This is a genomic window from Sinorhizobium sp. 6-70, from assembly GCF_030124375.1.
Classification (GTDB): domain Bacteria; phylum Pseudomonadota; class Alphaproteobacteria; order Rhizobiales; family Rhizobiaceae; genus Sinorhizobium.
Genome location: NZ_JASKLS010000022.1, coordinates 1 through 57,671 on the forward strand (window position 1 = coordinate 1; position 57,671 = coordinate 57,671).

Below are 57,671 nucleotides of genomic sequence, written 5' to 3' on the forward strand. Positions count from 1 at the left end.
CAGATCACAAAAGCCCCCGACGTCGCAAGACGCGGGGGCTTTTTGCATCCGCCAGCCGCCGACAGACCCCCATCGGCTGGCCCAGCCGCGGCCCCACGCCGACTGCCATCCAACAAACAGGCAACAGGCCGCAACCCGCAAGAAGGCGCCGGCATACCCAGCGCCGCAAAGAAGCGGCCGCCATCAAGGCGAGGAGCGATGCCAATCGGCCATGAAGGGGGAGTTCTGCGCGCCGGTGGTCAGGGGGAGGGCTACGACGACCTTCTGTATGTGGGAACGGACAAGGTGCCTGTAACACCGAAGCGTCCGTCGTCGTTCCCGGTCCCCTTCAAATCGGTTGTCATCGCACTCTCCTTTAAAGCCTGGCGTGTGTGCTCAGGCATACCGTGCGACGGCGAGATCGGTGGCATCGATGTCTGGCTTGTGGCCGGAAACGAGATCGGCGATGACGCGGGCCGAGCCCGAACTCATCGTCCAGCCGAGCGTGCCGTGGCCGGTATTGAGAAACAGGCCAGCAATCTTCGTAGGTCCGATGATCGGCGTGCCGTCCGGCGTCATCGGCCTCAGTCCGGACCAGAACGAGGCTTTGCCGGCGTCGCCGCCCGGGAAGAGGTCGGTGACGGAATGTTCCAGCGTGCGGCGGCGCGCCTCGCCGAGATCGTTGGTGTAGCCAGAAATTTCCGCCATGCCACCAACGCGGATGCGGTCACCGAGCCGCGTGATCGCAATCTTGTAGGTCTCGTCCATCACCGTCGATTCCGGCGCACGTGAAGCGTTGGCAATCGGGATGGTGAGCGAATAGCCTTTGACCGGATAGACCGGCAGGCGGATGCCGAAGGGCCGCACCAGCAGCGGCGAATAGCTGCCGAGCGCGACGACGACCGCATCGGCGGCGAGTCTTTCCCTGACGGTGACGACGCCGCGTACCCGGCCGGCTTCGACATCCAGCCCCTCGATTTCCGTGCCGTAGGCGAAGCGCACGCCGAGTTCTTCCGCCTTCTTTGCGAGCGCATTGGCGAACTTGAAGCAGTCGCCGGTCTCGTCCTTCGGCGTCAGCAGACCGCCGACGATCTTGTCTCGGACATGCTTTAGCGCCGGCTCTACGCGGATGCAGCCGTCGCGGTCGAGCACCTCATAAGGAATGCCGTCGGCGGCGAGCGCTTTGACATCCTTGGCCGAAGCGTCGAGCTGCTGCTGCGTGCGGAACAATTGCAGCGTACCCTGCATGCGCTCGTCATAAGCGATGCCTGTCTCGGTGCGCAGCGCCGCAAGCGAAATGCGGCTGTAGTCGGCAAGCCGCAGCATGCGGCTCTTGTTGATCGCGTAGCGCTTCGAGGTGCAATTGGAGAGCATTCGCATCAGCCAGCACAGCATGGCGGCATCGACCTTGGGACGCAGGATCAGCGGCGCGTGCTCCATAAACAGCCACTTGATTGCCTTCATCGGAATCCCAGGGGCCGCCCAGGGCGAGCAATAGCCGAACGAAACTTCGCCGGCATTGGCGAAGCTCGTTTCCAGCGCCGGGCCCTGCTGGCGGTCGATGACGGTCACCTCGTGTCCTGCCTTGGCAAGCTGGTAGGCAGACGTGACGCCGACGATGCCGGCGCCGAGAACGGTAACTTTCATGGTGTCCTCACTGGGGAAGAAGAAGGGGTCAGCAGTACCGTCGCTCGTAGCGATGGCCGAGACCGGTCAGGATTTCATAGGAAATGGTGCCAGCGTCGCGGGCGAGGTCTTCGAGCGTCTGGTGTGGGCCGAGGACTTCCACCAGGCTGCCGAGGTGCAGGCGGCCTTTCGGCAGGGCGGAAACGTCGATGGTGATGCTGTCCATAGACACGCGCCCGACGATCGGCAGACGGATGCCGTCGCAGTAGACCGCGCCCCGGTCGCTCAGGCTGCGCGGCAGGCCGTCCGCATAGCCGGCGGCGATGGTGGCAAGGCGCGTTTCGCCCACCGTGGCATGGGTGCCGCTGTAGCCGATGCGTGTGCCGGCCGGCACGGTGCGCGTTTGGACCACCGCGACCTCCAGGCGCACGACTGGCTCCACCGGGTTCGGCATGCCGGTGGTTGGTGCGCCCCCATAGAGCGCGATGCCCGGGCGGGCGAGTACGCCATGATAGGCCTTGTCGAGGAAGATGCCGCCAGAATTGGCAAAGCAGACGTCGAGTGCCGGAAACTCGGCCGCGACGAGGTTCATCTCGGCGAGTTGATCGCCGTTCTGCTCGCTCGTGGTATCGTCGGCGGATGCAAGGTGGCTCATGATGAACAGAACCTCGATCCCGCGGTCCGCTTCTACCAGGCCGGCAAGGGCCGCCCTGTGCTCCGGCGGCACGCCGAGGCGCGACATGCCGGTATCGAATTGTAGCCCTGCGGGGAGCCGGCGTCCGCGTGCCCGCGCGGCCTGAGCCCACTGCTGCCACTGCTCCAGCGAATTGATGATCGGAACGATACCTTCCCGGGCGCAGGCGCCCTCGTTGCCGGGCTGGAGGCCGTTCAACACCAAGACCGTGGCGTCGGCGGGAAGACGCGGACGCAGGCTGAGAGCCTCGACGAACTGGGCCACGAAGAAATGGCGGCAGCCGCACGCATAGAGTTTTGCGGTGATCTGGTCGGCGCCGAGGCCATAGGCGTCGGCCTTGACGACGGCCGCCGCGCGCGCGGGCGCAACCTCCGCCGCCAGCCTTTCATAGTTGCGGGCAAGGGCACTGAGATCGATTGTCAGATGGCCAGACGCACCGCCCGTGCCGGCCTTCCTGCCTGCCATGTTTTCTTGTATCGCGCTGTCCATTACTGGTCCCCCATTTGGATGGGAGCCTAGTGAAACGATCGTGAAATTGCCGAGGAAATAGCGATTGATCGGTGTGCAGATCTATGATTTTTGAAAGGAATGACGAAGATTTGGAATAATCTGCAATGACGGCACTGGACGCGATCGACCGCAACATCCTTCGGCTCCTGCGGCTCGATGCGCGTATGAGCAATGCCAGGCTCGCGGCTGAGGTCGGGCTCTCGCCGTCTGCCTGTCTCAGGCGGATCAAGCTGCTGGAGCGGGGCGGCGTCATCCGCGGCTATACCGCGCTGGTGGATACGTCGACCGTCGAGGCGACGATTGCCGTCATCATCAACATCACGCTGGAGCGGCAAACGGAAGACTATCTCGACCGTTTCGAGGCGGCGGTGCGCCGGCATCCGGAAATTCGCGAGTGTTTTCTAATGACGGGCGGTTCGGACTATCTCCTGCGGGTCGAGGTCGCCAATGCGGGCGAGTTCGAGCGCATCCACAAGGAAATCCTCTCGGCCTTGCCAGGCGTCCTGCGCATCCATTCGAGCTTTTCGATCCGCAATGTGCTGGCGACGCGGCCCAAGGGGCGGACTGGCCGCTCATGAAGGCGGGACGCGCCCGATAGCGGCTCGCGTCGGCTTCATGACGGCCCGAACACCGCGCTCATGTCGTTACTGGCGCAAGCCCACGCGCGATATTGAAAAACGCGTTCACAAGCTTGCCGTTGCTGCGCTCGCGTAGGCAGATCAGAGCCTCGTCCATTAGCATTTCCGGTGCGTCTATCTGAATGGGAACCAGACGACTGTCTTGCCCAAACTCGGCTGAAGAAACGAAGCCGACCCCGCCGCCCGCCGCGACGATCTCGCGCACCGCCTCGCGGCCTTCAGCTTCAATCAGCGGTGTCAGGGGCACGCCGCATTGTTTGGCCATCGCCTCGAGCTTCTGGCGGGTCTTGGAGCCTTGTTCGCGCATGACGAGCGGGTGCTTGACGAGATCGGCGAACGTGACCGTGTTTTGACCAGCGAGAGGAAAGTCGCGGCTCGCGAAGGCGATGATCGGTGTGGAGTTGAGTTTCAGGATCTCGAAATCGCTGGATTGCGGGATTTCGCCGAGCACGCCGATATCCGCCTCGTAGGCGTGCAGGCTGGTGATGACCGTTTCGGTATTACCCGAGTCGATCGAGACCTGTACCGACGGGTAGGCGCGGCGGAAGGCGGCGAGTATGTGCAGAAGGTGGTGGGCAGCGTCGGCGACGATCCGCAGTTTGCCTGCGCGGAGCGCCCGGGACTCCGAAAGCAGATCCAGCGCCTGCTGCTCGACGTCGAACATGCGGCGGGTGACTTCGAGAAGCTGCTGGCCGGCCTGGGTCAGCGTCACCTGCTTCTTGTTTCGGTTGAAGAGCAGGACGTCGTATTCCTCCTCAAGCTTGCGGACCTGGTCCGAGACGGCAGGCTGCGTGAGGAAGAGCGCTTCTGCCGCTCGCGAGAAGCCACCATGGATAGCCACGTTATGGAAGGCGCGAAGCTGGACGTAACGCATGCGAGCGGCCCTAGATAGATTTCGTCGATAGTTTCATTAAAACGAACGATTTGATTTATGTAAAGCGGCAAGGGATAGTTTCCGGATTCCATCCTCTCTCCGGAGCGCGCCCATGAACCTCCCGGCCGTCGCCCTCGAACTTGCCGCCGCCACGGTCCTGTTGCTCTATGCCGTCAGTCTCGTGAAGAAAGGCGTCGAAACGGCGTCTGGTGACATCGTCGCGCGAACCGTCGGCGGCGCTGGCAGACGGCCGCGTGCGGCCGTCTATGGCTGTGTTGTGGCGATCGCGTTACAGAGTTCGACGGCGGTCGCGATGCTTGCGGCCGGCTTTGCCATCAGCGGCGCGCTCGGGCTCGATATCGGACTGGCGGTGCTTCTCGGGGCCGATCTTGGCTCGGCGCTGGTCGTCAAGATCCTATCCTTCGACCTGCATTGGCTGGCGCCGCTGTTCGTCGCAGCCGGCGGTCTCCTGCATTTGAAAGCGTCTATGCGCAAGGTCACCGAAGCCGGGCGCGCCGTGCTCGGTATCGGCCTGCTGCTGCTGTCGCTCCAGATGATCGGCCACGCGACGCAGCCGCTGACACAAAGCCCACTTTTGCCCTCCGCCATCGCCTTCCTGGGGACGGATGCGCTGACGGTGATGATCCTCGCCGCGGTCTTCACCTGGGCGCTGCATTCCAGCGTGGCGGCGATCCTGCTGATCCTGACCTTTGCGGCAAAGGGGCTCGTGCCGCTGGAGGTTGGCATTCCCCTGGTTCTCGGCGTCAATCTCGGCGGGGGACTGATTGCTCTGTGGCTGACCCGCGGCCTGCCGGTTGAAGGCCGGCGCCTGCCGCTCGGTAACCTTCTCTTTCGCGCATTGTTCAGTGCGGCGGTCTTCGCTCTGTTTTCGCTGCACGCCCCCTTCGTCTGGCTTCCGGGCGGTACGGTTGCCGGCAAGCTCGTCAACTTGCATCTACTGTTCAATGCCGCGCTGGTTCTCATCGGGCTGGTCTCGTGCGGTCTGATGGCGCGTCTCGTCAGGCTCCTCACCGCGGCGCCGGTAGAGGCTTACCTGGCGGCCCATGCCAGCGCGCTCGACCATTCGCTGATCGACAAGCCGGCGCAGGCGCTTGCAGCGGCGGCGCGCGAGGTATTGCACATGGGCAATCTCATCGCGCGAATGCTGGAGCCGGTGATGGCGGTCATTCAGTCACCGACGCCGGAGACAGTGAAGGCGCTACGCAGCATCGACGGGGACATCCACCGGGCGCATCGCGAGATCAAGCTCTATGTCGCGGCCGTCAATCGCGGGGTTCTAACAGAGGAACAATCACGGCGGGGTATCGAGCTTACAGAGGCGGCAATCCATCTCGAATATGCCGGCGACGTCGTCGCGAAAAACCTCCTGCAGATGGCCGAGGAGCGGCTAGATGGCGCCGGCGCCTTCTCGCAGGAGGGATGGCGTGAGCTCACCTTGCTGCACGCTGCGGTGTTTGCCAATGTCAGGCTCGCGGCCAATCTTCTCGTCTCGCCTGACCCTGTGATCGCCCGTGAGATGGTCCGGCAGAAAGAGCATGTGCGCCGACTCGTCGAGGAGAGCAGCAAGAGCCACCTGGAGCGGCTTCGGCAGGGCATCGCGGCGAGCATCCAGTCGAGCGACATGCATCTGGAGATCGTCCGGGCACTGAAGGAGGTCAATTCGCTGGTCACGACCATGGCCTATCCGCGCCTGCGCGAGACCGGAGACCTGCTGGAAAGCCGACTGGTGCCGGCAGCCTAGATACATAAATTGTACCTATAGATTGATACAAAAGAACGATTTTACAGATATATGTTTCCGCCGCATTGTCTTTCTCGAACATGCCAAACGCGAGGACGGACCATGCCAAACATCGCTTCTGATAGAACCATCGCGCCTCTGGAATCGCCGAGACTCGGCGAGCCCTATCTGCTGACGCCCGGCCCGTTGACGACGGCCTATGAAGTCAAGGAAGTCATGCTGAAGGACTGGGGTTCGTGGGACGGCGACTTCCGGGCCATGACCGCGCAGCTGCGTCGTGAGCTCCTCGAGATCGCCGGTGACACGAAGGACGAGTTCGATTGTGTGCCGATGCAGGGCAGCGGCTCGTTCTCGGTCGAGGCGATGCTCGGCAGCTTCGTTCCGCGGGACGGCAAGGTGCTGGTGCTGATGAACGGTGCCTATGGCAAGCGCATCGCCCAGACGCTCTCTTATCTTGGCCGCGAACACGTGACGATCGACAAGGGCGACTACATGCCGCCGCGTGGTCCCGAAGTCGCCGCCGCGCTCGATGCCGATCCGGCGATCACCCATGTGGTCGTCGTCCACTGCGAGACCAGCTCCGGCATACTCAATCCGCTGAAGGAAATCTCTGAGACGGTGTACTCCCGCGGTCGCAAGCTGCTCGTCGATTCGATGAGCGCCTTCGGCGCCGTGCCGGCAGGCATCGCCGATTTCCGCTACGAGGCGATCGTCTCCTCCGCCAACAAGTGCATCGAGGGCGTGCCGGGCTTCGGCTTCGTCATCGCCCGCAAGAGCGAACTGGAGGCGGCCAAGGGCCGCAGCCACTCGCTGAGCCTCGATGTGCATGCCCAGTGGGAATACATGAACAAGACGGGCCAATGGCGCTTCACGCCACCGACCCACGTGGTTGCCGCCTTCCTGGAGGCGCTCCGTATCCATCGTGAAGAAGGCGGCGTTGCCGGTCGCGGCGCGCGTTATGCCCGCAATCGCGATGTCATGGTGGCCGGCATGCGCGAGGTGGGTTTCGAGACGCTGCTTGCCGATCAGTGGCTGTCGCCGATCATCGTCACCTTCTTCAGCCCGGCCCATCCCGCTTTCGCCTTCGATCGCTTCTACGATCTGATGAAGGAAAAAGGCTTCATCATCTATCCCGGCAAGCTCACCGTGGCCGACAGCTTCCGCGTCGGCTGCATCGGCCGCATGGACGAGCATGTCATGCGCTGTGTGGTGGAAGCCGCTCGAAGCTCGCTCGCCGAAATGGGCGTCGACAGCGCCGCCCCGCCGGCCGTCGCCCTCGAAGAACGTAGCCGTCTCGCCGCCTGAACGAAGGAATTTCCCATGAACCAGATGTCCAAGATCACCGTCACCGCCAACCGGCGCACCTATCCCTGGCCGAACGTTCCGGCAATCGCCATCTGCCTCGATGGCTGCGAGCCGGCCTATCTCGACGAGGCGATCAAGGCCGGCCTGATGCCGACACTTGCCCGCATCCGCAAGACGGGCACGGAACGCACTGCGTTGAGCGTCATCCCGAGCTTCACCAACCCGAACAATCTCTCCATCGCCACCGGCCGCCCGCCGGCGATCCACGGCATCTGCGGCAACTATCTCTACGAACCGCAGACCGGCAAGGAAGTGATGATGAACGATCCGCGCTTCCTGCGCGCGCCGACGATCTTCAAGCAGTTCTACGATGCCGGCGCGAAGGTCGCCGTGGTGACGGCGAAGGACAAGCTGCGGGCGCTGCTCGGCCACGGCCTCAAGTTCGACGAGGGCAGGGCGGTCTGCTTCTCGTCGGAGAAAGCCGACAAGTCGACCACGGCCGAAAACGGCCTCGACAATGCCTCGGCCTGGCTCGGCCGTCCGGTGCCGGAGGTCTATTCGGCGGACCTTTCCGAATTCGTCTTCGCCGCGGGCGTCAAGCTGCTCAAGGAATTCCGCCCGGACGTCATGTACCTGACGACGACCGACTATGTGCAGCACAAATACGCGCCCGGCGTGCCCGAGGCGAACTCCTTCTATGAGATGTTCGACAGGTACCTGACCGAGCTCGACGCCCTCGGCGCGGCGATCATCGTCACCGCCGACCACGGCATGAAGCCCAAGCACAAGGCGGACGGTTCGCCGGATGTCATCTATGTGCAGGACCTGCTGGACGAATGGCTCGGCAAGGATACCGCCCGCGTCATCCTGCCGATCACCGACCCCTATGTGGTGCATCACGGGGCGCTCGGTTCCTTTGCCACGGCTTACCTGCCCGAAGCGACTGATAAGGAGGAGATCATCGAGCGGCTGACGGCGATCGATGGCATTGACGTCGTGCTCTCCCGCCCGGAGGCCTGCGTGCGCTTCGAGCTGCCGGACGACCGCATCGGCGACGTCGTGCTGGTCTCGTCCGAAAACAAGACGCTCGGTACCAGCGAGCACCGGCATGATCTTGCTGCGCTGAACGAGCCGCTGCGCTCGCATGGCGGCCTCACGGAACAGGAAGTGCCCTTCATCGCCAACCGCAAGCTGCCCGAACTTCTGACGGCCGGCACGCTGCGCAACTTCGACGCCTTCTATTACGCGCTCGTCGCAGCCGCCCAGCCGGCGCAATAGGGAGGGAACGATGACCAAAGTGGAAACGGCATTTGCCATTCGCCACGAGCCTATGCGGATCGCCGGCAAGGCGGTCGATACCGAAGGGCGTATCGACGTGCACTACCCCTGGAACGACGCCGTCATCGGCACCGTTCCGGCCGGCAATGCGGAGCATGCCCGCAAGGCCTTCGAGATCGCGGCGGCTTATCAGCCGAAGCTGACGCGCTACGAGCGCCAGCGCATCCTGCTCAAGGCGGCGGACATGCTCGTCGCCCGCAAGGAGGAGATTTCCGACCTCATCACACTGGAGCTCGGCATCTCCAAGCAGGACTCGCTTTATGAAGTGGGCCGCGCCTTCGATGTGCTGACACTCTCCGGCCAGATGTGCATCCGTGACGACGGCGAGATCTTCTCCTGTGACCTCACCCCGCACGGCAAGGCCCGCAAGATTTTCACCACCCGCGAACCGCTGACCGCCATTTCGGCGATCACGCCCTTCAATCATCCGCTCAATATGGTGGCGCACAAGGTGGCGCCGGCGATCGCGACGAACAATTGCGTCGTGCTGAAGCCGACGGAGTTGACGCCGATGACGGCGCTGGTATTCGCCGACATACTCTACGAGGCGGGCCTGCCGCCGGAAATGCTTTCGGTCGTTACCGGCTGGCCGGACGATATCGGGATGGAGATGATGACCAACCCGAACTTCGACCTTATCACCTTTACCGGCAGCGTGCCGGTCGGCAAGCTAATCGCGGCGAACGCCCATTACAAGCGGCAGGTGCTGGAACTCGGCGGCAACGATCCGCTGATCATCCTCAACGACCTGTCGGACGCCGATCTTGCCAAGGCGGCGGACCTTGCGGTTGCCGGTGCGACGAAGAATTCCGGCCAGCGCTGCACGGCGGTGAAGCGCATCCTCTGCCAGGAGAGCATCGCCGATCGCTTCGTCCCCCTGGTGCTGGAGCGGGCGAGGAAGCTCAAGTTCGGCGATCCGATGGACCGGGCGACGGAACTCGGCACGGTCGTGCATGCCCGAGCGGCGGAGGTGTTCGAGCGCCGGGTGCACAAGGCGGCGGAAGAGGGGGCGGAGATACTCTACGACCCCGGCCGCAAGGGCGCCCTGCTGCCGCCGATCGTCGTCGACCGGGTGCGGCACTCGAGCGAACTGGTCATGGAGGAAACCTTCGCGCCGATCATCCCGATCGTGCGCGCGCCGGACGACGATGATGCGCTTATCGCGCTGTCGAACTCGACGGCGTTCGGCCTTTCCTCCGGGGTCTGCACCAACGACTTCCGGCGCATGCAGAAATACATTGCCGGGCTAAGGGTCGGCACTGTCAATATCTGGGAGGTGCCGGGATACCGCATCGAGATGAGCCCCTTCGGCGGCATCAAGGACTCCGGCAACGGCTACAAGGAAGGCGTCATCGAGGCGATGAAGAGCTTTACCAACGTCAAGACATTCTCTCTGCCATGGTGATGTGAGCGTTTCCCCCGCTGATTCACCCTCTGGGAGCTGCCTCGGCGGCTCCCTTTTTGTTTACACGATGGGCGGGCGTGGCGCGTGCGAGACAGGACCATCGGCGACCGCTTTGAAAGTGCTGCTTATTCTTCGTTGGCCGGCCACGCGTGGCAGAGCATCCATAGATTTTACTTGCTAAACGATAAGAATAATAAATTTTACTAACTAAAAAGCCCTGCGCAGAATGCTCATGAAGCCGATGACAGAGGGGCAGCATCAAGATTGCCCGCCGCGCTTCCTGGTTTTTCCAGGTCTTCAGAGGAGAACTTCAATCATGAACAGACGCGTGCTTTTTTTGCTTGCCGGCGCCGTTTCTGCCGTGCTCCCCGCCATTGCTTTTGCTGAAACCCAACTCACCGTCTATACCGCCATCGAGGCCGTCGACCTCGATCGTTATAAGGCGACTTTCGAAAAGGCCCACCCCGACATCAAGATCAACTGGGTGCGCGACTCCACCGGCGTGATGACGGCAAAGCTGCTCGCCGAGAAGGACAATCCGCAGGCCGACGTGGTCTGGGGTCTTGCCGCCACGTCGTTGCTTCTCCTCAAGACCGAAGGCATGCTGGAGCCTTACCAGCCCAAGGGCGTCGAGGAGCTGGACAAGAAATTCGTTGACAACGACACCCCTCCCGGCTGGGTCGGCATGGACGCCTATGTCGCTGCGCTCTGCTACAACACGGTGGAAGGCGAGAAGCTCGGCCTCAAGGCGCCGACGAGTTGGGAAGACCTGACGAAGCCGGAGTACAAGGGCCATATCGTGATGCCGAACCCGGCTTCCTCCGGCACGGGCTTCCTCAACGTCTCGGGCTGGATGCAGTTGTGGGGCGAGGACAAGGCCTGGGCCTATATGGACAAGCTCCACGAGAACATCTCCGCCTATACCCATTCCGGCTCAAAGCCCTGCAAGATGGCGGGTGCCGGCGAGGCAGTGATCGGCGTTTCCTTCGAGTTTCCCGGGGCCAAGGCCAAGAGCGCCGGCGCGCCGATCGACATCATCTTCCCGTCTGAAGGCTCGGGTTGGGAAGCCGAGGCAACGGCGATCATCGGCGGCACGCCCAACCTCGAAGCCGCCAAGACGCTGGTCGACTGGTCGGTCACCAAGGAAGCCAACGAGATGTACAATGTCGGCTATGCCGTCGTCGCTTATCCGGGCGTCGCAAAGGCGGTCGAACACCTGCCGTCCGACATCTCCTCCAAGATGATCGACAACGACTTCGAATGGGCCGCGAACAACCGCACTGCCATTCTGAAGGAATGGCAGAAGCGTTACGACGCCAAGTCGGAGCCGAAGAGCTGATCCCGATCGACCGGGCGGGGCGCCGATGCGCTCCGCCCATCGCATTCTCCCGAAATCCCTGAAGCCAGCGGAGCTTGCAGATGAGACATGCCCTGTCGATCGAACCGACGCCCACGCCCATTCACCGCGCCGCGAAGCAGGCGGGCGCTGAGCCGACGCCCTATCTGGAGATCACCGATCTGTGGAAGGCCTATGGCGATTTCGTCGCGCTGCGCGACATATCGCTCAGTATCGGCAAGGGCGAGTTCATCTGTTTCCTCGGCCCCTCGGGCTGCGGCAAGACGACCTTGCTGAGGGCGATCGCAGGCCTGGACCTCCAGACGCAAGGCACGATCCGGCAGGACGGCCGCAACATCTCAACCCTGCCGGCCTCCAGACGCGATTACGGCATCGTCTTCCAGTCCTACGCGCTCTTTCCGAACCTCACCATCGAGCAGAATATTGCCTTCGGCCTGGAAAACATCGGCCGTTCGAAGGCAGCGGTGGCCGCGCGTGTCGCCGAGCTTCTGGAAACGGTCGGCCTGTCGGCGCATGGCAAGAAATATCCCGCCCAACTCTCCGGCGGCCAACAGCAGCGCATCGCGCTTGCCCGGGCCATCGCCATCTCGCCGGGCCTGCTTCTGCTCGATGAGCCGCTGTCAGCACTCGACGCCAAGGTTCGCGTCCACCTTCGCCACGAGATCAAGGCACTGCAACGAAAACTCGGCGTCACCACCATCATGGTCACGCATGACCAGGAGGAGGCGCTCGCCATGGCCGACCGGATCGTCGTGATGAACCACGGCGTCATCGAACAGGTTGGCTCACCCTCCGAAATCTATCGCCACGCCAAAACCCTGTTCGTCGCCGACTTCATCGGCGAGACCAACCAGTTTCCTGCAGAGGTCCTGAGCGACGGCGAGGTCGAGATCGGTCATTCGGCCTTCTGCTGCCCGACCGAGGAGTTCGCGACCGGCCAGGCGGCGACCGCCGTCGTGCGCCCCGTCGACATCATCCCACACGGCGCCGACGCGCATGCGGCCAATGCTGTCGACCGGCCCGCAACGCCGCAGAATCTGGTCGATGCCCAGGTGCAGGAGATGGAGTTCCTCGGCATGTTCTGGCGCACGCGGCTGACGGCGCCCCGGCTCGGTGAACGCACGCTCGTTGCCGACTTCTCCGTCAATGCGGTCCGCCGCCTGCGTATCGAGGCGGGCGGCGTCATCCAGGTCGAGATCCCGCGGGAACGCCTGCTGCTCTACCCAAGGAGTGCCTGACGATGAACTTCGCTCTTGAAGCGTCCCACCTGCCACTGACTGGCAAGCGGCTTCGGCAGGAAGCCTCCCGCGACGATCTCGTCAAGCTCGGCTTCATGGCCGTCATCGGTCTCTACCTGATAGTCGCGCTCGCTGCGCCGCTCTTCGTCATGTTGTCGAAGTCGCTTTCGACTTACCGGTTCGCACTGGCCGCCTTTGAATTCCAGGTGAGCGACGAGACGGGTGCGAACTGGGGTCCGGTTGTCAGCGCGGCAGAACTGAATCGTGAGCTTGGCGCCGTGGCGGACACGGAGCTTTCCACGAATTCCGACGGCCGGCTCGCCGCGACGAAGTTCTTCCCGGAATTCAAGTTCCGCAGTCCGGTGCATTATCGCATTCGTGGCACGACGGATGATGCCGCCTTCCTCGTCGGCTCCACGCGAGAAACGGGCACGGCGTGGCGTGAATACGATTCCGGCACCTTTCGGCGTGTTGTGCTGCGTCCGGCAAGCAGCCTCGGCTTCGAGAACTTCAGAACCTATTTCTCGACGCCCGCGCTTGCCCAGTCGATCCACAATTCGGTGCTGATGGCCGCGATCAGCACGGTGGTGACGATCTCGATCGCCTTTGCGCTTGCCTATGGCCTGACGCGAAGCTGCATGCCGCTCAGGGGTTTGTTCCGCGGAATCCTGACGATTCCGATCCTCGTTCCATCGCTGCTGCCGGGCATCGCGCTCGTTTATCTCTTCGGCAATCAGGGCGTCTTCAAGGACTGGCTGATGGGCTACTCCATCTATGGCCCGATCGGCATCGTCATCGGCTCGGTCTTCTTCACGCTACCGCACGCCTTCCTCATTATCCTGACGGCGCTCTCCATCGCCGATGCGCGGCACTACGAGGCCGCCGCCTCGCTCAAGGCCAGCAAATGGCGGACCTTCACAACCGTGACGGTGCCGGGTGCGCGCTATGGCATCGTCTCGGCTGCCTTCGTCGTCTTCACGCTGGTCATCACCGATTTCGGCCTGCCCAAGGTGATCGGCGGCCAGTACGGCATGCTCGCCGTCGATATCTACAAGCAGGTGATCGGCCAGCAGAACTTCGAGATGGGGGCCGTCGTCTCCGTCATCCTCCTCGTGCCGGCCGTGCTCGCCTTTGTCGTCGATCGGCGCATGCAGAGGCGACAGGTGGCATTGCTCTCGGCGCGCGCGGTGCCCTATGTGCCGAAGCGCAATGCGCGGATGGATACACTCTGTTTCGCCTTCGCCTGCCTCGCCAGCCTGTTCATCCTCGGCATGATCGCGATGTGTCAGATCGCGGCGATCGTGAAGTTCTGGCCTTACGACCTGACACTGACGGCGAAGAACTTCGCCTTTGACCTGATGGACGGCGGCGGCTGGGCAGCCTATGGCAACTCGATCAGGCTCGCACTGCTGACGGCGCTCTTCGGTTCGGTCATCGTCTTTGCCGGCGCCTATATGGTCGAGAAGGCGGATGGCTTCCGCTTCGGGCGCAGCATTTTCCATTTCCTGGCGATGATGCCCATGGCCGTGCCGGGCATGGTGCTCGGCCTTGCCTACATCTTCTTCTTCAACAACCCCGCCAATCCCCTGTACCCGATCTACGGCACGATGACGATCCTCGTCGTCTGTACGGTGACGCACTTCTACACGGTCGCGCACCTGACGGCGCTCACCGCGCTCAAGCAGATGGACCCGGAATTCGAATCCGTCGCCGCCTCCTTGAAGCAGCCCTTCCACCGCTTGTTCTTCCGTGTCACGGTGCCGGTCTGCCTGCCGGCAATCCTCAACATCGCGATCTATCTCTTCGTCAATGCGATGACGACGGTCTCGGCCGTGGTCTTTCTGTACGCCACGGACACCAAACTTGCCTCGGTCGCCGTACTCAACATGGACGATGCGGGCGACATCGCGCCGGCAGCGGCCATGGGCATGATGATCTTCTACACGAATGTCGCCGCCAAGCTTATCCACGCGCTGATCGCCCGCGGCCTGCTTGCCCGCACACAGGCGTGGCGATAGTGTCAGAGATACCGAAGCGTGCACAGCAATGGTACTCATGAATGCTTCGCCCATGCAGGGTCATCGCCCTTTGGGGCAAATCCACGCGTTGCCTCGAAACGCTCCGATATCCTCGACGGTTCATTTGCGTATAAAGCTCCGCAGCACCAAGGTTTCCGGACGATAGTGCCGGAGAAACCGATCCCCGTCCTCATTCCGGCCATGTGGCGGGCGGAGCTATTTTGACTGCTTTGCAACTGAATGGCTGCGACAGCGCATCTTGCGACAAGCGGCAGGTCTGTGTTCCTTTACGGGCTATCGGCTTTGGATGCGGAGAAGATCTTGGACGAACTCGATTGTGTGGTCGCCGGTGCGGGTGTGGTCGGCCTTGCAGTGGCGCGCGCCCTGGCGCTCGCCGGCCGCGAGGTCTTGATCCTCGAGGCGGCCGATGCGATCGGCACGGAGACCTCGTCTCGCAACAGTGAGGTCATTCATGCCGGCATCTATTATCCTGCCGGTAGCCTGATGGCCCGCTTCTGCGTCGCCGGCCGCAAGGCGCTCTACGCCTATTGCCGGGAACGCGGGTTGCCGCACCGAAACTGCGGAAAACTGATCGTCGCCACGTCAGCGGAGGAACTGCAGCGCCTGCCGGAGATTGCGGCCAAGGCTGCGGCAAATGGCGTTGCCGACATCCGTGAGATATCCGCAGCCGAGGCGAAGGAACTGGAGCCTTCACTTTCTACCACCGGCGCCTTGCTGTCCCCGTCCACCGGGATCATCGACAGCCACGCCTATATGCTCGCGCTGCTCGGCGATGCCGAGAGCGCCGGCGCACTTCTTGCGCTGAAAAGCCCTGTCGTCCGCGTCCGGGCTGACGATGCCGGTTTTGAGGTAGATACCGGCGGCGACGATCCGCTCACGTTTCGCTGCCGGTTCTTTGTCAATGCAGCGGGCCTGCATGCGACCACGCTTGCCAATGCGATCGAAGGCGTGCCTCGGTATCTGGTGCCGTCGGCCTATTATGCCAAGGGCAGCTATTTCTCGCTGACCGGCGGGACGCCGTTCTCACGGCTCATCTATCCGGTGCCGGTGAAGGGCGGTCTCGGCATTCACCTGACGCTCGATATGGCCGGCCGCGCCCGTTTCGGGCCCGATATCGAGTGGATCGATCGGGTGGACTACCAGGTGGAACCGGAAAGGGCGGCGCTCTTTTACCAAGGGATCCGCCGGTATTATCCAGACCTGAAGGACGGGGCGCTCGCGCCGGCCTATTCTGGAATTCGGCCAAAGATCGTGCCGCCGGAGATCGCCAACCAGGATTTCCGCATACAGGGGCCGGACAGCCACGGCGTGCCGGGACTGATCAATCTCTTCGGGATTGAATCGCCCGGACTGACATCATCGCTGGCTCTCGCCGATTATGTCCGCGACATGACGCTCCAAGCATTGCGCTGATTTTACAGCGCCATGCGTCTTGCCAGACGCGCAAAGGTCGCTGTGGCACTTTGAATTGCTGCCTTAAATCGGGGACGACCACCGTGGCCTTGTCTTGTGGCGGCGCTCTGCTACGCTCTCCCATTGCTTCCAAAAACGAAAGAGAGCACGTGGCGCATTCTTCGGAAGCTAGCGGGAGGCGTTTCCAGCTCATCCTGATCAAGCCGTCGCACTATGATGACGAAGGCTACGTGATCCGGTGGTGGCGTGCCATGATCCCCTCGAACTCGCTCGCCGCGCTTTATGGTATTGCCGCTGACTGCGCCGAACGCAAGGTGCTCGGCCCGGACACTGCCATCGATATCACGGTGGTCGACGAAACGAATACGCGGGTCGATTTCCCGGCCCTTCTGCGCGTGCTTGGCCGACGCGACAATTTCGGCATGGTGGCGCTTGTCGGAGTCCAATCCAACCAGTTTCCGCGCGCGCTCGATATTGCGCGGCCGTTTCGCAACGCTGGCATACCCGTTGCCATGGGCGGGTTTCACGTGTCGGGCTGCCTTGCCATGCTTGACGGCAAGGCAGTGGAACTCGACGCCTGCCGTGAGATAGGCATTTCCATGTTTGCCGGCGAGGCGGAGGGCCGTCTTGAAACCGTGCTGCGCGATGCGGCTGCCGGCAAGCTGGAGCCGATCTACAACTTCATGGATGACCTGCCGGCCATTGCCGACACACCGGTGCCGTTCCTGCCGAAGGAAAATATCGCCCACACGCTCGGCTTCAGTACGAGTTTCGATGCCGGTCGCGGCTGTCCCTATCAATGTTCCTTCTGCACGATCATCAACGTGCAGGGGCGCAGGTCGCGTTTCCGCTCGGCCGACGACGTCGAGAAGCTCGTGCGGATGAACTGGGCACAAGGTGTGCACAAGTTCTTCATCACCGACGATAATTTTGCCCGCAACAGGAATTGGGAGGCGATCTTCGACCGGTTGATCGAACTGCGGGAGAAGGACGCCATTCCGCTCGGCCTGATGATCCAGGTCGACACACTCTGCCACAGGATCCCGAACTTCATCGAGAAGGCCAAGCGCGCCGGTGTTACCCGCGTTTTCATCGGTCTCGAGAACGTCAACCCGGATAATCTGACCGCTGCGAGGAAGAGCCAGAACAAGATCACCGAATATCGCAAGATGCTGCTTGCCTGGAAGGCGCAGGGCATCATGACGCTCGCGGGCTACATCCTCGGCTTTCCGGCGGATACGCCCGAGACCATCCGGCGCGACATCGCCATCATCCAACACGAACTGCCGGTCGATATCGTCGAATTCTTCATCCTCACACCACTGCCGGGCTCGGAGGACCACCAAAAGCTCTGGAGGAACGGCGTCGAGATGGAGGCGGATCTCAACGTCTATGATGTCGAGCATGTGTGCACGGCGCACGCGAGGATGAGCCGGGAGGCGTGGGAAAACATCTACCACGAGGCGTGGCGGCTCTATTACTCGCCGGAGCATATGGAGACATTGCTGCGCCGCGCGGCCGCGACGGGCGTGCCGCTTGGAAGCCTTGTCAAGCTGCTCGTTTCCTTCGCGACGATGGTGTCGCTCGAACACGTCCACCCGCTGCAAAGCGGCTTTTTGCGCCTGAAGCGGCCGTCGGAGCGGCGGCCGGGAATAAAGAGGGTGCATCCGCTGATCTTCTGGCCGCAGTTTTTACTGCAGACGGTGCGCAGGCACGGGACGCTTGCAGGCATGATCGTCCGGCTGACTGCCGCCGCCTTCAGGATTTCCCGCGACCCGGCTTCGAAGGCCTACATGGACCAGGCGCTGACGCCGGTCGGAGCAGACGACGAGGAGACGCTTGAACTTTTTACCAAAACTGCCGGAGGTACGACTGCGGTGGCGCATATAAGGAAGATCACGGCGCTCACCCACGCCGCTCCGGGCGTCTAATCGTCGGGCCTGCATTTTTTCCTTGAGCTTGCCGCCGGCGATAACAAATCAGCCTAGCCGCAACGGCAAGCCGAAGCCCCCGCCAGCATCGGAAGCGCGACTATCTGCCGACCACTGCACCACTCGGAGCGGCATCTGGACCCGATAGGCTTCGCGAGCACGTACGCAAGGCACGCGATAAAATCAAAGCACTCCATCGTCCCAACGCATCCAACACGACGGCAAGCCGCTGTGGACAGGCAAGTTCAGCCGCCTTTTCGAGGCAGGAATCCGATCTGCTGTCGCTGCGGGTCTTCCTGTTTCAGCGTGCGGAGCATCGTCTCGTATTCCCGCTCGACTTCGGGCGTCACGGACGGACGGATTTCATCGAACGCCTTGTTGAAATGCGTTGACGTGACGTCCTGGGCGTCGAGATTTTCTCTGAGTGCGATAAGACCCGCGCGTCTTGTGAGGTCTTCAAGGTCGGCGCCCGTGAACCGCTCGGTCCTCTGTGCGAGATCGTCGAGGTCGACGTCCTTGGCCAGCGGCATCTTGCGCGTGTGAATGCCGAGAATCTTGCGCCGGCCCTTTTGATCGGGAACGGGAACATAGACAAGCTCGTCAAAACGGCCGGGTCGAAGCAGGGCGGGGTCGAGCAGGTTCGGCCGATTGGTCGCCGCCATGACGACGACGCCTTGCATGTCTTCCAGGCCGTCCATTTCCGCCAGCAAGGTGTTTACCACGCGTTCGGTCACGGCTGGCTCGCCGATGCCGCCACCCCGAGCCGGGGCGAGGGAATCGATTTCGTCGATAAAGATCACGGTCGGCGCGACCTGCCTTGCCCGCTCAAAGAGTTGCGACACTTGCTGCTCGGACTCCCCGTACCATTTCGAAAGCAGGTCCGACGACTTGGTCGCCACGAAATTCGCCTCCGCTTCCCGCGCGACGGCCTTCGCCAGCAAGGTCTTGCCGGTTCCCGGCGGACCGAACAGCAGGAATCCCTTGGCCGGTCGAATGCCCATTCGCTTGAATGATTGCGGAGACCGCAACGGCAATTCGACCCCTTCGCGAAGCCGCATCTGCGCCTCGTCGAGCCCACCGATGTCAGCCCACCGAACATCGGGGGCCTGAATCATGATTTCGCGCAGTGCCGAGGGCTGTATCCGCTTCATAGCACTCAGGAAGTCAGCCTGGTTGACGCTCAGATTTTCGAGGACCTCGGACGGGATACCCTCCCTGAGATTGATGTCGGGCAATATCCTGCGAAGCGCATCCATCGCTGCCTCGCGCGCGAGTGCGCCGACATCCGCGCCGACAAAACCGTATGTGGTTCTTGCAATTTCGTCGAGGTCGACGTCTTCCGCCAGAGGCATGCCGCGCGCGTGAATGGCAAGAACCTCGCGCCTGCCTTTCTGATCCGGCACTCCGATGACGATCTCGCGATCGAAGCGGCCTGGACGCCTCAGCGCTTCGTCAATCGAGTCACGACGGTTGGTGGCACCGATAACGACGATGTTCTGCCTCGGCTCGAGACCGTCCATCAAAGTCAAAAGCTGTGCGACGATCCGGCGTTCCACCTCTCCGGTCACTTTCTCGCGTTTTGGCGCGATCGAGTCGATCTCATCGAGAAATATGATGGAAGGAGCGTTCTTGGCCGCCTCCTCGAACACCTGGCGCAGCCGTTGTTCGGATTCGCCATATTGGCTACCCATGATTTCCGGCCCGGCGATATGATAGAAATGAGCCTCGGTTTCGTTTGCAACCGCCCGCGCCAGAAGCGTTTTGCCGGTTCCCGGAGGGCCGTGAAGCAGCACGCCTTTCGGCGGATCGATGCCTAGGCGCTGGAACAGCTCCGGATGACGAAGCGGCAGCTCCACCATTTCCCGCACTTGATCGACGGCGTTGCCGAGGCCGCCGATGTCATCATAGGTGACGTCGGCGCGCCTGGCTTCCTTGGGCTCCTCGAATTCCGGCCGCAGTTCGACGATGGTATTTTCTCCCATCGTGACGATACCGCGCGGCTGGGTCGACACGACCACCAGACGTATTTCCTGAAGACCGTAGGCCGGAAGTTCGACCAAGCCGCGCATGATGTCATGCTCCGTGCGGGCGTTGCGACTGATGCGCTGCTGTACGGACGTCGAGATCACATCCCCGGCAGCCATCGGGCGGCGAAAGAAGGTACGCTGAAGCGCTTCGCCCGATCCTTGCAGCCGAAGGTTCTTCTGGGCAGGGGCGAGAACGACCCGCTGGGCAGGTCTCGCATCCACCTTGTGAACCTCCACATGGTCGCCGCTGGTTGCGCCGGCGTTCACACGCTGCAGGCCGTCCAGCCTGATGATGTTGAGGCCCTCGTCTTCACCATAGCCGCGGAAAGCGATCGCACCCGTATGACGTTTCCCGACAATCTCGATTATGTCGCCTTCCTCGACTCCGAGCGCGGACATGATCTTTGGCGTAATTCTCGCGAACGGTCCTCCGGAGTCTTCGGGGCGGGTGTTGGCGACCTGAAGCTTGACGATATTGTCCTGGGATTGTGCCATTGAACTCTCCGGGGTCGGACGTGGTCTGAAAGAGGGGACGAGTGCAGTGTCGATCAGTTATACGACCAAACATATGGTTGAGGACAAGCATTTCTACCCACACCTTCGGCGTTTCAGCATGGCCTCGAAGGGGCTGACTTCACGTAGGGAAATACAAAATGCAGCAATTCAAGATGCTACAGCGCCCTTTGCGCGTTTTACAAGACGCGCGCGCTGTAGGCGCCGGCTTCAATCCAACGGCAGGTCGGCCGGAAAGTCGCCAGGCGTCACGCGGCAGATGCACATGCGGCCGGATGCGCCGCCGGCATTTTCACGATGCGGCCCCGCGCTTCCTGCGGCGAACACCCAAAGGTCTCGCGGTAGCATTTGGAGAAATGGGAAGCTGATACGAAGCCGCAAGCGATGGCTACCTCCACGACAGGCATCGTCGACTGCACCAGCAGCAGTTGGGCGCGCTCGAGACGGAGCTTCAAATAATATCGCGCCGGCGAACAGCGCAGTTCGTTGCGGAACAGCCGCTCCACCTGGCGTCGTGAGAGGCCGATTGAAGAGGTAAGCTCTTCCACTTGCATCGGCTCGGTCAGGCTCTTTTCCATCTTCTCGACCAGCTTCAGCACGATGGGATCTCGAACCCCAACGCGTTGGGCGAAGGGAAGGCGCTGCCGCTCCCCGGGGTCCCGCACACGGTCGACAAGTGCGAGTTCGCATATGCCGCTCACAACGCTCTCGTCGAAATCGCGGCCGATAATGTGGAGCATCATGTCGAAGGAAGCAGCCCCGCCGGCGCAGGTATAGATGTTACCGTCGACCTCGTAGATTCCGCTACTGGCGTTTGCCGCGCCAAAGCGCTCCACAAATCCGGGTTGGTTCTCCCAATGGATCGCGCATTTCCTCTGGTCGAGCAGCCCGGCTCTCGCCAGGACATGGGCGCCCGTGCACAGGCCTGCGACGGCGACGCCACGATTGCGGCATTCACGCAGCCACGCATCGGCCGCACGGTCGATGTAGCGCTCCACATGCTTTCCCCCGCAAATGACGGACACCGAGGGACGCAGACGGCTGGTGAGATGCTGGCGTTCAACCGCTACCGAGTTGTCGGCTTCAAGCGCAAGGCCGCAGCTCGCGCGGACCTTGGCACCGTCGGAAGAGACTACTCGCCAGGAGTAGGCTTCGTAACCGACGACTGTGTTTGCCAGCCGCAAGGCCTCGACCGCTGAAGAGAACGCCAGCATCGTAAATTCCGGCACAAGGTAGAAGGCAAACTGACGCTGTTCCGCGCTCACTAGTCTCATCCAAATTCCTCCCCGACGGCCTGGTATCCTCCAGCGTCGCATGGCCATCTGTCCGCGACATTTCCTGAAATATTGACTTGCCTTGGAGATCTGAAAAGAATGATTGCGTCATATCGGCAGTAGAAATGAGACAGTATGGCTGTAAACGACGTTTCCCAGAGGAGCGTGCGCCGCGATCAGGATGCACGCCTGACGGTGAGCTTTGTTCTGGTGCAGCGATTTACGCTCTGCGCCTTCGCCAATTTCGTGGATGTGTTGCGCCTCGCCGCGGATGAAGGCGACCGTAGCCGGCCAATTCAATGCCGATGGAAAGTCGTTGCCCCGGACATGAAACCGATCACCGCCAGCTGCGGTGTCTCTGTTCAGCCTCACGAGGTGTTCGGCAGCCCGAAACTTTTCGATTATATCGTGGTGGTCGGCGGCCTTATCGACGAAATGGACCGGCCCGACGAGCGGGTGGAACGTTACCTGCGGCAGGCCGCGGCGGCCGGGGTGCCTCTGGTTGGCCTTTGCACCGGCACCTTCATACTCCATCGTGCCGGTTTAATGGAGGGCTATCGCGGCTGTGTGAGCTGGTTCCACCATCAGGATTTTCTCTCGCAGTTCGACGGACTCAGGCCGATATCCGACCAGATCTTCGTGGTCGACCGCGACCGCCTCACTTGCTCGGGCGGCACGAGCACGGCTCACCTCGCGGCATTCCTGGTCGACAGGCACATCGGCAAGGCTCAATCCACGAAGAGCTTGAATATCATGATGATCAGCGAGGCGGAGGACGGGGGAACGCCGCAGCCCGGCCTGACGCTCAGCTTCCGGACCAAGGATCCAATTGTCAGGAAGGCGCTTTTGCTGATGCAGCAAAGCCTGGACACGCCTCTCTCCGTCTCCGAGATAGCAAGGAGTCTGAAAGTCGGTAAGCGGTGTCTTGAACGGCATTTCAGGGAAGCACTTGGAACCTCGCCCCTGACTGCGTTCATCGAGATGAGGCTCTTGCTCGCGCGCCACATGCTCGAAAACACCGACAAGTCGATTGCGATGGTCGCGGCGGAAAGCGGCTTCTGTGATTCATCCCATCTCAGCCGGATGTTCCGCAGGCGGTTTGCCAACACGCCGCAGAATTTCCGCGCATCCCTGGGTTCTTAGACGACAGCAAGTCGCAAGACTCCGGGCACGTTGTTGATCCGGCGCTAGGACGACGCAGCCGCCGGAGTCCTTCCGCGAACGGGGAGGTCGTCGATGCGATGCCAGCGCTAGCGCGGCAGCAATCCTCACGGCAGGCGCAACCATGACGCATTCCGCGTGCTGTTCGGCGCATATGAGGTCTTCTTTCTAAAGTGTTCGATCCACTATCAGCGCTATCTCCCGCCTCGAAAACAGATAGGCAGATCATGATGAACATCGCGCAGATGCAGGAACAGCGACTGAAGGCACTCCAACTGACGAGGTCCGGGGCGCCGAGGCTGCCGTCCAACCCGTTCTTCGGCGTCGGCCCGATCACCGATGCGACGGCCGACGAAGTGGATAGCCGTCTGCGGCGCATCGCGTTCGACGCCTGGATCGAGAAGACCTATCGCAAGTTCGACGACCGGGGCAACGACATCGGCGGCTTCACCACCGCCGAGATTTCGCGCAGCATGCACCGCGGCTATCCGGCCGACAAAATCTTGACCGACATGATGCGGGCGATCCATCGCTATTTCGGGTTTCCGAAGACGAACCGTATGGCCGTGGGGCTCGGCGGTGGCCACAGCGGCTTCACCGTCTGCGTCCAGCACCTGATGAACGCCAACAACGCCTCTCAGCGCGTCTATGTCGATACGCCGCGGCCGGAGAGCGATCCGTCCAAGGCCGCCGGCTTTTTCCGCCAGTCCTGGGCGACCCAGCTGATCGAGATGCAGCGCTTCGCCGAAAAGGGCTGCGAGAGCCGCATCCATTTCGCCGTCTCCGAAGGTGTGATCCCGACGGCAGCAGAGCTTTCCGAACTCGGCGTTTCGATCTTCGTTGGTGTCGGCCACGAGACGACCGGGGCCAATGCCTATACCAGCCGTGAGATCCGCGAGCTTTTGAGCTGGATCGACGGTGATCCGGCAAACCGCCATGCGGTATTCGATGCCACCTCGATGCTCGGTGCCATGCCGTGGGAACCGGAACTCGTCAGCGCCGTCATGGCGAAGTGCTGCCTGTTCATGCCATTCCAGAAGGCGATCGGCGGGGTTTCGGGCTATTTTGTCGCCTCCTTCACGCCGTATGCGCTGGCGCTGATCGAGCAGAACCAGCAAGATCCGGCCTGGGCGATCCCGCGCCAGCTGAAGATCGCGCCGCCGATCGATCCCAGGCAGCCGTTCTCGGCAAAGCGGTCCGTCGATGCCGGACCGTTCTACGACGCGGCGGAAGACCGCATGCTTGGCGGCGTCATCAACACCTACAGCGCGCTCGCCTTTGCCGAGACCACCTTCGGCCTCTTGCAGTCGGAGGCCCGGGTCGGCTCTGTCGTCGAGCTCAACCGCCGCTCTGCCGCCAACCGCAAGGTGATCGACGAGTGGGTGAAGTCGCATCCGCTCCCGTCGCTGGCCGTCACCGATGCCGAGCGGCGCGGTGCGGCGGTGACGCTCCTCAAGGTCGAGGACGACGGCATCACCGATCCCGCCGTCCACGCCCGCATTATCGCCCGTTCGAAGCAACTGCTCGGCTATGAGGGCATCACCCATCCGAACGGCGAATACGAGCGCGGCCTCGACGCGGCCCGCTACGTCAATGCCTTCCCGGGCACGCCCGGCGACTATCGCGCCTGGGTCGGCGGCATCCGCGAGCCGGAAGACGTCGTCGCGCTGCTGGAGAACCTGCAATACGCCTATTTGCGCGCCAAGATCGTCGTTCTCGAAGAGGAGCTGGCGAAGAACGGCGTCACTTTCGAGGCCACGGCCAAGTCCACCGGCGCCGTCCGGAAGGACGATCCCACGCGCGCCTACACGGTGCTGATCGCCGATCTGGTCGGCCTGCGTTTCGGCGCAGACGGCCAGCCGGATCACAGCGAAATCAAGGCCTATGTCGAGGAAAACGGCGGCGTCTTCCATCTCGGGCCGCTCGGCGACCGCTCGGCGCTCGAGAAGGGCCGCATCCATTTCTTCTACCAACCCAACCTCAGCACCGAGGCGGAGATCCTGCCGCAGACCGACAAGGGCCAATACGACGCACTGATAGCGGCGGCGACCTTCATTCCGAAGGCCTCGGTTTTCCCGCTCGGCGGCGTGCGCATCGGCGCCGGCACCGGCAACATGGGCTCGGCCTCCTGGGGCGGCGGTAACGGTGAGGGCGGCGACGCGCCGCTGATGAACACGCCGGGCATCAACAGCCGCGCGACCGCGCAGATGGCGATGAAGGCGATCCTCAAGGTCGTCCCCGACCTGCCGGTCGACCGGCTGCACCGGATGGTCGCCGGCGGCGACTTCGACACCGGCCGCCAGCTCAAGGATTTTCCGACCGCAAAGCTCGAGGGCCGGAAGATCGCGATTCTCGGCTACGGCAATATCGGCCGCGAAGTCGCCAAGCTCGCCAAGGCCTTCGGGATGAAGGTCGCAATCTACGCCCGCGAGCATCACAGGCACTGGATCGAGGCGGAAGGCTTCGACTATGCCGCAAGCCCTGTCGCGGCGGCGACCGGCGCCGACGTGCTTTCCGTCCACATCGGTCTCGGCCGCCTGGACGCCGCGACCGGGGTCTATTCCAACGCCGGAACCGTCGATCGGGAGATGCTCGGCGCGATGAACGACGGCGCGGTGCTGGTCAACTACGACCGGGGCGAGGTCGTCGATGCTATTGCGCTCGACGAGGCGCTGTCGTCCGGTAAGATCGCGCACGCGGCGATCGACGCCGACCTCTTCAAGGACGCCGCGACCGGTAAGCTCAGCGGGCCGATGCTTCCCTACCTGCCGCTCGAAGAACGCCATAAGGGCAAGCTGGAACTGCTGCCGCATGCGGCCGCCGACACCGACCATCCCTCGCGCGTGACCGGCGCGAAGCAGGCGGTCGACCAGATCTTCGACGTCATCCGCTTCAAGTCGGTCACCAATCTCAAGGGCGATCTGCCGGAGGGTTACGTGTTGGCCGGCAGCCGCACGCCGGCGGGCATTGGCCGCGTGACGAAGCAGGTGGTCACCGAGGTCGCCGGCAAGGCAGAGCTCCTGGAGGAACTGCGGCAGACGTCGGAAAAGGTCGCGGCGATCCTGGGCGCGCTCTCCGCCGTTTCCGATCCGGATCACCGCGGCCGGATTATCGATCGGCACACCGGCCTGCTCGTCGAAAGTGTTGACCGGCAGCGCGCGCTGCTCGACCAGCTCGGCCTCTACGGGCCGGCGGAGGAGTAAGACCTTCTGCGGCTTCCGGCCCTCGCAATCAACACGCCCCTGACGGTCCCCGCAGGGGCGTTCGTGCTTCCGCTGCATCTATGCCCGCGCGGCGGAGCGCAGTTTTCCCTATTGCGAATTTTCGGTCGCGACGCTCGCGGACATACCGAAGAGTTCCGGGTATGTCTCTGCCAGTATGTCCTCTATGGCCTTTGAGAAACGCTCGTTGGCAATCCTGTTTGGATGCGCATCACTGGGCGATACCCATAGGGTATCGGGCGCAAGATCCGCTACCGAAGGCCGCAAGTCGAGAAACGGTATGTGTTCGCTGGCGGCAATCCGGCCGACGGCCTTGGTCACCTCCGGGAAAGGATAGTCCTTCAATTCGTGGAGTTCGGGATAGTTTACGAGGATCAGCTTGTAGCCGCGCTCCCGGCAGAAACTTGCCAGACGATGGATCGAAGCCTTGGCCTGCTGCCAGCCGGGTTCCTCGGGGCCATATAGATCGCGATAGTAAGTCTTCCAATCCGCCCGGCCGAGCAAGATGCGCGAGACCTTGTCTATCGCCGACGCGAAGACAACGTAGGCCCTCGAATGCTCACTCAGCCAGGATTGTTTCCGGTAGGGAGTGGGCTCGGCATCGTTGATGAAGTAGTTCAGCACGACGACGTCCGGATCGAGCTTGTACCCTTCCGTCAGGAGGTAGGCGACCTCCATCTGCGTGTTGTAATTGCCGACGCCGGTGTTGATCACCTCGTAGCGAGGCTGAGCGGCGGACGTCCCGTTGAGCAATGCCTCGAGTTGCTTCGAGGGTGTGTCTTCGGAGCGCACCCCCCATCCGAACGTCAACGAGTCACCAAGCATGATCGTGCGGACACGGCCGACGGGCTTGCCGCCAGCAGCGAGCTCCCTGTCGCGCAAGCCTATTGAGTTTATCTGCACGGGTACGCCCATATAGACGCCGCCCGTGTTGGGGCGATGCTCATGGGCAATTGCCGGATTGGCGCTGACCCGTTTCAGGTCCCGCGCGTATTTCCACATCTCCAGGTCGAAATCCATGCCATTGTCGACGGCAGTCCTCGCAACGCCCTCGAGAAGCAGGGCGCCGACGGCAATGCCAAGAGCCGTCGACAGCAGCATCAGGGCGACACGCCTCATTCGGGAGGATGGCTTCCCGGGTATTCGAACCTCTCGCGCTGCCTCGGAAATCATCGTGCGATTGGTCCCCCAGGGTTACCGCGCTGCGGAAAGCTGCCCGCAGTCGGGCTCGACGGGCGGGCCAGGCGAGAAGGAATGCTGGCTTCGCCTGATTGTGTTCTTGCCTCTCCATTCACTGAGGAGCCATTCGTCGATTGCTTCCGCAACGAGGAAATGCCCCAAGGGAGAAAGATGCTTGTCAACGACGCCAAAGGTTTTCGTGGGATCGGCGGCCGCCAAACGCGCGGTCGGGTCGACAACGAACATGCCTGGCGTCGTCGCAGCCAGCTTCTCAATCATCTCGCGTTGCCGATCTGGCTGCAGCCCGTCGTCTCGACCGGCCATCTCTGCCCATCCGGGCAAAATGACCACAAGCAGGTCTGCGCCATTACTCCGAGCAGTGGCGGCCACTTGCCCGAAGAGACGTTTTGTCAGTTCGAGCGCGACTTCTATATCTCGGCGAGAATCGATGTTCCCCACATACGGCCGCAGTAGCGTCGAATAGATCCAATTGTATAATTTGCTGTTCTTCCACAATAAAAGATGCGCCTCTAACAACAAACCCGCAGGCTTCGGACTTGAACCCGCCGGTTCAACTTGGATGTCGACGGTGGAGGGTGTGAGAACCGCCCGCTCGGCATTGTCTTCTATGTCCGTGCTCAGTGAAAACCCGACGACCAAGAGCTTGTGGGAGATCGTTCGCCCCTTGTCTTCATAGAGCCGGATCTCGTTCGGCTGCCCGTAACCGCCGGTGCCATAGTTTTTAAACAGGAGCTGCGGGTGCCATGCATTCAGCAGCGCGCTGAATGTTTCGCTTTCCCTGACAAGCGAGCCTCGCACGATCGAGTCGCCGAGCACGATCACGGGTTCGCCGTTGCCGGTGGCATTGTCGCGGAAGCCGTCTGTGTTGATTTTCACGGGGTTCCACGGATCGAAACTGCTGAATCGTTCGAAGTATCTGTTGCCGGGGATTTCCGTGAAGCCGTAGCGGGCGTGGGGCTGGTGTCTCGTTCGTGGTGTTCCGCAGAACACATAGTCGCTCTCACCAACGGGGATCTGAAGGCTTGGGAAAGCGCGCAGCGCCAATTCAGACCCGACCACGGCAACCGCAACCGACACGACAACTGTCAAAGCGTCGCCGATCCAGGGGAAGGCCCGAGAAAGATGCATGCGCCCAGCGCTTTTCCGCGCGGACGCCATATCATCCGCCGCTATCGAACTTCCAGTGTTTGGCTTGTTGCGACGAGTGCCTTCCCGCATCACGACGAAGACCTTTCCAATGATCTTATTCCGCCGCGCCGTCTCGCCCGGTGTGTCACGCGTGCCGGGTTTCGCCGTCGCGCAATTGCGTTCGACAGGCTTGATAAAGAACGGCCCTCATTGGTGCCCGCCTCATTTTCGGGAGTCCGCGCGCTTCACCGGAATTGGCAAACACTACTCGTTTCCTTGGCCGGAATTGGGAAGATCCGACAGGACGAATATTAGCGGGGGAGACCCCGCAGGCGACCGCTAAATTGTGGAACGTTTCGGTCGCGACATAAACGGTCTCCGCGGAAGACACGGCCTGGCTGACCCGTGCCTCATCGGAAATCTGAACATAGAGGACGCCGGGGATGGACAATGGCATGGTACTGACGACCGGATCCAGGATCACGTCAATTGCCGCCGGAGCCACGTCGTTCAGCACGAAGACCACAAGCCCGTATCGGCTCGACCGATAGGCGGTAATGATCGCAGCCGCTGGTAGCAGGCCGTCGGTCGGCGTGATCTCTACAACGTTTTGTACATGCATGGTCGCTCTCCGAGGAAAAGAAGAACGCGTCGCAACTGGAAAACTGACGGTGCTGATTACCTAATCTAAATTCGCATCATTCCGGGAGCCGGATATTAAACAGCGCAACTCTAACCTATTGCCGGTTTTTCGAATATATTCCCATGGATATACTCACCGCGTCTTTTTCACGTTCAGGCGGCAAATGCGCGTTGGTGACACCACTGACGCGGGCCCGTTGCGAGGCCTGACTTGCGCCGCATCGCGCTCAGTGCATCGCGCTGGCGGCCTTCGATATCTGAGGGCCTTTCAAGCGTTTCGCCATGATGTCTGCAGCAAATGCGGCGCCGTTGCGGTTGAAGTGGCTATCTGCGGCATACATCTTCTCGGGCTCCGGGTGCGCCTCCAGGGGCGGCACGAGATCGATTACCTCGATGCCTTCGGCAACCGCGCTGTCGAGCACAAGCGTGCGCAGCGGGTCGAATGCGGCTCTTGAGCTGAGTGCGCCCATGAACCGATCGACCCTTGGCACATAGACAAGCGTGAAAGTTCCTCCCCAGCTGTCGGTTATCGATTTCGCACGACGGAGGATCTTACGGAACTCCGGTATTTCCGGTGTGGCCTTCGGCAAGACCAGTCCCAATCGCGTAAGCGTCTGTTGCAATGCCGCGAAATTTCGAAGGAGCTCCGTCTTTGTCAAGAGATCCATCACCGTCACCGGCTGCTTGTTACGCTGCTCCATCGCGGTTCTTGCCCGATGCAAGGAGTCGCCGGCGTCCGACGGGGATCCGTAGTTCGCATCCAGGTCGAGAGCCGCGCGCAGCCATGGCATGTGAAGCTCGTTTTCCAGATTTTCCCAGTCATTTCCCTCGAAAAACACCATCAGCACATGATCGGGGCGAAGGATCGGGCCGAAGCGTCCGAGCGTTGCGAGTTCTACGAGGGGGCCATTACCCCTGATACCCGCAGCAGTCGCTACAAGGCGGTCCAATCTCAGGTGTGACGCGATATCGTCGCCGGGAGGCAGGCAAAAGCCTTCGACAAAAGAGTCGCCGAGAAGCATCGCGTCGATGGGGCCGCGATCGTACACCTCGTCCGGATTGTTGAAGCCGAAACGATCTGAGCGATAGGTGATCGCATTGTTCTCCGGCGCGCAGAGTACGACTTCGGTCTTCGGGAAGCCGGACAATACTGCTTGCGGCAAACTATCGACATTGGACATTCTGTTGAGCTGATTGAGCGTGAATGCGGCTACGACATATCCTTTCTGCTCAAGGGTCTGTCGTTCGTTTTCGTCGAGCTGCCCCAACATCGACAATCGGACTGGCACGGACCGGAAGGTAAGCAACGCTTCAAAGAGAAACAGGCCGAGCAAGGCGCTCAGGCCGTAGATGCCCACCGCCATCGCCAGCTTGGGCCTGGCCAGGAAACCCGCGAGCAGAAACAAAAGGGCGAGCGATCCCGGAATCACAACATAGCGAAGGAAGTGCGGGGCGGCGGAAGCATATTCGCTATAGTTCAACAGTGCATAGGCGGGGCTCAGCAAGAAGTAAGCCGCCAGGATCGTACAAAGTATAAATCCTGTTCTTCTGTGTCTCAAGGCAGTTCCACCTTTCTTGCAAGGTCAAACCTATGTTTGGCTTCCGCTTTTTGCTCGGGTCTGTCCACCGGACCCGAGGACAGGCAGGGGAGGGGGCATTCGGCGTTTATTTTACGATCCGATCCCCCGGCGAGCATTCGTCAATTCTGTCAAATATCGTTTCCTGAGCCTAACAGTTTTGGCCAAAACATTCCGCAATAACCGGGAGATCATTCAACATTGAGCTGCAGTCTCTTTGACAGATTGGCAAGCTCCACGCGCGTCGAAATGTCGAGCTTGCTATAGATGCTGTGAAGGTGGAGCTTCACGGTGCCGGGTGAAATCCCGAGTTGCATGCCAATCTCTCTGCTGCGCATTCCCGCCGCAGCAAGGCGTGACACCTCTATTTCGCGCTGCGTCAACACCTCAAGAACCCGGTCGCGCTCGGTCTCTTGCCTGCGGATTCGATCGAGCGCGCCCTTTAGCGCCGGGTCGTGAAAATAAGTGCCTCCTGCCACGACCTGTCTGATGCAATCCAACAGCGCGACAGGCGCTTGTTCCTTCAGCACGATGCCGCTCACGCCCAGTTGCATCGCTTCCTCGAGTTGGTCGTCGCCGATGTCCGCCGTAAGGATCACGATCGCCGCGCGGCAGCGGCCACGTACCCGACGAACGAATTCCAGGCCGTTCATCTCCGGCATTCGTAAGTCGAGAACAACGAAATCAACAGCATCGGAATCCAGGACATCAAGCGCCTGCGCGGCGTTTTGACATGTCGCCACGACCTGCCAACCCGGCACGGTCTCGATCAAACGCCGCAGCCCGTCGAGAACGATCAAATGATCGTCGACGACAATCACGCGGAGATTTATCGAGGCATCGGAAGCATGATCACCACTCGTGTCCATTCCGCAATCCTATCAATTGCAAGTTTGCCGCCGCGGGCGGCTGTTCGCTCGCGCAAGCTTCTTGGACCCATTTTCTTGCGTTCCAGCTCGGCATGTTCGACACGATCGCCGAAGCCAAAGCCGACCCCATCGTCGTCAACGGTCAGGACGATTGCTTCCTTGTCCGTCCGCAGGCTGATCCTGACCGTCCGCGCGTGCCCGTGGCGCACCGCATTGGCCGTCGCCTCCGAGGTCATGCGCGTCAACTCGTAAATCAGACCCATCGGAAGCCTGACCTTGGCTGGATCGAGCGCGACATCCACATCGATCTGCCATTGCAGCATGAGCCGATCGGCCAATGCCGCGAATTGGTGCTCCAATTGTGCTTCCGCCGCGTCTCCATGTTCGCGCCCCGGTTCCAGCGCCCGGATGAAGGTGCGCAGCTCTCGCTGCTCGTCGAGAAGCATCGACTGGATGGCGGTCAAGCGTTCCTCCAAGTCGTCCGGCGGTTTTTGTCCCATCGGCCGCAGAGATTGGAGCTGCAAGGCGGTGCCCGCCAGGGTTTGAAGAACGCCGTCATGAAGATCGCGCCCGATACGAATGCGTTCCTCGACGGCGGCCTCGTCGCTAAGACGACGAACCAGCATCGCTTGTTCGAAGAGCGCCTTGATGCGATCGGCGATGATTTCGGTGATTGCGACGTCGTCAAGCGTCAGCGCCGGCGGTTCGAGCAGAAAGAGGCGGGCCTGCAGGTCGCCAACCTCGAAATGGACGGAGACGGCGGACGTCAACGAAAACGCATGGACCAGCGCGGGAGAGAGGGGTGGCCGCTCATCGGTCCAGGAGTCAAATCGGCCATCGCCCTTGTGAATGAGAACACGGTTGCGCATGGCGTCGGAAATCAAAAGGCTTTGTTGATGCAAGGTTTTGTCGGTCCATGCTCCAAAGGCATCCGGAGCCATCTGCGTCACCTTGCAGACCCCGTTTTCCCATAACGCCACATAAGTCCACGGCTCTTCGCCATCGCTCCAGATGAGCAGCGCGCGCTTAACCAGCATCACATGCGCGGCATATTCCAGCGCAGCAGCGGCGGGCCACTCGCGGCCTTGCGGCAAGGCGGGCGTTCTTTGAACCAGTCTCAGCAGCTCGGCCCGCACAGCCTCCTGGTGGGCCCCAAGCCAGATGAGCAGTACCGCCGCCACGAAGATGAACAACAGCCGCGAAACATTCGTCGTGGTGTCAGCGTCCGGATCGAACAGATCACGTGTATCGAAGTATCCGAGATACAGCAGGATCAGCAGGCAGACGAGCCCACTCCAGAACGCCCCTCGCCACCTCCAGTGCAAGGTCGCGGACAACAGCGTGAAGGGCATGAGCACGAAAAAGGGGCTGGACGTGCCGTCAGTCATCGACATGAATGCCGCGAATGCGACGATATCGATCACATGGCGCACGAACGTCCCGCGGACCCTCGAAATCTCGGTTCGCCAGGACAGGATGGCAACGATGACGGCGTAGCAGAAGTAAGCGACGAGCAGCGCGTACATCGGCTCGGGCGGCAGCGGCACATGCACGGAGTCCAGCCAAGCGATCCAGATGCTGCCGGCCGCAAGCATGATGCGGCCGATTGCGATCACCTTGTCCGACCGGGCACGGAAGGTGTTCGTCCAAACCATGCGACCGGGAAGAAGATCCCGCTCGTTCGCGTGGCGATCGCTCCGCATCCCTTGGTATGCGCGAGCATATCCAACACGCAGTCGATCTGACAGATTGAACGTCCTGAGGATGGCCGTTGTACATCCCCTGAGGGCTGCTTCAATTGAAGCGCTTATGTTGGCCGAACTGTTCCACATTAAAGCGGCCACCCGAGTATGAACTGATCCAGGTATTTACTGTCAAAACAGATATCTGCCGGTTGCGGCAACCAAATCTAGTCTTTTAAAATGACCCCGTCTCTCAATGGCGCGAGCATGCATTTGGGCTGGGATAAGCTTAATTGGAATATCTGCCAATATACCGCTGGATATATGGATCCGTCGATCCGGCTCGCTCTCATGCGATCGAATTTTTCAGCCACCAGCTCGAATGTGCAATGCGGTCAGCAACCGGGCACACAGGTACAATGATATTCAGTAATATCAGCCGAAAAAAATCTGTTGCGAACACCAAAAGCCTCAACGGGATCGTAACGTTAGCCAAGATATGAAAATCCACCTCTTTCTATGCTGTCATCGGTTGTCGATATGCCGCGGTAGAGCATTGAATGAGCCGGATTTCCTCCACGGAAACCGTTTCTATATCCATCGGCATATTGACCAAACCTGGTCACTGTTGCTGTAGTTCGGTCATGAATTAATGCGATTGTGAGGGACTATTACCCTCGATTTCAGTTCACCAACATTGACGCCGGGCGCTTGATTGAGGTGGGTAGCAATGAGCGCGTCGCATGAGCCGATCATAGAAAGCATCCCTGAAGGTCCATCCAACCGTAGTTTCGGCTACACTGTCGGCGGGATCCTCTTTTGCATCGCAGTTTTAAGATGGTGGCAGGCGGAGCATGCCACCCCACTGACCATTGCGCTTGGTTCGATCGGTATTGCGCTTGTCATCCTGGCATACTTGGCCCCCGATACCTTGACCACGGCGAACCGGCTTTGGACCAAACTCGGCTTCCTCCTGTTCAAGGTGATCAATCCGGTCGTGATGCTGCTGATCTATGTCACCACGTTCATTCCGATCGGGGTTCTGTTGCGATTGCGCGGCCACGACCCCTTAGGGACAGCATTCGACCGCAGCGCAAGCACCTACTGGAAGGCGAGGTCCGCAAACGAGCCGCCGCCGGCGACGATGCGCAACCAGTACTAAATGTCGCGAGGGAAGAGAGATGGAATTCGTCCAGGAGCTTTTCGCCTATATGGGCAACCGAAAGAAGTTCTGGTTGCTTCCGATCCTGATCATGGTGACGGTTTTCGGAACGCTGGTGGTCCTCACACAGGGCACCGCCGTCGCACCATTCATCTACACACTGTTCTGACGCGGGGCCCTCGTGCGCGTTCTGGGCATCTCCGCCTTTTATCACGACAGCGCCGCGGCTCTGGTTGAAGACGGCCGCGTCCTCGCGGCCGCGCAGGAGGAACGCTTCACTCGAAAGAAGCACGACCCGAGTTTTCCTGCGCGGGCGATAGAATACTGCCTGGCGGAAGCGCGCTGCGGCATGAACGATATCGATCATGTCGTGTTTTACGACAAGCCGTTCTTGAAGTTCGAGCGGCTTCTCGAGACCTACCTTGCAACGAGCCCCAGGGGGTTTCGTTCATTCAAGATTGCGATGCCGGTATGGATCAAGGAGAAGCTGTTTCAAAAGAAACTCCTTCGCAAGGATCTAGGCAGGCTTGCCGGGGTGAAGGAATGGGCGGGATCGCTGCTTTTTACCGAGCATCATCTGGCGCACGCCGCGAGCGCGTATTTTCCTTCTCCCTTCCCAAGAGCGGCGGTATTGACCATGGACGGGGTCGGCGAATGGTGCACGACGTCCCTTGGCCACGGCCGCGACAATCATCTTGAAATATTGAAGGAAATCCATTTCCCCCATTCCCTGGGCCTGCTTTATTCCGCCTTCACCTACTACACCGGCTTCAAGGTGAATTCCGGCGAGTACAAGCTGATGGGGCTCGCGCCCTATGGCCGGCCGCGCTTCGCCCAGACCATCCTCGACCATCTTATCGACCTCAAGGAGGATGGCTCGTTTCGGCTTGATCAGCGCTACTTCGACTATTGCACCGGTCTCACGATGACGTCGCCGGCCTTTCATCGCCTGTTCGGCGGCGATCCGCGCAAACCGGAGTCCCCGCTTACCCAGCGCGAGATGGACCTGGCGGCATCGATCCAGAGCGTTACGGAAGAGGTCGTATTGCGGCTCGCACGGTTCGCGAAGCAGGAAACCAATGAGAGAAGCCTTTGCCTGGCGGGCGGCGTCGCGCTTAACTGCGTCGCCAACGGCAAGCTCCTCAAGGAAGGTCTCTTCGAGGACATCTGGGTGCAGCCCGCCGCCGGCGATGCAGGCGGCGCATTGGGTGCGGCACTCGCCGTATGGCATGGCTACCTGAGCCAGCCCCGCGCCACAAACGGCGGGGACAGTATGGCCGGGGCCTATCTCGGTCCGAGCTACGAACAAGGTGAAATCGAACAGCGCCTGACTGCCGCCGGCGCCACGTACCGGGTTCTGTCCGACGCTGAAATCACGGCAGACACAGTCGAGGCCCTTGTGGGGGAAAAGGCCGTTGGCTGGATGCAGGGGCGCATGGAGTTTGGGCCGCGCGCGCTCGGAGCGCGCTCGATCCTTGGCGATCCGCGCTCGCCGACGATGCAGAAGACCCTCAATCTCAAGGTCAAATACCGCGAGAGTTTTCGCCCCTTTGCTCCCTCCGTCCGCCGCGAGGACTTGGCCGACTGGTTCGATCTCGATGCCGACAGCCCCTACATGCTGCTCGTCGCCGACGTGCTGGAGAACCGGAGGTTGCATGCCAATCATCCGCAGGAACAGTTGTTCGGCATCGACTTGCTGAATGTGCCGAGATCAGAGATTCCGGCTGTCACCCACGTCGATTACTCGGCGCGCATCCAGACGGTGCATCGCGAGACCAACCCGCGCTATTGGGATCTCTTGACAGCCTTCAAAGCGCGCACCGGCTGTCCGGTCCTTGTCAACACCAGCTTCAACGTGCGCGGAGAGCCGATCGTCTGCACGCCTGAAGACGCATTCCGATGCTTCATGGGCACCGAGATCGAACGGCTCGTCGTCGGCAACTGCATGCTGAAGAAGGAAGACCAGCCTGAACGTCTACGCAAGGACTACAAGGAACAGTTCGAACTCGACTAATTGCATGTCGCCCAAAAGTGTGCAGCGGTTTTGGACAACGACATGCATGAAAACAAGGACCCTTTCGTGGATCGTCGGCAAACTCCCGTGATCATCCCGTCTGCTCGACGATCGGCGGAATCTGGATCACTTTCAGGTCCGATGCGCCCGAGTCGATGATCTCGAAGACCGCGTCGAGCATTCTCGGAACGTCCTGGCGAACCATTTCGATGTGGTCGCCGAGCATGGCCACGAAAGGATCCCAGTCGAAGCAACCGAGATGCGGTATCCGGTCGGCATAGTGGCCGGAACGACGGATCCATCGCATCACGCCTTCAAGCGAAATGGTCGAGTTGACAAACATGCCGCGCGGCAGCGTTCCGACCTTTTCCGCCATCGCCTTCATGGCGTTTTCCGCCTTCTCGGGCGCATAGCCACAGGTAAGGACGAGCGTCTCGTCGACCGCCACCCCCGCTTCGGCATGGGCCGCGCGGAATCCTCTCACGCGTTCCGATGTGTTGTGGTCGGTTCCGCGTCCGCCGACGAAGAGCAGCGGCGCCTTTTCACCGAACTCCCTCTCGCAGTTCGCCAGCACGCGCCGCGTCAGTTCGAGCGCGCCGGCGAAATTGTCCGAGATGACCGACGGCACGCGTGAACCCGGGAGGTCGAGATTTACGGCGCGCACGCCCGCGGCGGAACATATGTCGGCGATGCGATCCGGATCGGTCGCGCCGGTCGCGATCAGGCAGTCCACCTGGTAGGAAAGCATCGCGCGGGCCGCTTCGATTTCCAATGCCGGATCGCGGCGCGTGCAGGTGATGATCGGGAAGAGCCCTCTCTCGCGGGCCAGGGCCTCGAACTGTTCGACGATCGAGCCGAAGTAACGGTTGTCGTACTTCGGCACGATCATGCCGATGATTTTCGATCGCTCGCGCCTGAGCACGCTCGCCTGCATGTTCAGCGCGTATCCCTGTTCCTCGGCAAGCCGGGTGATCTTCTCGGCCAACTGGCTGCTGATGCGGCGCTTCTTCCAGTTTCCGTTCAGCACGGCACTCACCGCGCTCGCCGAGGTGCCGGCCAATTCGGCCAAATCGTAGATCGTTGTCCTTTTCGTCGGAATGCTACGCTTCACGAATTTTGATCTCCATTTTCGAACGCCACCTTGACATCAAAGAAGTTAAGTGGCAATTCTGCTTCATCGATTGAGCAAGCGAGCGCAATCGATGAAGCCGCCAGTTTCAATAAAAGCTGGGCAGGGAGGAGTCAGACAGGAAATCAAAAAAATCAAGCGCCGCGGTGTTCGCTGCGGCGAGCGACCGGCTGCGCCCTGATGGGCCCATAAAAACCGTCCGGAATTTGTCGCCGGACGACTTCGCGATATCTTGGGGGTGTCGCCCTTCAAAAGCTTCAGGACGCCGGCGAAAATCAACCTTGGAGGAAACTTATGAAGACGATCTATTACTTGCTTGCCTCGACCGGTCTGGCCGTGTCGCTCAGCAGCGCCGCCGTTGCGCAGGAAGCGGCCACCGTTGCCTTCCTGATGCCGGACCAGGCATCGACTCGCTACGAGGAACACGACTATCCGGGCTTCAAGGCGGAGATGGAGAAGCTCTGCCCGAGTTGCACCGTCATCTACCAGAACGCCAATGCGGACGTGGCGCTTCAGCAGCAGCAGTTCAACTCCGTAATCGCGCAGGGCGCCAAGGTCGTCGTGCTCGATCCGGTTGATTCCGCCGCAGCCGCCGCGCTCGTCGAAATCGCCCATTCCCAGGATGTCAAGGTGATCGCCTATGACCGTCCGATCCCGGACAAGCCGGCGGACTATTACGTTTCGTTCGACAATGAAGGCATCGGCCGCGCGATCGCGCAGTCGCTGGTCGAGCATTTGAAGGCGGCTGGTGTTCCGGATGGTTCCGGCGTGCTGCAAATCAACGGTTCGCCGACCGATGCGGCTGCCGGCCTCATCCGCGACGGTATCGATTCCGCCCTCGATGCATCCGGCTACAAGACGCTCGCCGAATTCGACACGCCGGACTGGGCGCCGCCGAAGGCGCAGGAATGGGCCGCGGGCCAGATCACCCGTTTCGGCGATCAGATCAAGGGGATTGTCGCGGCCAACGATGGAACCGGTGGTGGTGCCATCGCGGCGCTCAAGGCTGCGGGCGTCAAGCCCGTTCCGCCCGTCACCGGCAACGATGCGACGATCGCCGCATTGCAGCTGATCATCTCCGGCGACCAGTACAACACGATCTCCAAGCCGTCGGAGATCGTAGCGGCAGCTGCCGCCAACGTCGCTGTGAAGCTGATCAAGGGAGAAACACCGGAATCGACCCATAAGCTGTACGAAACGCCCTCGCAGCTCTTCACTCCCGCAGTGGTCACTGCCGAGAACATCAAGGCCGAGATCTTCGACAAGAAGATCAACACGCCGGAGGAAATCTGCACCGGCGAATATGTTGAAGGCTGCCGTAAACTCGGCATCATGAACTGAGACTCTGTTGTCGTGTTCGGTCGCGAGACGCGGCCGAACACATCTCCGAGATCACGATGATTTTGGTCGACCCATAATCATGGCCGTGATGGATTCCAATAAGCCGGAGCGGGATGCCTCGGAATCGCTCATACGTTTCCTTGATCCCGTTCCACTGCATGTTTCCCTAGTCACATCCGATTTAAGGGCAGAACACGCAGCAATTCAAAAGTGCTACAGCGTTTTTTTGCCGTCTGACGCGGCGCTGTGGTTGAAAGGTCGAAAGGCGATGACACGCGATATCCAGAGTGCTCCCGCAAAAGGTGAGCCTGTGCTGCGTCTTCGCGGCATATCCAAGAATTTTGGCGCCGTATCCGCACTCACCGACATCGAGCTCGACGTCAACGCGGGCGAAGTCGTCGCGTTGGTGGGAGACAACGGCGCCGGCAAGTCGACGCTCGTCAAGATCCTCGCCGGCGTGCATCAACCATCCGCGGGCACGATCGAGTTCTGCGGGGAAGGCGTGACGCTCGACAATCCCGCAAAGGCGCTTGGCCTCGGGATTGCGACGGTCTTCCAGGACCTGGCGCTGTGCGAAAATCTCGATGTCGTCGCGAACCTGTTCCTCGGCCACGAACTGGCCCCCTGGCAACTCGACGAAGTCGCGATGGAAGTGCGCGCCTGGACGCTTCTGCGGGAGCTGGCCGCGCGCATCCCGTCCGTGCGCCAGCCGATCGCGTCGCTCTCCGGCGGCCAGCGCCAGACGGTGGCGATCGCGCGCTCGCTGCTGTTGGATCCCAAGCTCATCATGCTCGATGAGCCGACGGCGGCACTCGGCGTCGCCCAGACCGCCGAAGTCCTCAACCTGATCGAACGCGTCCGCGACCGCGGGCTCGGCGTGATCATCATCAGCCACAACATGGAAGACGTGCGCGCGGTGGCGGATCGCATCGTCGTGCTGCGGCTTGGCCGGAACAACGGCGTCTTCCTGCCGGACGCGTCCAACCATGACCTCGTAACCGCGATCACCGGTGCCACGGAGAACGCCGTTTCGCGCCGGCTCGACCGCAAGACCGGCCTCGCCAACGAGCAGAGCGGAGGAGCCGCATGAGCCAGAATCCTTCGAACACCGCTGTCCAGACCCAGCAGAGGCTTGACCGCAGCGATGAACGTGTGCGCCACGACGAGGGAATCCTCGACATGGTGTGGGGGTTCATCGATCGCGTGCGGTCCGGCGACCTCGGCATGCTGCCGGTCGCGGTAGGCCTCATTGTCATATCGATCATCTTTTCAGCCCTCAATCCGGTCTTTCTTGCTCCCAACAACCTGGTGAACCTGCTCTTCGATTGCGCCACCGTGGGCGTGATCTCGCTGGGGATCATCTGCGTGCTGGTGCTGGGCGAAATCGACCTTTCGGTGGGCTCCATGAGCGGCCTCGCCTCGGCGATGGTCGGGGTCCTGTGGGTAAATTCCGGCTGGCCGATCGCCGCAGCGATCTTCGCGGCGCTTCTGGTCGGCGCCACAGTCGGACTGATCTACGCGACCCTCTACAACCGGCTCGGGATGCCGAGCTTCATTGCCACGCTCGCTGGTCTTCTCGCGCTGCTGGGCATGCAGCTCTATATCCTCGGGCCGACCGGTTCGATCAACCTGCCGTACGCTTCCTCGCTCGTCCGCTTCGGACAGATAATGATCATGCCGGACTGGCTCTCCCATACGCTGGCGCTGGTGCCGGGCCTGGTAATGGTCGGCAAGGGTATGCGCACGATGCGCCAGCGGCAGGCGGCGAACCTCTCCGCGCAGCCACTCGGTGCGCTGATCATCAAGGCGGTCGTGCTTACGGTCGCGCTTGAAGTGGCAGTCTTCTACCTCAATCTCGGCCGCGGCGTGCCGTGGATGTTCGGCTTGTTCGTCGCTCTTGCCGTGATCCTCAATTACGCGCTGACGCGCACGAAGTGGGGCCGGTCGATGTTCGCAGTCGGCGGCAACCGGGAGGCCGCGCGCCGGTCGGGCATCAACGTGCGACGGATCTACATGAGCGCCTTCGTTCTCTGCTCCACGCTCGCCACGCTCGGCGGCATCCTGTCGGCATCACGTCTTGCCTCCTCAAGCCAGCAGGCCGGCACGGGCGACGTCAACCTCAATGCAATCGCTGCGGCCGTCATCGGCGGCACCAGCCTCTTCGGCGGGCGTGGCAGCGCCTATTCGGCCCTGCTCGGCATCATCGTCATCCAGGCGATCTCGAACGGCCTGACGCTTCTCAATCTGAGTTCGTCGCTCCGCTACATGATCACCGGCGGCGTTCTGGCAATCGCAGTCATCGTCGACTCGTTGGCCCGTCGTTCCCGTGTCAGCCACGGACGCGCGTGATCCAATCTATTGGAAAGGAGTTTTAAAATGGCCGACCTCATGAAAGGCAAAGTCGCCGCCATCACCGGCGCAGCATCGGGCATCGGCCTGGAATGCGCCCGCACGCTGCTTGCGGAAGGGGCGAAGGTCGTTCTCATCGATCGCGCGCAGGACAAGCTGGAACAGCTCTGCGCCGAGCTCGGCGACAACGCCCTGCCGCTGGTCGTCGATCTTCTCAAGCCCGCCGAAGTCTCAGGGATGCTTCCGAGGATCTTGGATATCGCCGGAAAGCTCGACGTTTTCCACGCCAATGCCGGTGCCTATATCGGCGGTGCGGTGGCCGAAGGTGACCCGGACGCCTGGGACCGGATGCTGAACCTCAACATCAACGCGGCGTTCCGCTCGGTGCACGCGGTGCTGCCCTATATGATCGAACAGAAGTCGGGCGACATCCTCTTCACGAGTTCGATTGCGGGCGTTGTCCCCGTCGTCTGGGAGCCGATCTACACGGCATCGAAATTTGCCGTGCAAGCTTTTGTGCACAGCACGCGGCGACAGGTGGCGCCACATGGCGTACGCGTCGGGGCCGTATTGCCTGGGCCCGTCGTGACGGCACTGCTCGACGACTGGCCCAAGGCGAAGATGGAAGAAGCACTTGCCAACGGCAGCCTCATGCAGCCGAAGGAAGTGGCGGATGCGGTGCTCTTCATGCTGACGCGCCCGCGCAACGTCACGATCCGCGATCTGGTGATCCTGCCCAATAGCGTCGATCTCTAGATCACGATGATTTAGGTCGGCTCGACCTAAATCATAAACGTGATCGATTCTAATAGGTTAGAGCGGGATGCAGGCGGAAAACCGCGCACACTTTTCCTCATCCCGCTCTGATTGCTTCCGACGGCGCGAGGCCCAGGCCTCCGCCGATCCACGTTCCTGACTTGCAGGCGGTAGACCATGACCAACAGTTCCCCCGCACGCCCCACGGGCGGCGAACGATATCTCATCGGCGTTGATGTCGGCACCGGAAGCGCAAGAGCGGGTCTATTCGACCTGACCGGCCGGCTGCTGGCGTCGGGCAAGCGCGATATCACGCTCTTTCGCGAGGCTGGTTCCATCGTGGAGCAGTCGAGTTCGGAGATCTGGTCTGCCGTCTGCGCAGCCGTTTGCGAGGCGGTTTCCGCTGCAAGCGTCGATCCTGCAAAAGTCGTAAGCATCGGCTTCGATGCGACCTGTTCGCTCGTCGTCCTTGGCGATGACGGGCGGTCCCTTCCGGTCGGACCGTCGGAGGACGCTCAGCGCGATATCATCGTCTGGATGGACCACCGCGCCGTTGACCAGGCGGAGCGCATCAACGCCAAGGGTCACGCTGTGCTGCGCTATGTCGGCGGGCGCATATCGCCCGAGATGGAGACGCCGAAGCTTCTCTGGTTGCGCGAAAATCGTCCTCGCGTCTTCGATGCCGCCTGGCAATTCTTCGACCTTGCGGATTTCCTGACCTGGCGGGCAACGGGCGACCTTGCCCGTTCGACCTGCACGGTGACGTGCAAGTGGACCTATCTCGCGCACGAGAAGCGCTGGGATCCGGATTATTTTCGCGCGATCGGCCTTGGCCAACTCGCGGATGAAGACTTCGTGCGCATAGGTCAGCGCGTCGTGGAGCCGGGCACGCCGGTTGGAAACGGGCTGACGGACCGCGCCGCCGAGGAGTTGGGTCTCGCAGCCGGCACACCGGTCGGAGCCGGCATGATCGACGCCCACGCCGGCGGCATCGGAACGGTCGGCGTTGATGGCCCCCCCGAGAGCAACCTTGGCTATGTCTTCGGAACTTCCTCCTGCACGATGACGTCTACGTCGGAGCCGGTTTTCGTGCCCGGCGTGTGGGGACCTTACTATTCGGCAATGGTGCCGGGGATGTGGCTGAACGAGGGCGGCCAGTCCGCCGCGGGCGCTGCGATCGAGCAGCTTCTGTCTTTCCACCCGGCGGCCGGCGAGGCGCTGGAGCTCGCAGGACGACGCGGCCTCTCGCTGCCGGTCCTGTTGGCGGAGCTTGCCGCGCAGAAAGTCCAGACGCTGTCGGACGCGGTGGAACTGGCCGGCGGAATCCACGTCGTTCCGGAATTTCTCGGCAACCGTGCGCCGTTTGCCGATCCGCATGCTCGCGCGGTCGTCGCCGGGCTCGGCATGGAGAGGGATCTCGACAATCTCGTGTCGCTCTACGTGGCCGGACTATGTGGTATCGGTTACGGGCTGCGTCAGATCATCGATACGCAGGCTTCGTCCGGCGCTCTGATTGACAAGATCGTCATCAGCGGGGGGGCGGGCCAGCTTGATCTCGTCCGCCAGTTGCTCGCGGACGCGACCGGGAAGCCGGTTCTGGCGACGCGCTCCGAAGAGCCTGTGCTTCTCGGAGCGGCCATCCTCGGAAGCGTGGCGGCAGGCGAGTTCCCGGACGTTCGCTCGGCGATGGCAGGGCTTTCCGGCACGGATCGCAGCTACGTGCCTGCCGGCGGTGAAATCGCGGCACTTCATGCGCTGAGATACGATGCCTTCAGGAAGCTCCAGTCGCTGGCGCGGGAGATCCGGTAGGCCCGTCTCGATCCCGGCGGGTGAAGCGACTGCAGGCGGCTGCTTCCATGCACCATTTCGGCTCCCGCGGCGGGCCTCAGCGCCACCCGAGAACGGGAGCGATGTGGGTGAGGATCGCCTCTATGACATGCGCGTTATAGTCGACGCCAAGCTGGTTGGGGACGGTCAGGAGCAGCGTATCGGCCTCCGCGATCGCCTCGTCCTTCGCGAGTTCCTCAACGAGGACGTCCGGCTCGCCGGCGTAGCTCCGACCGAAAATCGCGCGGGTCTTCTCGTCGATGAAGCCGATCTTGTCCTCATCCTGACCGCCTCGTCCGAAGTAGGCGCGGTCGCGGTCGTCCACCAATGCGAAGATGCTGCGGCTGACTGACACCCGTGGCTCGCGCTCGTGGCCTGCCGCCTTCCATGCCTCGCGGAACGCGCGGATCTGGTCGGCCTGCTGCACATGGAAGGGAAGGCGGGTCTCGTCATCCTTGAGTGTGGAACTCTGCAAATTCATGCCCAGCTTGGCTGCCCAAACGGCAGTGGCGTTGGAGCTGGCGCCCCACCAGATCCGTTCGCGCAGCCCCTCCGAGTGCGGCTCGATACGCAGCAAGCCGGGAGGATTGGGAAACATCGGTCGTGGATTGGGTTGAGCAAAGCCTTCGCCGCGCAGCACATCGAGCAGGACCTCTGCATGGCGCCGCGCCATGTCGGCGTCGGTGCTGCCCTCGGGTGGCTGGTAGCCGAAGTAACGCCATCCGTCGATGACCTGCTCGGGCGAACCGCGACTGATCCCAAGCTGCAGGCGCCCGCCGGCGATGATGTCGGCCGCACCCGCATCCTCGGCCATGTACATCGGGTTTTCGTAGCGCATGTCGATGACCGCTGTGCCGATCTCGATGCGGCTTGTCTTCGCGCCGATCGCCGAAAGCAGCGGGAATGGCGAGGCCAATTGGCGTGCGAAGTGATGCACGCGAAAATACGCCCCGTCGGCGCCGAGCTCCTCGGCAGCGACGGCGAGATCGATGGACTGCAGCAGCGCGTCGGACGCCGAGCGCGTCTCCGAGTGCGGCGAGGGCGACCAGTGCCCGAACGAGAGAAAGCCGATCTTCTTCATGGTTGTGCAGCCCGTGATGTTGCAGCCATTGCTTCATGGCACAAATCCGGCGCGGGATATAGGCATGCCATGCGCCGTCGCGCCCCGCACTGAGCGCGGGGGGCCTGCCAAGGCGATCCGAACAGATGATGTACCGCCCGACAGCCGCTCAAGTATCCGGCAGGGTGAATACGGGGCAGGGCGTCGCGATGCCGCGTAACACGTGTTCGCCGAGCGGCACCAGCGGCGTGGTGGTCTCGGCGGCGACCGCGCCCGAGATCAGCACCGACTGGCCAAGCGGCCGGCACAGCCCCTCCAGCCGGCTGACCAGGTTGACCGCCGGGCCGATGGCGGTGAAATCCAGCCGGTCGGCCGCACCGATATTGCCCCACAATATCTCGCCGAGATGCAGCGCCACCCCGAAGGGCAGCGGCGGGAGTCCTTGCGCCTCACGCGTGGCATCGAGATGGGCCATGCCGGCGCGCGCCGCGACGACAGCGCGCAATGCCGCCGCGCAGGCCTCGGCCGGTGTGCCGGAGACCGGAAAGATCGCCAGCAGGCCATCGCCCATGAACTTCAGCACTTCACCCCCGAAGACGTGAATTGCCCCGGCGACGCGGTCGAACCAGGCATCGAGGGTGGCGATCATCGCCTGGGGTTCCGTCGCCTCGGACAGGGCGGTGAAGTTGCGCAGGTCGGTACAAAGCAGCACGGCGCGGATGGTCTCTCCGGTGCCCCGACTGAGCGCGCCGGCCTGAACCCGGGCGGCGCTACGGCGGCCGAGATAGGCCTCGAGCAGCGTTGTAAGTGCCGCCCGTTCGGTCAAGGCGGCCAAAGGGGCGGCCGCGAAACGTGCGGCCTGGCACAGCCGGGACCTCTCGGCAGGATCGAATGGTCGGCTGCCGGCCCAGCCCAGCACCAATCTGTCCGGCGCCGGGCCGACCGTGTCCTCCAACACCGGCCCCAGCGCCGCAAGCCAGTCGTGTCCTGCCTGGTTGGATGGGCTGCCGGCAAAAGCCAGCGCCTCGGTCACCGTCCCGGTCTCCGCTCGCCACAGCCAGGTGCGGCGGGCGACGATTGGATGCGGCACCGCCATCGTCAGCGCACCGCCGGCCAACGGAAGACCGTCGGCCAGCAGCCGGCGGCCGAGCTCGGCCAAAAACCGATCCGGGCCGGGCGACGCGCCGGCCTCGTCGACCAGCCAGGCAAGGGGTGCGGGTAGATCCATGGCGCGATCATAGCGTCACGTTCGCTTACCTGTCATCCGCGCTACAGCGGCGTTTGCTGGGCCGGAGCCGACGCATCGGAAGAACGTTCAGCAAATTCAAAGATCTAAAGCGACTCTTGTCTATCTCGAGAAACGCGCGAGGCCGTAAGTGGTGGCGCGGGCAGCCGCGCGGGTCTATCATCGATACCTGCCCGACGTTTCTCCGTTTGACCACAGTCGGCCAGCTCATCGCAACCATTGGGGGAGACCGATGCCTGAGACCCTCGTCGTCCGTCGCGAAACACACATTTCAGCGCCACCCGCCGCGGTGTTCGCCCTGCTGACCGATCCTGAAAAGATCCTGCGCTGGATGGGAACGGAAGCGGACGTCGAGCCGGAGCCCGGCGGGCTCTATCTCGTCAACGTCACCGGTGCCCGCTTCGCTCGCGGCTCCTTCCGCGAGGTCGTGCCGGTCCATCGCCTGGTGTACAGCTTCGGTTGGGACGACAGCGAGATCGTGCCGCCGGCGTCGAGCCTTGTCGAGATCGACCTCATCGAACAGCCGGATGGAACGCTGCTCAGGCTGACCCACAGCGGTCTGCCCAATGCCGAACAGTGCGCAGGCCATGCGGAAGGCTGGGCCCATTATCTCGACCGGCTGGGCGAGGTTGCGGCCGGGCGCGATCCGGGCCCGGACCCCTGGCACGGCCGCACCGGCTGACGTACCGAACATTTCCAAGTCGACCTAAACGCCGTCCCTGTTCCGCGTCCGATTGCATCGAGATCGACGAGTCTTCGCATAAGGCATCTGCGACCGTTGCACGGAGGTCGAAGTCATGCTTCAAGATGGCACGTCACGGACATGTGCCAGCCCGGATGCATGTCTTCAATGAGGTCGGCGAGACCGCCAGCCGGCCCAAATTCATATTGGCGGCGGTTCGCCCGAGAGACTCTCCATGGTACTCAAAGTTGCGGTCCAGATGGACCATATTTCCTCAATCAATATCGCAGGCGATAGCGCCTTTGCCTTGATGCTGGAGGCGCAGGCGCGCGGACACGAGCTTTATCATTATACTCCCGACCGCCTGGCGATGATCGGCGACAATGTCTTTTGCGCGCTTGAACCGGTGGAAGTGCGCGACGAGAAAGGCAACCATTTCGTGCTCGGGGAGAAGCAACGTGCGAACCTCGCTGACGTCGACGTGGTGCTCATGCGCCAGGACCCGCCATTCGACCTGTCCTACATCGCGGCGACCCATATCCTGGAAAAAATTCATCCCAAGACCCTGGTTGTCAACGATCCGGCTCAAGTGCGCAACGCTCCGGAGAAACTCTTCGTCACGGAGTTCTCGGATCTGATGCCTCCGACCCTCATCACACGCGACAAGGCGGAAATCGACTTGTTCCGCGCCGAATACGGCGACATCGTCATGAAACCGCTTTTCGGCCACGGCGGTGCGGCAGTGGTCCGCCTCACCAAGGACGATCTCAACTACGGCTCGCTCTACGACATCTTCGCGACGACCTTCCGTGAGCCTTGGGTCATTCAGCAGTTCCTGCCGAACGTGAAGCACGGGGACAAGCGCATCCTTCTTGTTGACGGTGAGTTTGCAGGAGCGGTCAACCGTGTGCCGGCGGCCGGCGATCTGCGCTCCAACATGGTGCGCGGCGGCGCGCCGACCGTCGCTGACCTGACGAAGAAGGAACGGGAAATCTGCGAGCGTCTGGGCCCGTCGCTCCGCGAGAAGGGGCTTATTCTCGTCGGCATCGACGTCATCGATGACAAGCTCACCGAGATAAACGTGACGGCGCCGACCGGCATCCGTGCGGTAAGGAAGCTTGGTGGCCCGGACGTGGCAGCGAAGGTATGGGACGTGCTGGAGGCGAAACGGGCGGGGTGACGGTCTTCTGGTGACATCGCTGCAGAGCCGTTGACGGACGACGCTACCGGATGGCTCTGAGGATCTGCAAACGAAATCGAAGAAGACCGGCACCGGGGCGGAAAATCAATCAAAACTAATCATTTTTGCATCAACTGACCGGATGGTAGCGTGAAGGTCCAGTTCGATTGGATCGCCTATGCTCGAATATTCGCTTGCTCATTGGATGGCATTCCTCACGGCTGCCATCCTGCTGAACTTGTCTCCTGGTCCAGACATGGCCCTTATCCTTGGCCATACGATCAAGACCGGGACGAGGGCGGGATTTTCAGCGCTCTTCGGCATTTGGACCGGCTCGCTCGTCCATGTCCTTCTGGCCGCGTTCGGCCTCTCGGCAGTTCTCGCCGCATCGGCAACCGCCTTCACGGCCGTCAAGTGGATCGGCGCGGTCTACCTCGTGTGGCTCGGTATCCAGGCGCTACGCACAGGGGGCGAGAGTGCTTTTGCGAAAGCGCAGGACGAAGCCTTGAACTGGAGACAGATTTATCGCCAGGGTGTCCTGGTTGCTGCGCTCAACCCCAAAGTCGCCATCTTCTTCCTCGCGTTCCTGCCGCAGTTCGTCGTGGAGGGCGCTGGGCCGGCCTGGTTGCAGCTTGCCGTGCACGGCCTCCTGATCATCGTCGTTGCAGCGTTCATCGAACCGCCGCTTATCCTTGCTGGCGCACGGTTCACCAGTTTTATCAAGCGGAATGGCCGCATCTCACTCTGGCTCGATCGCGGCCTTGGCGCGCTTTTCATTGCGCTCGGCATCCGCCTGGCGATGACGACTCGGTAGGCTAATGCATGTCGCCCAAAAGTGTGCAGCGGTTTTGGGACAACGACATGCATGAAAACAGGATCTAAAGCGCGTCGCATGAGGCCGTTTGAACGCGACGCGCTTTGGGCACCCAGCGGGGCGCTTCCGCAATAAACTGGTTTCAAATCGACGTGAGTTTTGCCGGCCGCGTGGTGATTTCGTCGCGCATCCACCCTAGGTGAGACGCATGATCAAGCTGATTGCGGCCTTCCTCTCGTTCCTAGCGTTCCTGCCGGCTGCGATCGCGCAGGAGGCCTCTTCCGTGCCTTCGCTGCTCGACGACCTTGCGGGCCGTCAGGATCTGACTTCCCTGAAGACAGTCGTCATTGCCCGTAACGGCAAGGTCGTTGCGGAGCGCGGCTATCGTGGTCATGCGCCAGAGGATTCGACCAACATCAAGTCAGCGTCGAAGTCCATCGTCTCGGCGCTTGTTGGCATTGCGATCGATAAGGGCCTGCTCGAAGGCCCCGACCAGAAAATCGCGCCGATCCTGAAGAGCGACCTGCCGGCATCGCCGGATCCCCGGATCAACGACATCACGATCGGCAACCTGCTTTCGATGCAGGCAGGGCTCGGCCGAATGTCGGGGCCGAATTACGGGCGCTGGGTCTCCAGCCGCAATTGGGTCCGTTTTGCACTCTCCCAGCCCTTCGACGAGGAGCCCGGCGGGCGGATGCTCTATTCCACGGCCTCCACCCATCTTCTTTCGGCGATCCTGACGAAAGTCAGCGGCAAGTCGACCTTGGTACTGGCGCGCGATTGGCTCGGTCCGGTCGACGGCTTCCGGATCGGCGCCTGGGAACGCGATCCGCAGGGAATTTATCTCGGCGGCAACCAGATGGCGATGAGCGCCCGCTCGCTGCTCGCCTTCGGAGAGCTCTACCGCAATCGCGGCAGGACCGCCGAAGGCCGGCAGATCATCCCGGAAGATTGGATCGAGCTCTCCTGGCAGGCGCGCACCAATTCGCGTTTCTCAGGCGACGCCTATGGCTATGGCTGGTTCGCGCGGCAGATCGGCGGCGAAGATGTCCATTTCGCCTGGGGCTATGGCGGGCAGATGCTCTACATCGTCCCGTCGCTGGAATTGACCGTCGTGATGACCTCGGAAGAGAGCGGGCCTTCGGCCCGCAACGGCTATCGCGACGCGCTGCATGGTGTCATGGCCGAGATCGTCAATGCGGTCCGAGCATCCTGAGCGTGGGATGCCACGGTCGGGATGACGGCGTGCATGCGCATCCGTTCAGGGCGCAGCGCCGAAGAACAGGAGCCGCGTCAAGAGCACGTAGGTCGACTCCGACACCATCATCGCCACGAAAACCAGGACGAGTAGGGGGGGCAGCAAAATCGCGTAGATCAGTGCGAGGCGCTCCCAGGCCATGTGCATGAATACGGCGACGATGAGGCCGGCCTTGAGCACCATGAAAATCAGGATGAGCGACCAGCGCAGATAACCCTGAAGGCCGACATAGTCGACCAGGTAGGAAAAGGTGCTGAGGACGAAAAGCAGGCCCCAGACCAGAAGGTAGAGCTTGATCGGGTGGTGCTGCTGCTCGGCATGCGCCTCAACCGGAGCCATGATGCCCTCCTCACCAAAGATAGAAGAATGCAAAGATGAAGACCCAGACCAGATCGACAAAGTGCCAGTAGAGGCCGGTGATCTCGACGATCTCGTAGTGACCCTTGCGGCTTGTGAAGAAGCCACGCCGCTCCGTGTCGAAATCGCCGCGCCAGACTTTGCGGGCGATGATCAACAGGAAGATCACGCCGATCGTGACGTGGGTGCCGTGAAAGCCGGTGATCATGAAGAAGGTCGAGCCGAACTGCGCCGCCCCCCAGGGATTGCCCCACGGCCGCACGCCCTCGGCGATCAGCTTCGACCATTCGAAGGCCTGCATGCCGACAAAGGTGGCGCCGAACAGCGCGGTCAGGAGCATCAGCGCGGCGGTTTTGCGACGGTCGCGGCGGTAGCCGTAGTTGACGGCCATCGCCATGGTGCCGCTGCTGGAGATCAGGACGAAGGTCATGATGGCGATGAGAATCAGCGGCACCTGAACCCCGCCGATCTCCAGCGCGAAGACCTCGCTCGGGTTCGGCCAGGGCACGGTGGTCGCCATGCGGGCGGACATGTAGGCGATCAGGAAGCAGCCGAAAATGAACGTGTCGCTCAGGAGGAAGATCCACATCATGGCCTTGCCCCAGGAGACGTTTTTGAAGGCCCGCTGGTCCGAGGCCCAGTCGGCGGCCAAGCCGGCGAGACCGGATGGGCGGGAGAGCGTTTCCAAGGAGGACGGCTTTAGTGGAGCGGACATGTCAGCGTTCCTATGTCAGCAATTGACGGCAGAGATCGACGACGTCGTTGGCCCAACCGGAAAAGAGGGCAAAGAGAACCAGCCAGACGGCCAGCATGAAATGCCAGTAGGTGGCGCAGAGCCCGATGGAGAGGTGTGCTCTTCGGTCGATCGGCGCATCCCACGTACGCAGGATGACGCGCGCAAGCACCGCGATCCCACCGACGATGTGCAGGCCGTGCATGCCGGTGAGCATGTAGAAAAAGCTGTTGGCGGGGCTGCTGGTCAAAAAATATCCGGCGGAAGAGAGCGCGCGCCAGGCGAAAAGCTGTCCGACGAGGAAGGCGAGGCCCGCGGCGAGCGCAACGAGAAGGCTCGTTCGGGCAGCGTCGTCGTTCCGCCGCTCGGCTTCGACCTTGGCCCAATGCAGGGTCGCGCTGCTCAGGGCAAGAATACCGGTGTTGATCCAGAGAAAGCGCGGGACGGGCAGCGGCGACCAGTCGGACGAGGCCATGCGCATGAAATAGGCGCTGATGAAAAGCGTGAAGAGCGCGCCGACGACCGCGAGGAAAACAGCGAGACCGATCTTTGCGGCCGGTACGGGCTCGGCGCCGCGATGGTCATGCAGATGACCGACTTCCAGCCACGGCTTCGAGGCCAGTCGCTGTTGTGCCAGCCACCAGGCGATGATGACGGCGATGACCGCCAGGAAGACCAGCACGACCGTCATGAGACGGCCTCGTGGGTTACGCGTCCCGGCCCAGGCTGGTTCTGCGGAATGAAGTCCTCCGGCGCGCCGGGGACGCTGTAGTCGTAAGCCCAGCGATAGACGACAGGCAGTTCCTTGCCCCAGTTGCCGTGCGGCGGCGGCGTCTCAGGCGTCTGCCATTCGAGCGTCGTCGCGCGCCAGGGATTGCCGCCGGCATCCCTGCCGTGGCGCAGGCTCCAGACGAGGTTGAAAAGGAAGACGATCTGGGCTGCGCCAACGACGAGTGCCGCGACGCTGATGAAGGCATTGAGGCTGTGCACCGACTCCGGCACGAACGCCGTTTCGCCGAGTTCGTAGTAGCGGCGCGGAACGCCGACGAGGCCGACATAGTGCATCGGGAAGAAGATCGCGTAGGAGCCGAGGAAGGTGGTCCAGAAGTGCACCTGGCCGAGCGCCTCGTTGAGCATGCGCCCGGTGATCTTCGGATACCAGTGATAGATCGCCCCGAAGATGACCAGAATCGGCGCGACGCCCATGACCATGTGGAAATGCGCGACGACGAACATGGTGTCGGAGAGCGGCACGTCCACCACGACATTGCCGAGGAACAGCCCGGTCAGTCCGCCGTTGACGAAGGTGACGATGAAGGCGAGGGCGAAGAGCATCGGCAAGGTCAGGTGGATGTCGCCCCGCCAGAGCGTCAGTACCCAATTGTAGACCTTGATTGCCGTCGGCACTGCGATGATCAGCGTCGTGGTGGCGAAGAAGAAACCGAAATAGGGGTTCATGCCGCTGACGTACATGTGGTGCGCCCAGACGACCATGGACAGCGCGCCGATGATGACGATCGCCCAAACCATCATGCGATACCCGAAGATGTTCTTGCGCGCATGCGTGCTGATGAGGTCCGAAACGATGCCGAAGGCCGGCAGGGCGACGATGTAGACCTCCGGATGACCGAAGAACCAGAAGAGATGCTGGAACAGGATCGGGCTGCCGCCGCCATATTGCAGTTGCTCGCCCATCTCGGAGATCGCCGGCATGAAGAAACTCGTGCCGAGCAGCCGATCAAAAAGCATCATGACGCAGGCGACGAACAGCGCCGGGAAGGCGAGCAGGGCCATGACCGTGGCGGTGACGATGCCCCAGACCGTCAGCGGCATGCGCATCAACGTCATGCCACGCGCCCGGCCTTGCAGAACAGTGACGACGTAGTTGAGCCCGCCCATCGTGAAGCCGATGATGAAGATGATCAGCGAAGAGAGCATCAGGATGATGCCCCAATCCTTGCCGCCGGGCGTATTGGACAGAATTGCCTGGGGCGGGTAAAGCGTCCAGCCGGCCCCGGTCGGCCCGCCGGGAGCGAAAAAGCTTGCGACCAGCACCAGCACCGCGATGAGATAGATCCAGTAGCTCAGCATGTTCGCGTAGGGAAAGACCATGTCGCGGGCGCCGACCATGAGCGGGATCAGATAGTTGCCGAAGCCGCCGAGGAAGAGCGCGGTCAGCAGATAGATCACCATGATCATCCCGTGCATGGTGATGAACTGGTAATAGCGATCGGCGTCAATGAAGTCGAACGTCCCGGGGAAGCCGAGCTGCAGGCGCATCAGCCATGAGAGCACCAGTGCGACCATGCCGATGGCGATCGCCGTCGTCGCGTATTGGATGGCGATGACTTTCGCGTCCTGGCTGAAAACGTATCGCGTCCACCAGCTGTGCGGATGATAAAGTTCAACATCCTCGACTTCGGCGGGCGGGACCGCCTCGCCAATACCGGACCGGACGTCGACCATCATGCTCCTCCAAGTTTCCCAGTTTTCTACCTACAGCGCCGCGCGTCGAAGCAGATGCGCAAAGGACGCTGTAACACCTTGAATTGCTGCATCTTTTTCTCCTTAAATCGGCTATGATTTTAAGGAGACATGCGGTAGCGCTTCCTATTGCACCGACGAGGCGTCGGCCGCGACCGCCCTTGGGCTGTCACCGGACGATGCCGTCAATTGCGAAAAGGTCTGCTGCTCGGCGAGCCACGTCTGGTAATCGGCCTCGCTGTCGACCACCACGGTGCCGCGCATTTGAGGATGACCGGTGCCGCAAAGCTCTGCGCAGAGGATCTCGAACGTGCCTGTCCGCGTCGGCGTGAGCCAGAAATAGGTCACCATGCCGGGCACCATATCCATCTTGGCGCGAAACTCCGGCACATAGAAATCATGCAGGACATCGACCGAACGCAGGAGAACCTTGACGGGCTTGCCGACGGGCAGGTGCAACTCGCCACCTTCGATGATCACATCATCGAGGGTGGCTGCGTCATTGCGATTGAGCCCGAGCGTGTTCTCGGGCGCGACGTCGCGGGTTTCCGATGTTCCGAGCTTTCCGTCCTTGCCCGGCAGTCGGAAACTCCACAGCCATTGCTGGCCGACGACTTCGACCTCGGTTGCCGCCGCCGGGACGGTGATGAACTGGTTCCAGACGAAAAGGCCCGGCGCCAGCATCGCGATGACGCCAACGGTCGTGCTTACGGCGAGCCAGCCTTCGAGCCGTTTGTTTTCGGGTTCATAAGCGGCTTGGTTGCCGGGCCGATGGCGGAACCGGAAAACGCAATAGGCTGTAAACAGGACGACCGCGACGAAGACGAAGCCGGTGATCCAGAACGTTATGATGAGAGTATTGTCTATGTAATTCCAGTTGGAGGCGATTGGTGTCCACCACCAGGGACTCAACAAATGGAACAACACTGATCCGGCGGCCAACAAAACCAGAATCACCACCACGGCCATTTCTTGTCCCTCCTACCGTAATCGGCTGTGGGCATGAATACGCAATCCGTAGAGTTCCGATCACGATTATTGCACGAACGGAAAACAGTCGCAAATCGCCCGAAAGGGTTGTTGTCCAGTTCCCTTTCGCGCGACAGTACGCTTATTGCGAATATTGTTTGAGGTAGGCGAGCAGGTTGGAGATGTCCGTGTCATCCTTCAGACCGGGAAAGGCCATTTTGGTTCCTTTCACCTTTGCCTTCGGGTCGTGGAGGTAATCGCGCAACGTCGCTTCATCCCACTTGAGGCCCCCCTTGCCAGCCTCGACCATCGCCGGCGAGTAGCGGAAATTGGGATGTGTGCCGGCCGTCCTGCCCAGGACGTGATTGAGCGATGGACCGACCTTGTTGGTGTCCTTGTCGACGACGTGACAGACCTGGCATTTCTTGAAGACGGTCGCGCCGGCCTCGGCGTCGCCCTCTTGGGCGAGGGCCGTCAGCGGACAAAATACGAGTGCCGAGAAGGAGAGGGCAACAACAGGAATTCGCATGATACTTCCTCAATTTCGCCGGGCGCGGGGCAAGGAGGACTATCGTCAAATCGTTGTATTGGCGGTGCTTGCTTCTCTCAATGGTAGCGCGCCGAGGGCGGTTGATATTTGCGACAAGAACAAAACTAAGGCCCCCTTGGCAGAAGTCAATTGCCATGTCGGGGCGCTTCCGGCGCTGCGGAGCGGCTTTGCATGTGGCACTCCTGCCGCCTTCTGCGGGCGGATCAGACGCGATTGCCCTCGGCGTCGAAGAAATGCAGGTAGTGTGCGGGAAAGCGGACCGGGACGGTGCCGGAGGCTGTCAGGAAGGACCGGTCGTTGGTGAAGGCCTTGAAGCTTGTCCGGCCCAGCGACAAATGCAGGATGATGCCGAATCCGGTCGGCTCGACGAGGTCCACCGTCGCGAGCAGACTGTCCGGCCCGTGACCCGCAAGGACGACATGCTCCGGGCGTATGCCAAGCGTTGCCGGGGTACTATCCGCGATCGACGCGGACGCATCGAGCGGAACGCTGACGCCTCCTTCCGTCTCGAAACTCGGCCTGTCGCCGGCACGATAGGTGCCCTTGAAGAAATTCATGCCGGGAGAGCCGATGAAACCCGCCACGAAAAGGTTGGCGGGACGGTCGTAGAGCTCGAGCGGGCTTCCCACCTGCTGGACCACGCCGCCGTTCATCGCGACGATGCGGTCTGCCAGCGTCATCGCTTCGATCTGGTCGTGCGTCACGTAGATCGAGGTCGCGCCGAGATCCTTGTGCAGTTTCTTGATTTCGGCACGCATCTGTTCGCGCAGGCGCGCATCGAGATTGGAGAGCGGTTCGTCGAAAAGAAAAGCCTTCGGCTGTCGGACGATCGCTCGCCCCATTGCGACACGCTGGCGCTGGCCGCCGGAAAGCGCGCGCGGGCGGCGCTCCAGCAGCGGTTCGAGACCCAGCTTGGTCGCGGCGCCGGAAACGACGGTGGTGATCCTGTCCCTGGCCGTCTTGCGCAGTCGCAGGCTGTAGCTCATGTTCTTCTCGACCGACATGTGCGGATAGAGCGCATAGGACTGGAACACCATGGCGATGTCGCGGTCCTTCGGCGCGAGCTCGTTGACGCGCTTGCCGGCGATGCGGATCTCGCCGGCCGTCACGCTTTCAAGCCCCGCGATCATGCGCAGAAGCGTGGACTTACCGCAGCCGGACGGACCGACGAGGACGACGAATTCGCCATCCTTGATCTTCAGATCGACGTCGTGCAGCACCGGGTGGATGCCGTAGGATTTCTGGATATTGGCGATATCGATGGAAGCCATGGCTAGACCAATCCTCAGCCTTTGACCGCGCCGGCCGTGAGGCCCTGGACGAGATAGCGTTGAATGAACAGGAAGAAGAGGCAGGCCGGGATCAAAGCCAGCACGCCAGCCGCCATCATCTGCCCGAAATCGACCGAAAACTTCGACACGAAGGACAAGAGCCCGACCGGGAAGGTCGCCTGCTCGTTGCCCGAGATCAGCATCAGCGAGAACAATAGTTCGCTCCAAGCGGCGGTGAAGACGAAACCTAGGGTGGCGGCGATGCCGGGCAGCGTCAGCGGCAGGATGATCTGGCGGAAGGCGACGAACTGCGTGGCGCCGTCGATCATCGCTGCTTCTTCCAGATCCTTCGGAATGCCGTCGAAGAAGGACTGCATCAGGAAGGTGGCGAAGGGCACGTTGAACGCCGTGTAGACGATGACGAGGCCGGTCAAACTGTTGGTGAGCCCCAGCGGCGAGAGGATCTTGAAGATCGGCGCGACCAGCATCACCAGCGGGAACATCTGGGTGAGCAGCATCAAGGTCACCAGCCAATACTTGGCCCGGAAGTTGAAACGCGAGAGCGCGTAGCCGGAGAGTGAAGAAAGGATCGTCACGATCACCGCGGTCGAGCCTGAGACGATGAGGCTGTTGCGGAAGAAGACCGGAAAAGAACTGTGCCGGAGCACGAAGTCGAAATGCTCGAAACTCGCCCGTGACGGCCAGAGCCGCACACCCTCGGTGTAGAGCAGATCGTTCGGCGTGACCGCAACCTTGAGCAGCCAGAACAGCGGGAAGAGCGCAAAGGCGATGTAGGCGAGGATCGCCAGGCGGTGGGCAACTGTGAGGAAGGCTGATTTGGCGCGCATTGGTGTCAATCCTTGCTCAGGAGCCACTGTCTCAGGATGACGATCAGCAGCGAATAGGCGAGGAGCAGCGCCAGGAGCACCAGCGCAATCGCCGAGGCGTAGCCGAAATCGAGCCGTTTGAAGGCCTGGGTAAAGATGTAGCTCGCGACGATCTGCGTCCGGTCGGCCGGTCCGCCATTGGTCATGACGATGATGAGGTCGGCGAAATTCGAGATCCAGACCGTGCGCAGGAGAATGG

47 protein-coding genes (1 of these 47 running past the window's edge) are annotated in these 57,671 nt (G+C 61.7%); 24 read left to right on the top strand and 23 right to left on the bottom strand.

Going from position 1 to position 57,671, the window contains the following annotated elements; genetic code table 11:
• Positions 1-375 precede the first annotated feature (375 nt).
• Together QN222_RS28445 and alr are read right to left on the bottom strand one after the other, a co-directional pair.
• Positions 376-1,626, bottom strand: coding sequence for a D-amino acid dehydrogenase (locus QN222_RS28445; protein ID WP_283966037.1), 1,251 nt, complete (start codon positions 1,624-1,626; stop codon positions 376-378).
• Between the two features lie 28 nt (positions 1,627-1,654).
• Positions 1,655-2,788 (bottom strand): alanine racemase, encoded by a 1,134-nt coding sequence (gene alr, locus QN222_RS28450; protein ID WP_284005711.1) that lies wholly within the window; start codon positions 2,786-2,788, stop codon positions 1,655-1,657.
• 125 nt (positions 2,789-2,913) lie between these two features.
• On the opposite strand from alr, the gene QN222_RS28455 reads away from it, so the two are divergent.
• Entirely contained in the window at positions 2,914-3,387 is a 474-nt protein-coding gene (locus QN222_RS28455; protein ID WP_283966035.1) for an Lrp/AsnC family transcriptional regulator, read from the top strand.
• 58 nt (positions 3,388-3,445) lie between these two features.
• On the opposite strand, the gene QN222_RS28460 is transcribed toward QN222_RS28455, so the two are convergent.
• Complete coding sequence (locus QN222_RS28460; protein ID WP_283966034.1) at positions 3,446-4,321, bottom strand: LysR substrate-binding domain-containing protein; 876 nt, start codon at positions 4,319-4,321, stop codon at positions 3,446-3,448.
• Positions 4,322-4,433: 112 nt separating this feature from the next.
• On the opposite strand from QN222_RS28460, the gene QN222_RS28465 reads away from it, so the two are divergent.
• From QN222_RS28465 to QN222_RS28505, 9 genes are all read left to right on the top strand, one after another.
• On the top strand, positions 4,434-6,083 hold the full coding sequence (locus QN222_RS28465; RefSeq protein ID WP_284005713.1) for a Na/Pi cotransporter family protein: 1,650 nt from the start codon (positions 4,434-4,436) through the stop codon (positions 6,081-6,083).
• A 102-nt stretch (positions 6,084-6,185) separates the two neighbouring features.
• Complete coding sequence (locus QN222_RS28470; RefSeq protein ID WP_283964979.1) at positions 6,186-7,388, top strand: 2-aminoethylphosphonate--pyruvate transaminase; 1,203 nt, start codon at positions 6,186-6,188, stop codon at positions 7,386-7,388.
• 15 nt (positions 7,389-7,403) lie between these two features.
• Entirely contained in the window at positions 7,404-8,666 is a 1,263-nt protein-coding gene (phnA, locus tag QN222_RS28475) for a phosphonoacetate hydrolase (RefSeq protein WP_283964978.1), read from the top strand.
• Between the two features lie 10 nt (positions 8,667-8,676).
• Complete coding sequence (gene phnY / locus QN222_RS28480) at positions 8,677-10,131, top strand: phosphonoacetaldehyde dehydrogenase (RefSeq protein WP_283964977.1); 1,455 nt, start codon at positions 8,677-8,679, stop codon at positions 10,129-10,131.
• Positions 10,132-10,447: 316 nt separating this feature from the next.
• Entirely contained in the window at positions 10,448-11,470 is a 1,023-nt protein-coding gene (locus QN222_RS28485; RefSeq protein WP_283964976.1) for a putative 2-aminoethylphosphonate ABC transporter substrate-binding protein, read from the top strand.
• 80 nt (positions 11,471-11,550) lie between these two features.
• Positions 11,551-12,726: a putative 2-aminoethylphosphonate ABC transporter ATP-binding protein gene (locus tag QN222_RS28490; RefSeq protein WP_283964975.1), complete on the top strand. Its 1,176-nt coding sequence runs from the start codon at positions 11,551-11,553 to the stop codon at positions 12,724-12,726.
• A 2-nt stretch (positions 12,727-12,728) separates the two neighbouring features.
• Positions 12,729-14,744, top strand: coding sequence for a putative 2-aminoethylphosphonate ABC transporter permease subunit (locus QN222_RS28495; RefSeq protein ID WP_283964974.1), 2,016 nt, complete (start codon positions 12,729-12,731; stop codon positions 14,742-14,744).
• Positions 14,745-15,065: 321 nt separating this feature from the next.
• Positions 15,066-16,178, top strand: a complete 1,113-nt coding sequence (locus QN222_RS28500) for an NAD(P)/FAD-dependent oxidoreductase (protein WP_283964973.1) — start codon at positions 15,066-15,068, stop codon at positions 16,176-16,178.
• A 149-nt stretch (positions 16,179-16,327) separates the two neighbouring features.
• The gene (locus QN222_RS28505; protein WP_283964972.1) at positions 16,328-18,109 is read left to right on the top strand and encodes a radical SAM protein; all 1,782 of its coding nucleotides are present in this window, start codon (positions 16,328-16,330) and stop codon (positions 18,107-18,109) included.
• Between the two features lie 245 nt (positions 18,110-18,354).
• Here QN222_RS28505 and QN222_RS28510 read toward each other — a convergent pair whose 3' ends face one another.
• On the bottom strand, positions 18,355-20,631 hold the full coding sequence (locus QN222_RS28510; protein WP_283964971.1) for a CDC48 family AAA ATPase: 2,277 nt from the start codon (positions 20,629-20,631) through the stop codon (positions 18,355-18,357).
• A gap of 266 nt (positions 20,632-20,897) precedes the next feature.
• Positions 20,898-21,923 carry a GlxA family transcriptional regulator gene (locus tag QN222_RS28515; protein ID WP_283964970.1) on the bottom strand — a complete coding sequence of 342 codons (1,026 nt, stop codon included), beginning with the start codon at positions 21,921-21,923 and terminating at the stop codon, positions 20,898-20,900.
• Positions 21,924-22,058: 135 nt separating this feature from the next.
• Between QN222_RS28515 and QN222_RS28520 the strand changes: the two genes are divergently transcribed.
• A complete protein-coding gene (locus QN222_RS28520; RefSeq protein WP_283964969.1) occupies positions 22,059-23,066 on the top strand; it encodes a GlxA family transcriptional regulator in 1,008 nt (335 codons plus the stop codon).
• 245 nt (positions 23,067-23,311) lie between these two features.
• Complete coding sequence (locus QN222_RS28525) at positions 23,312-26,287, top strand: NAD(P)-dependent oxidoreductase (protein WP_284005715.1); 2,976 nt, start codon at positions 23,312-23,314, stop codon at positions 26,285-26,287.
• A 108-nt stretch (positions 26,288-26,395) separates the two neighbouring features.
• Here QN222_RS28525 and QN222_RS28530 read toward each other — a convergent pair whose 3' ends face one another.
• The 6 genes from QN222_RS28530 to QN222_RS28555 all read right to left on the bottom strand — a co-directional run bounded on the left by QN222_RS28530 (position 26,396) and on the right by QN222_RS28555 (position 33,376).
• Entirely contained in the window at positions 26,396-27,424 is a 1,029-nt protein-coding gene (locus tag QN222_RS28530) for an SGNH/GDSL hydrolase family protein (protein WP_283965108.1), read from the bottom strand.
• A gap of 75 nt (positions 27,425-27,499) precedes the next feature.
• Positions 27,500-28,633 (bottom strand): hypothetical protein, encoded by a 1,134-nt coding sequence (locus tag QN222_RS28535; RefSeq protein WP_283965107.1) that lies wholly within the window; start codon positions 28,631-28,633, stop codon positions 27,500-27,502.
• Positions 28,634-28,778: 145 nt separating this feature from the next.
• Positions 28,779-29,255 (bottom strand): hypothetical protein, encoded by a 477-nt coding sequence (locus QN222_RS28540; RefSeq protein ID WP_283965106.1) that lies wholly within the window; start codon positions 29,253-29,255, stop codon positions 28,779-28,781.
• 247 nt (positions 29,256-29,502) lie between these two features.
• Entirely contained in the window at positions 29,503-30,780 is a 1,278-nt protein-coding gene (locus tag QN222_RS28545; RefSeq protein ID WP_336621047.1) for an SGNH/GDSL hydrolase family protein, read from the bottom strand.
• Between the two features lie 263 nt (positions 30,781-31,043).
• Complete coding sequence (locus QN222_RS28550; RefSeq protein ID WP_283965105.1) at positions 31,044-31,721, bottom strand: response regulator transcription factor; 678 nt, start codon at positions 31,719-31,721, stop codon at positions 31,044-31,046.
• Positions 31,682-33,376: a sensor histidine kinase gene (locus QN222_RS28555; RefSeq protein WP_283965104.1), complete on the bottom strand. Its 1,695-nt coding sequence runs from the start codon at positions 33,374-33,376 to the stop codon at positions 31,682-31,684. The genes QN222_RS28550 and QN222_RS28555 overlap by 40 nt, the downstream gene beginning before the upstream one ends.
• A gap of 757 nt (positions 33,377-34,133) precedes the next feature.
• Between QN222_RS28555 and QN222_RS28560 the strand changes: the two genes are divergently transcribed.
• The 3 genes from QN222_RS28560 to QN222_RS28570 are packed head-to-tail and all read left to right on the top strand — an operon-like array spanning position 34,134 to position 36,579.
• Positions 34,134-34,565 (top strand): SxtJ family membrane protein, encoded by a 432-nt coding sequence (locus tag QN222_RS28560; protein WP_283965103.1) that lies wholly within the window; start codon positions 34,134-34,136, stop codon positions 34,563-34,565.
• 19 nt (positions 34,566-34,584) lie between these two features.
• The gene (locus QN222_RS28565) at positions 34,585-34,734 is read left to right on the top strand and encodes a DUF5989 family protein (protein WP_153441807.1); all 150 of its coding nucleotides are present in this window, start codon (positions 34,585-34,587) and stop codon (positions 34,732-34,734) included.
• Positions 34,735-34,746: 12 nt separating this feature from the next.
• The gene (locus QN222_RS28570; RefSeq protein ID WP_283965102.1) at positions 34,747-36,579 is read left to right on the top strand and encodes a carbamoyltransferase; all 1,833 of its coding nucleotides are present in this window, start codon (positions 34,747-34,749) and stop codon (positions 36,577-36,579) included.
• A gap of 91 nt (positions 36,580-36,670) precedes the next feature.
• Here the strand turns inward: QN222_RS28570 and QN222_RS28575 are convergent, their stop codons facing one another.
• Entirely contained in the window at positions 36,671-37,690 is a 1,020-nt protein-coding gene (locus QN222_RS28575; protein ID WP_283965101.1) for a LacI family DNA-binding transcriptional regulator, read from the bottom strand.
• A gap of 312 nt (positions 37,691-38,002) precedes the next feature.
• Here QN222_RS28575 and QN222_RS28580 point away from each other — a divergent pair, with 312 nt between their 5' ends.
• The 5 genes from QN222_RS28580 to QN222_RS28600 all read left to right on the top strand — a co-directional run bounded on the left by QN222_RS28580 (position 38,003) and on the right by QN222_RS28600 (position 43,963).
• On the top strand, positions 38,003-39,049 hold the full coding sequence (locus tag QN222_RS28580; protein WP_283965100.1) for a sugar ABC transporter substrate-binding protein: 1,047 nt from the start codon (positions 38,003-38,005) through the stop codon (positions 39,047-39,049).
• A gap of 268 nt (positions 39,050-39,317) precedes the next feature.
• Positions 39,318-40,139, top strand: a complete 822-nt coding sequence (locus QN222_RS28585) for an ATP-binding cassette domain-containing protein (protein ID WP_283965099.1) — start codon at positions 39,318-39,320, stop codon at positions 40,137-40,139.
• Complete coding sequence (locus QN222_RS28590) at positions 40,136-41,398, top strand: sugar ABC transporter permease (protein ID WP_284005717.1); 1,263 nt, start codon at positions 40,136-40,138, stop codon at positions 41,396-41,398. Before QN222_RS28585 ends, QN222_RS28590 begins: the two co-directional genes overlap by 4 nt.
• A gap of 27 nt (positions 41,399-41,425) precedes the next feature.
• Positions 41,426-42,154, top strand: a complete 729-nt coding sequence (locus tag QN222_RS28595; RefSeq protein WP_283965644.1) for an SDR family oxidoreductase — start codon at positions 41,426-41,428, stop codon at positions 42,152-42,154.
• Between the two features lie 177 nt (positions 42,155-42,331).
• Entirely contained in the window at positions 42,332-43,963 is a 1,632-nt protein-coding gene (locus tag QN222_RS28600) for an FGGY-family carbohydrate kinase (RefSeq protein WP_283965643.1), read from the top strand.
• A 76-nt stretch (positions 43,964-44,039) separates the two neighbouring features.
• On the opposite strand, the gene QN222_RS28605 is transcribed toward QN222_RS28600, so the two are convergent.
• Positions 44,040-45,062, bottom strand: coding sequence for an LLM class flavin-dependent oxidoreductase (locus tag QN222_RS28605; protein WP_283965642.1), 1,023 nt, complete (start codon positions 45,060-45,062; stop codon positions 44,040-44,042).
• Positions 45,063-45,210: 148 nt separating this feature from the next.
• Entirely contained in the window at positions 45,211-46,269 is a 1,059-nt protein-coding gene (locus QN222_RS28610) for an adenylate/guanylate cyclase domain-containing protein (RefSeq protein ID WP_283965641.1), read from the bottom strand.
• A 250-nt stretch (positions 46,270-46,519) separates the two neighbouring features.
• On the opposite strand from QN222_RS28610, the gene QN222_RS28615 reads away from it, so the two are divergent.
• The 4 genes from QN222_RS28615 (at position 46,520) to QN222_RS28630 (ending at position 50,179) form a co-directional block, all read left to right on the top strand.
• Positions 46,520-46,969, top strand: a complete 450-nt coding sequence (locus tag QN222_RS28615; protein WP_283965640.1) for an SRPBCC family protein — start codon at positions 46,520-46,522, stop codon at positions 46,967-46,969.
• 235 nt (positions 46,970-47,204) lie between these two features.
• Positions 47,205-48,149, top strand: coding sequence for a glutathione synthase (gene gshB, locus QN222_RS28620; protein WP_283965639.1), 945 nt, complete (start codon positions 47,205-47,207; stop codon positions 48,147-48,149).
• Positions 48,150-48,327: 178 nt separating this feature from the next.
• A complete protein-coding gene (locus QN222_RS28625) occupies positions 48,328-48,963 on the top strand; it encodes a LysE family translocator (RefSeq protein WP_283965638.1) in 636 nt (211 codons plus the stop codon).
• 208 nt (positions 48,964-49,171) lie between these two features.
• On the top strand, positions 49,172-50,179 hold the full coding sequence (locus tag QN222_RS28630; RefSeq protein ID WP_283965637.1) for a serine hydrolase: 1,008 nt from the start codon (positions 49,172-49,174) through the stop codon (positions 50,177-50,179).
• 45 nt (positions 50,180-50,224) lie between these two features.
• On the opposite strand, the gene QN222_RS28635 is transcribed toward QN222_RS28630, so the two are convergent.
• From QN222_RS28635 to QN222_RS28675, 9 genes are all read right to left on the bottom strand, one after another.
• A complete protein-coding gene (locus tag QN222_RS28635; protein WP_283965636.1) occupies positions 50,225-50,560 on the bottom strand; it encodes a cytochrome C oxidase subunit IV family protein in 336 nt (111 codons plus the stop codon).
• Between the two features lie 10 nt (positions 50,561-50,570).
• Positions 50,571-51,293, bottom strand: coding sequence for a heme-copper oxidase subunit III family protein (locus QN222_RS28640; RefSeq protein ID WP_284005719.1), 723 nt, complete (start codon positions 51,291-51,293; stop codon positions 50,571-50,573).
• Between the two features lie 10 nt (positions 51,294-51,303).
• Entirely contained in the window at positions 51,304-52,002 is a 699-nt protein-coding gene (locus QN222_RS28645; protein WP_283964676.1) for a cytochrome c oxidase subunit 3, read from the bottom strand.
• Positions 51,999-53,780 carry a cytochrome c oxidase subunit I gene (ctaD, locus tag QN222_RS28650; RefSeq protein WP_283964677.1) on the bottom strand — a complete coding sequence of 594 codons (1,782 nt, stop codon included), beginning with the start codon at positions 53,778-53,780 and terminating at the stop codon, positions 51,999-52,001. Before ctaD ends, QN222_RS28645 begins: the two co-directional genes overlap by 4 nt.
• 141 nt (positions 53,781-53,921) lie before the next feature.
• On the bottom strand, positions 53,922-54,764 hold the full coding sequence (locus tag QN222_RS28655) for a cytochrome c oxidase subunit II (protein ID WP_283964678.1): 843 nt from the start codon (positions 54,762-54,764) through the stop codon (positions 53,922-53,924).
• A gap of 142 nt (positions 54,765-54,906) precedes the next feature.
• Entirely contained in the window at positions 54,907-55,293 is a 387-nt protein-coding gene (locus QN222_RS28660) for a cytochrome c family protein (RefSeq protein ID WP_283964679.1), read from the bottom strand.
• A 224-nt stretch (positions 55,294-55,517) separates the two neighbouring features.
• Positions 55,518-56,585 (bottom strand): sn-glycerol-3-phosphate ABC transporter ATP-binding protein UgpC, encoded by a 1,068-nt coding sequence (locus QN222_RS28665; RefSeq protein WP_283964680.1) that lies wholly within the window; start codon positions 56,583-56,585, stop codon positions 55,518-55,520.
• A 14-nt stretch (positions 56,586-56,599) separates the two neighbouring features.
• Positions 56,600-57,433, bottom strand: a complete 834-nt coding sequence (locus tag QN222_RS28670) for a carbohydrate ABC transporter permease (RefSeq protein WP_283964681.1) — start codon at positions 57,431-57,433, stop codon at positions 56,600-56,602.
• 5 nt (positions 57,434-57,438) lie between these two features.
• A protein-coding gene (locus tag QN222_RS28675) for a sugar ABC transporter permease (protein ID WP_283964682.1) crosses the window boundary here: on the bottom strand, positions 57,439-57,671 show its final stretch. It continues 703 nt past the right edge of the window; the window shows 233 of its 936 coding nt (coding positions 704-936); its start codon lies off the right edge, out of view; its stop codon occupies positions 57,439-57,441.

Bases quoted from the DNA above. Each gene is read 5' to 3' on its own strand.
- QN222_RS28445 (WP_283966037.1), bottom strand. From the start codon at position 1,626: ATGAAAGTTACCGTTCTCGGCGCCGGCATCGTCGGCGTCACGTCTGCC.
- alr (WP_284005711.1), bottom strand. From the start codon at position 2,788: ATGGACAGCGCGATACAAGAAAACATGGCAGGCAGGAAGGCCGGCACG.
- QN222_RS28455 (WP_283966035.1), top strand. From the start codon at position 2,914: ATGACGGCACTGGACGCGATCGACCGCAACATCCTTCGGCTCCTGCGG.
- QN222_RS28460 (WP_283966034.1), bottom strand. From the start codon at position 4,321: ATGCGTTACGTCCAGCTTCGCGCCTTCCATAACGTGGCTATCCATGGT.
- QN222_RS28465 (WP_284005713.1), top strand. From the start codon at position 4,434: ATGAACCTCCCGGCCGTCGCCCTCGAACTTGCCGCCGCCACGGTCCTG.
- QN222_RS28470 (WP_283964979.1), top strand. From the start codon at position 6,186: ATGCCAAACATCGCTTCTGATAGAACCATCGCGCCTCTGGAATCGCCG.
- phnA (WP_283964978.1), top strand. From the start codon at position 7,404: ATGAACCAGATGTCCAAGATCACCGTCACCGCCAACCGGCGCACCTAT.
- phnY (WP_283964977.1), top strand. From the start codon at position 8,677: ATGACCAAAGTGGAAACGGCATTTGCCATTCGCCACGAGCCTATGCGG.
- QN222_RS28485 (WP_283964976.1), top strand. From the start codon at position 10,448: ATGAACAGACGCGTGCTTTTTTTGCTTGCCGGCGCCGTTTCTGCCGTG.
- QN222_RS28490 (WP_283964975.1), top strand. From the start codon at position 11,551: ATGAGACATGCCCTGTCGATCGAACCGACGCCCACGCCCATTCACCGC.
- QN222_RS28495 (WP_283964974.1), top strand. From the start codon at position 12,729: ATGAACTTCGCTCTTGAAGCGTCCCACCTGCCACTGACTGGCAAGCGG.
- QN222_RS28510 (WP_283964971.1), bottom strand. From the start codon at position 20,631: ATGGCACAATCCCAGGACAATATCGTCAAGCTTCAGGTCGCCAACACC.
- QN222_RS28515 (WP_283964970.1), bottom strand. From the start codon at position 21,923: ATGAGACTAGTGAGCGCGGAACAGCGTCAGTTTGCCTTCTACCTTGTG.
- QN222_RS28520 (WP_283964969.1), top strand. From the start codon at position 22,059: ATGGCTGTAAACGACGTTTCCCAGAGGAGCGTGCGCCGCGATCAGGAT.
- QN222_RS28525 (WP_284005715.1), top strand. From the start codon at position 23,312: ATGATGAACATCGCGCAGATGCAGGAACAGCGACTGAAGGCACTCCAA.
- QN222_RS28530 (WP_283965108.1), bottom strand. From the start codon at position 27,424: ATGAGGCGTGTCGCCCTGATGCTGCTGTCGACGGCTCTTGGCATTGCC.
- QN222_RS28535 (WP_283965107.1), bottom strand. From the start codon at position 28,633: ATGCATCTTTCTCGGGCCTTCCCCTGGATCGGCGACGCTTTGACAGTT.
- QN222_RS28540 (WP_283965106.1), bottom strand. From the start codon at position 29,255: ATGCATGTACAAAACGTTGTAGAGATCACGCCGACCGACGGCCTGCTA.
- QN222_RS28550 (WP_283965105.1), bottom strand. From the start codon at position 31,721: ATGGACACGAGTGGTGATCATGCTTCCGATGCCTCGATAAATCTCCGC.
- QN222_RS28555 (WP_283965104.1), bottom strand. From the start codon at position 33,376: ATGGTTTGGACGAACACCTTCCGTGCCCGGTCGGACAAGGTGATCGCA.
- QN222_RS28560 (WP_283965103.1), top strand. From the start codon at position 34,134: ATGAGCGCGTCGCATGAGCCGATCATAGAAAGCATCCCTGAAGGTCCA.
- QN222_RS28565 (WP_153441807.1), top strand. From the start codon at position 34,585: ATGGAATTCGTCCAGGAGCTTTTCGCCTATATGGGCAACCGAAAGAAG.
- QN222_RS28580 (WP_283965100.1), top strand. From the start codon at position 38,003: ATGAAGACGATCTATTACTTGCTTGCCTCGACCGGTCTGGCCGTGTCG.
- QN222_RS28585 (WP_283965099.1), top strand. From the start codon at position 39,318: ATGACACGCGATATCCAGAGTGCTCCCGCAAAAGGTGAGCCTGTGCTG.
- QN222_RS28590 (WP_284005717.1), top strand. From the start codon at position 40,136: ATGAGCCAGAATCCTTCGAACACCGCTGTCCAGACCCAGCAGAGGCTT.
- QN222_RS28595 (WP_283965644.1), top strand. From the start codon at position 41,426: ATGGCCGACCTCATGAAAGGCAAAGTCGCCGCCATCACCGGCGCAGCA.
- QN222_RS28600 (WP_283965643.1), top strand. From the start codon at position 42,332: ATGACCAACAGTTCCCCCGCACGCCCCACGGGCGGCGAACGATATCTC.
- QN222_RS28605 (WP_283965642.1), bottom strand. From the start codon at position 45,062: ATGAAGAAGATCGGCTTTCTCTCGTTCGGGCACTGGTCGCCCTCGCCG.
- QN222_RS28610 (WP_283965641.1), bottom strand. From the start codon at position 46,269: ATGGATCTACCCGCACCCCTTGCCTGGCTGGTCGACGAGGCCGGCGCG.
- QN222_RS28615 (WP_283965640.1), top strand. From the start codon at position 46,520: ATGCCTGAGACCCTCGTCGTCCGTCGCGAAACACACATTTCAGCGCCA.
- gshB (WP_283965639.1), top strand. From the start codon at position 47,205: ATGGTACTCAAAGTTGCGGTCCAGATGGACCATATTTCCTCAATCAAT.
- QN222_RS28625 (WP_283965638.1), top strand. From the start codon at position 48,328: ATGCTCGAATATTCGCTTGCTCATTGGATGGCATTCCTCACGGCTGCC.
- QN222_RS28630 (WP_283965637.1), top strand. From the start codon at position 49,172: ATGATCAAGCTGATTGCGGCCTTCCTCTCGTTCCTAGCGTTCCTGCCG.
- QN222_RS28635 (WP_283965636.1), bottom strand. From the start codon at position 50,560: ATGGCTCCGGTTGAGGCGCATGCCGAGCAGCAGCACCACCCGATCAAG.
- QN222_RS28640 (WP_284005719.1), bottom strand. From the start codon at position 51,293: ATGTCCGCTCCACTAAAGCCGTCCTCCTTGGAAACGCTCTCCCGCCCA.
- QN222_RS28645 (WP_283964676.1), bottom strand. From the start codon at position 52,002: ATGACGGTCGTGCTGGTCTTCCTGGCGGTCATCGCCGTCATCATCGCC.
- ctaD (WP_283964677.1), bottom strand. From the start codon at position 53,780: ATGATGGTCGACGTCCGGTCCGGTATTGGCGAGGCGGTCCCGCCCGCC.
- QN222_RS28655 (WP_283964678.1), bottom strand. From the start codon at position 54,764: ATGGCCGTGGTGGTGATTCTGGTTTTGTTGGCCGCCGGATCAGTGTTG.
- QN222_RS28660 (WP_283964679.1), bottom strand. From the start codon at position 55,293: ATGCGAATTCCTGTTGTTGCCCTCTCCTTCTCGGCACTCGTATTTTGT.
- QN222_RS28665 (WP_283964680.1), bottom strand. From the start codon at position 56,585: ATGGCTTCCATCGATATCGCCAATATCCAGAAATCCTACGGCATCCAC.
- QN222_RS28670 (WP_283964681.1), bottom strand. From the start codon at position 57,433: ATGCGCGCCAAATCAGCCTTCCTCACAGTTGCCCACCGCCTGGCGATC.